The organism is Terrabacter sp. Soil810, assembly GCF_001429645.1.
Taxonomy (GTDB): domain Bacteria; phylum Actinomycetota; class Actinomycetes; order Actinomycetales; family Dermatophilaceae; genus Terrabacter.
Window position 1 is genome coordinate 458,746 of sequence record NZ_LMSW01000014.1, and the last position, 56,806, is coordinate 515,551.

General features: G+C 73.1%; 52 protein-coding genes (2 of these 52 running past the window's edge). 24 read left to right on the forward strand and 28 right to left on the reverse strand.

The genetic code is table 11. The annotated features are described in order from the left end of the window. The 3 genes from glp to ASG96_RS20485 form a co-directional block, all read left to right on the forward strand. Positions 1-144, forward strand: the end of a protein-coding gene (glp, locus tag ASG96_RS20475; protein ID WP_057589152.1) for a gephyrin-like molybdotransferase Glp. 1,050 nt of this gene lie to the left of the window's left edge; only the last 144 of its 1,194 coding nucleotides appear in the window; the start codon falls outside the window, past its left edge; it ends in the stop codon at positions 142-144. A 36-nt stretch (positions 145-180) separates the two neighbouring features. Then, the gene (locus ASG96_RS20480; RefSeq protein ID WP_057589153.1) at positions 181-1,818 is read left to right on the forward strand and encodes an ABC-F family ATP-binding cassette domain-containing protein; all 1,638 of its coding nucleotides are present in this window, start codon (positions 181-183) and stop codon (positions 1,816-1,818) included. 227 nt (positions 1,819-2,045) lie between these two features. After that, positions 2,046-2,396: a VOC family protein gene (locus ASG96_RS20485; RefSeq protein WP_157611081.1), complete on the forward strand. Its 351-nt coding sequence runs from the start codon at positions 2,046-2,048 to the stop codon at positions 2,394-2,396. A gap of 104 nt (positions 2,397-2,500) precedes the next feature. Here the strand turns inward: ASG96_RS20485 and ASG96_RS20490 are convergent, their stop codons facing one another. Both ASG96_RS20490 and fdhD read right to left on the reverse strand, forming a co-directional pair. Then, positions 2,501-2,839, reverse strand: a complete 339-nt coding sequence (locus ASG96_RS20490) for a YciI family protein (protein ID WP_057589155.1) — start codon at positions 2,837-2,839, stop codon at positions 2,501-2,503. Between the two features lie 26 nt (positions 2,840-2,865). Beyond that, positions 2,866-3,714, reverse strand: a complete 849-nt coding sequence (gene fdhD, locus ASG96_RS20495; protein ID WP_057589156.1) for a formate dehydrogenase accessory sulfurtransferase FdhD — start codon at positions 3,712-3,714, stop codon at positions 2,866-2,868. A gap of 37 nt (positions 3,715-3,751) precedes the next feature. On the opposite strand from fdhD, the gene ASG96_RS20500 reads away from it, so the two are divergent. Continuing rightward, positions 3,752-4,435, forward strand: a complete 684-nt coding sequence (locus ASG96_RS20500) for a molybdenum cofactor guanylyltransferase (RefSeq protein ID WP_162260192.1) — start codon at positions 3,752-3,754, stop codon at positions 4,433-4,435. A 234-nt stretch (positions 4,436-4,669) separates the two neighbouring features. Then, the gene (locus ASG96_RS20505) at positions 4,670-6,727 is read left to right on the forward strand and encodes a M4 family metallopeptidase (RefSeq protein ID WP_057589157.1); all 2,058 of its coding nucleotides are present in this window, start codon (positions 4,670-4,672) and stop codon (positions 6,725-6,727) included. A 129-nt stretch (positions 6,728-6,856) separates the two neighbouring features. Here the strand turns inward: ASG96_RS20505 and ASG96_RS20510 are convergent, their stop codons facing one another. After that, entirely contained in the window at positions 6,857-7,468 is a 612-nt protein-coding gene (locus ASG96_RS20510) for a hypothetical protein (RefSeq protein ID WP_157611083.1), read from the reverse strand. Positions 7,469-7,747: 279 nt separating this feature from the next. Here ASG96_RS20510 and ASG96_RS20515 point away from each other — a divergent pair, with 279 nt between their 5' ends. Beyond that, positions 7,748-9,661: an N-acetylmuramoyl-L-alanine amidase gene (locus ASG96_RS20515; protein ID WP_057589159.1), complete on the forward strand. Its 1,914-nt coding sequence runs from the start codon at positions 7,748-7,750 to the stop codon at positions 9,659-9,661. Between the two features lie 64 nt (positions 9,662-9,725). Here ASG96_RS20515 and ASG96_RS20520 read toward each other — a convergent pair whose 3' ends face one another. The 3 genes from ASG96_RS20520 to ASG96_RS20530 form a co-directional block, all read right to left on the reverse strand. Then, on the reverse strand, positions 9,726-11,651 hold the full coding sequence (locus ASG96_RS20520; RefSeq protein WP_057589253.1) for a penicillin-binding transpeptidase domain-containing protein: 1,926 nt from the start codon (positions 11,649-11,651) through the stop codon (positions 9,726-9,728). A gap of 35 nt (positions 11,652-11,686) precedes the next feature. After that, a complete protein-coding gene (locus ASG96_RS20525) occupies positions 11,687-12,733 on the reverse strand; it encodes a hypothetical protein (RefSeq protein ID WP_157611084.1) in 1,047 nt (348 codons plus the stop codon). A gap of 68 nt (positions 12,734-12,801) precedes the next feature. Then, positions 12,802-13,434: an N-acetyltransferase gene (locus ASG96_RS20530; protein ID WP_200962729.1), complete on the reverse strand. Its 633-nt coding sequence runs from the start codon at positions 13,432-13,434 to the stop codon at positions 12,802-12,804. A gap of 102 nt (positions 13,435-13,536) precedes the next feature. Between ASG96_RS20530 and ASG96_RS20535 the strand changes: the two genes are divergently transcribed. From ASG96_RS20535 to ASG96_RS20545, 3 genes are read left to right on the forward strand one after another with little or no spacing between them, the layout of a single operon-like run. Next, the gene (locus tag ASG96_RS20535) at positions 13,537-14,649 is read left to right on the forward strand and encodes an App1 family protein (RefSeq protein WP_056755161.1); all 1,113 of its coding nucleotides are present in this window, start codon (positions 13,537-13,539) and stop codon (positions 14,647-14,649) included. Positions 14,650-14,661: 12 nt separating this feature from the next. Beyond that, positions 14,662-15,522, forward strand: a complete 861-nt coding sequence (locus tag ASG96_RS20540; protein ID WP_056755163.1) for an Fpg/Nei family DNA glycosylase — start codon at positions 14,662-14,664, stop codon at positions 15,520-15,522. Between the two features lie 40 nt (positions 15,523-15,562). Further along, positions 15,563-16,363, forward strand: coding sequence for a hypothetical protein (locus ASG96_RS20545; RefSeq protein ID WP_056755166.1), 801 nt, complete (start codon positions 15,563-15,565; stop codon positions 16,361-16,363). Positions 16,364-16,371: 8 nt separating this feature from the next. Here ASG96_RS20545 and ASG96_RS20550 read toward each other — a convergent pair whose 3' ends face one another. Beyond that, complete coding sequence (locus tag ASG96_RS20550) at positions 16,372-17,019, reverse strand: GntR family transcriptional regulator (RefSeq protein WP_056755169.1); 648 nt, start codon at positions 17,017-17,019, stop codon at positions 16,372-16,374. An 80-nt stretch (positions 17,020-17,099) separates the two neighbouring features. On the opposite strand from ASG96_RS20550, the gene ASG96_RS20555 reads away from it, so the two are divergent. Next, on the forward strand, positions 17,100-18,428 hold the full coding sequence (locus tag ASG96_RS20555) for an amidohydrolase family protein (RefSeq protein WP_057589162.1): 1,329 nt from the start codon (positions 17,100-17,102) through the stop codon (positions 18,426-18,428). 1 nt (position 18,429) lies between these two features. Here the strand turns inward: ASG96_RS20555 and ASG96_RS20560 are convergent, their stop codons facing one another. From ASG96_RS20560 to ASG96_RS20575, 4 genes are all read right to left on the reverse strand, one after another. Further along, a complete protein-coding gene (locus ASG96_RS20560) occupies positions 18,430-18,918 on the reverse strand; it encodes a CD225/dispanin family protein (protein WP_056755175.1) in 489 nt (162 codons plus the stop codon). Between the two features lie 107 nt (positions 18,919-19,025). Continuing rightward, on the reverse strand, positions 19,026-19,355 hold the full coding sequence (locus tag ASG96_RS20565; RefSeq protein ID WP_056755178.1) for a rhodanese-like domain-containing protein: 330 nt from the start codon (positions 19,353-19,355) through the stop codon (positions 19,026-19,028). A 108-nt stretch (positions 19,356-19,463) separates the two neighbouring features. Further along, complete coding sequence (locus ASG96_RS20570; RefSeq protein ID WP_057589163.1) at positions 19,464-20,423, reverse strand: DUF1648 domain-containing protein; 960 nt, start codon at positions 20,421-20,423, stop codon at positions 19,464-19,466. Next, on the reverse strand, positions 20,420-20,776 hold the full coding sequence (locus ASG96_RS20575) for a GntR family transcriptional regulator (protein WP_056755185.1): 357 nt from the start codon (positions 20,774-20,776) through the stop codon (positions 20,420-20,422). Before ASG96_RS20575 ends, ASG96_RS20570 begins: the two co-directional genes overlap by 4 nt. Before the next feature lie 53 nt (positions 20,777-20,829). Here ASG96_RS20575 and pdxY point away from each other — a divergent pair, with 53 nt between their 5' ends. After that, positions 20,830-21,678, forward strand: coding sequence for a pyridoxal kinase PdxY (pdxY, locus tag ASG96_RS20580; protein WP_056755187.1), 849 nt, complete (start codon positions 20,830-20,832; stop codon positions 21,676-21,678). A gap of 244 nt (positions 21,679-21,922) precedes the next feature. After that, complete coding sequence (locus ASG96_RS20585; RefSeq protein WP_056755193.1) at positions 21,923-23,191, forward strand: ATP-binding protein; 1,269 nt, start codon at positions 21,923-21,925, stop codon at positions 23,189-23,191. 2 nt (positions 23,192-23,193) lie between these two features. Here ASG96_RS20585 and ASG96_RS20590 read toward each other — a convergent pair whose 3' ends face one another. Then, positions 23,194-23,970, reverse strand: a complete 777-nt coding sequence (locus ASG96_RS20590; RefSeq protein ID WP_057589164.1) for a metallophosphoesterase — start codon at positions 23,968-23,970, stop codon at positions 23,194-23,196. Positions 23,971-24,168: 198 nt separating this feature from the next. Between ASG96_RS20590 and ASG96_RS20595 the strand changes: the two genes are divergently transcribed. After that, positions 24,169-25,038 carry a peptidase inhibitor family I36 protein gene (locus tag ASG96_RS20595; protein WP_057589165.1) on the forward strand — a complete coding sequence of 290 codons (870 nt, stop codon included), beginning with the start codon at positions 24,169-24,171 and terminating at the stop codon, positions 25,036-25,038. A 48-nt stretch (positions 25,039-25,086) separates the two neighbouring features. Here the strand turns inward: ASG96_RS20595 and ASG96_RS20600 are convergent, their stop codons facing one another. After that, complete coding sequence (locus ASG96_RS20600; RefSeq protein ID WP_057589166.1) at positions 25,087-25,824, reverse strand: metal-dependent hydrolase; 738 nt, start codon at positions 25,822-25,824, stop codon at positions 25,087-25,089. 122 nt (positions 25,825-25,946) lie between these two features. Between ASG96_RS20600 and ASG96_RS20605 the strand changes: the two genes are divergently transcribed. Continuing rightward, positions 25,947-26,717 carry an HNH endonuclease family protein gene (locus tag ASG96_RS20605; protein WP_235509243.1) on the forward strand — a complete coding sequence of 257 codons (771 nt, stop codon included), beginning with the start codon at positions 25,947-25,949 and terminating at the stop codon, positions 26,715-26,717. A 170-nt stretch (positions 26,718-26,887) separates the two neighbouring features. Here ASG96_RS20605 and ASG96_RS20610 read toward each other — a convergent pair whose 3' ends face one another. Continuing rightward, on the reverse strand, positions 26,888-28,288 hold the full coding sequence (locus ASG96_RS20610; RefSeq protein WP_057589167.1) for an alanine--tRNA ligase-related protein: 1,401 nt from the start codon (positions 28,286-28,288) through the stop codon (positions 26,888-26,890). A 77-nt stretch (positions 28,289-28,365) separates the two neighbouring features. On the opposite strand from ASG96_RS20610, the gene ASG96_RS20615 reads away from it, so the two are divergent. Beyond that, positions 28,366-29,364, forward strand: a complete 999-nt coding sequence (locus ASG96_RS20615; protein ID WP_057589168.1) for a YdcF family protein — start codon at positions 28,366-28,368, stop codon at positions 29,362-29,364. A gap of 15 nt (positions 29,365-29,379) precedes the next feature. Here ASG96_RS20615 and ASG96_RS20620 read toward each other — a convergent pair whose 3' ends face one another. Together ASG96_RS20620 and ASG96_RS20625 are read right to left on the reverse strand one after the other, a co-directional pair. After that, positions 29,380-30,921, reverse strand: a complete 1,542-nt coding sequence (locus ASG96_RS20620; protein ID WP_057589169.1) for an acyl-CoA synthetase — start codon at positions 30,919-30,921, stop codon at positions 29,380-29,382. Beyond that, on the reverse strand, positions 30,918-31,715 hold the full coding sequence (locus ASG96_RS20625) for an enoyl-CoA hydratase/isomerase family protein (RefSeq protein ID WP_200962730.1): 798 nt from the start codon (positions 31,713-31,715) through the stop codon (positions 30,918-30,920). Before ASG96_RS20625 ends, ASG96_RS20620 begins: the two co-directional genes overlap by 4 nt. Positions 31,716-31,822: 107 nt before the next feature. Between ASG96_RS20625 and ASG96_RS20630 the strand changes: the two genes are divergently transcribed. From ASG96_RS20630 to ASG96_RS20650, 5 genes are all read left to right on the forward strand, one after another. After that, complete coding sequence (locus ASG96_RS20630) at positions 31,823-32,422, forward strand: sulfite oxidase-like oxidoreductase (protein ID WP_056755214.1); 600 nt, start codon at positions 31,823-31,825, stop codon at positions 32,420-32,422. Continuing rightward, positions 32,392-33,147 carry a ferredoxin reductase gene (locus tag ASG96_RS20635; RefSeq protein ID WP_057589170.1) on the forward strand — a complete coding sequence of 252 codons (756 nt, stop codon included), beginning with the start codon at positions 32,392-32,394 and terminating at the stop codon, positions 33,145-33,147. Before ASG96_RS20630 ends, ASG96_RS20635 begins: the two co-directional genes overlap by 31 nt. A gap of 13 nt (positions 33,148-33,160) precedes the next feature. Beyond that, positions 33,161-33,487, forward strand: a complete 327-nt coding sequence (locus tag ASG96_RS20640) for a DUF6510 family protein (RefSeq protein ID WP_057589171.1) — start codon at positions 33,161-33,163, stop codon at positions 33,485-33,487. Positions 33,488-33,537: 50 nt separating this feature from the next. After that, entirely contained in the window at positions 33,538-34,107 is a 570-nt protein-coding gene (locus ASG96_RS20645) for an RNA polymerase sigma factor (RefSeq protein WP_057589172.1), read from the forward strand. A 100-nt stretch (positions 34,108-34,207) separates the two neighbouring features. Further along, positions 34,208-35,041 carry a hypothetical protein gene (locus ASG96_RS20650; protein ID WP_057589173.1) on the forward strand — a complete coding sequence of 278 codons (834 nt, stop codon included), beginning with the start codon at positions 34,208-34,210 and terminating at the stop codon, positions 35,039-35,041. A gap of 90 nt (positions 35,042-35,131) precedes the next feature. Here the strand turns inward: ASG96_RS20650 and ASG96_RS20655 are convergent, their stop codons facing one another. Then, the gene (locus tag ASG96_RS20655; protein WP_056755229.1) at positions 35,132-40,669 is read right to left on the reverse strand and encodes a carboxyl transferase domain-containing protein; all 5,538 of its coding nucleotides are present in this window, start codon (positions 40,667-40,669) and stop codon (positions 35,132-35,134) included. Positions 40,670-40,830: 161 nt separating this feature from the next. On the opposite strand from ASG96_RS20655, the gene ASG96_RS20660 reads away from it, so the two are divergent. Beyond that, the gene (locus tag ASG96_RS20660; protein ID WP_082588614.1) at positions 40,831-41,439 is read left to right on the forward strand and encodes a thymidine kinase; all 609 of its coding nucleotides are present in this window, start codon (positions 40,831-40,833) and stop codon (positions 41,437-41,439) included. 58 nt (positions 41,440-41,497) lie between these two features. Here the strand turns inward: ASG96_RS20660 and ASG96_RS20665 are convergent, their stop codons facing one another. Next, positions 41,498-42,151, reverse strand: a complete 654-nt coding sequence (locus ASG96_RS20665; protein WP_057589174.1) for an O-methyltransferase — start codon at positions 42,149-42,151, stop codon at positions 41,498-41,500. Between the two features lie 74 nt (positions 42,152-42,225). Here ASG96_RS20665 and ASG96_RS20670 point away from each other — a divergent pair, with 74 nt between their 5' ends. Then, positions 42,226-42,567 (forward strand): metallopeptidase family protein, encoded by a 342-nt coding sequence (locus ASG96_RS20670; protein WP_056755235.1) that lies wholly within the window; start codon positions 42,226-42,228, stop codon positions 42,565-42,567. A gap of 90 nt (positions 42,568-42,657) precedes the next feature. Continuing rightward, positions 42,658-44,040, forward strand: a complete 1,383-nt coding sequence (locus tag ASG96_RS20675) for a M1 family metallopeptidase (RefSeq protein WP_057589256.1) — start codon at positions 42,658-42,660, stop codon at positions 44,038-44,040. Between the two features lie 36 nt (positions 44,041-44,076). On the opposite strand, the gene ASG96_RS20680 is transcribed toward ASG96_RS20675, so the two are convergent. After that, positions 44,077-44,586: a nitroreductase/quinone reductase family protein gene (locus ASG96_RS20680; protein WP_235509244.1), complete on the reverse strand. Its 510-nt coding sequence runs from the start codon at positions 44,584-44,586 to the stop codon at positions 44,077-44,079. Between the two features lie 81 nt (positions 44,587-44,667). After that, the gene (locus ASG96_RS20685) at positions 44,668-45,333 is read right to left on the reverse strand and encodes a uridine kinase (RefSeq protein ID WP_200962731.1); all 666 of its coding nucleotides are present in this window, start codon (positions 45,331-45,333) and stop codon (positions 44,668-44,670) included. A gap of 63 nt (positions 45,334-45,396) precedes the next feature. On the opposite strand from ASG96_RS20685, the gene ASG96_RS20690 reads away from it, so the two are divergent. Next, positions 45,397-45,810: a RidA family protein gene (locus tag ASG96_RS20690; RefSeq protein WP_057589177.1), complete on the forward strand. Its 414-nt coding sequence runs from the start codon at positions 45,397-45,399 to the stop codon at positions 45,808-45,810. On the opposite strand, the gene ASG96_RS20695 is transcribed toward ASG96_RS20690, so the two are convergent. The 8 genes from ASG96_RS20695 to ASG96_RS20730 all read right to left on the reverse strand — a co-directional run. Beyond that, a complete protein-coding gene (locus ASG96_RS20695) occupies positions 45,803-46,993 on the reverse strand; it encodes a VWA domain-containing protein (protein WP_057589178.1) in 1,191 nt (396 codons plus the stop codon). The two genes, ASG96_RS20690 and ASG96_RS20695, sit on opposite strands and share 8 nt — an antisense overlap. Next, a complete protein-coding gene (locus ASG96_RS20700) occupies positions 46,990-49,206 on the reverse strand; it encodes a DUF5682 family protein (protein ID WP_057589179.1) in 2,217 nt (738 codons plus the stop codon). The genes ASG96_RS20695 and ASG96_RS20700 overlap by 4 nt, the downstream gene beginning before the upstream one ends. A 4-nt stretch (positions 49,207-49,210) precedes the next feature. Next, on the reverse strand, positions 49,211-50,302 hold the full coding sequence (locus ASG96_RS20705; protein ID WP_057589180.1) for an AAA family ATPase: 1,092 nt from the start codon (positions 50,300-50,302) through the stop codon (positions 49,211-49,213). Further along, entirely contained in the window at positions 50,299-51,819 is a 1,521-nt protein-coding gene (locus tag ASG96_RS20710) for a DUF5691 domain-containing protein (RefSeq protein WP_057589181.1), read from the reverse strand. Before ASG96_RS20710 ends, ASG96_RS20705 begins: the two co-directional genes overlap by 4 nt. Next, positions 51,816-53,123, reverse strand: coding sequence for an SWIM zinc finger domain-containing protein (locus tag ASG96_RS20715; protein WP_057589182.1), 1,308 nt, complete (start codon positions 53,121-53,123; stop codon positions 51,816-51,818). Before ASG96_RS20715 ends, ASG96_RS20710 begins: the two co-directional genes overlap by 4 nt. Before the next feature lie 100 nt (positions 53,124-53,223). After that, positions 53,224-53,463: a helix-turn-helix domain-containing protein gene (locus ASG96_RS20720; protein ID WP_056755259.1), complete on the reverse strand. Its 240-nt coding sequence runs from the start codon at positions 53,461-53,463 to the stop codon at positions 53,224-53,226. Between the two features lie 156 nt (positions 53,464-53,619). Continuing rightward, on the reverse strand, positions 53,620-55,809 hold the full coding sequence (locus ASG96_RS20725) for an acyltransferase family protein (RefSeq protein ID WP_162262062.1): 2,190 nt from the start codon (positions 55,807-55,809) through the stop codon (positions 53,620-53,622). After that, positions 55,778-56,806, reverse strand: the 3' portion of a protein-coding gene (locus tag ASG96_RS20730) for an MFS transporter (RefSeq protein ID WP_057589184.1). It continues 261 nt past the right edge of the window; the window shows 1,029 of its 1,290 coding nt (coding positions 262-1,290); the start codon falls outside the window, past its right edge; the stop codon is at positions 55,778-55,780. Before ASG96_RS20730 ends, ASG96_RS20725 begins: the two co-directional genes overlap by 32 nt.

Genomic DNA, 56,806 nt, shown 5'->3' on the forward strand with positions numbered 1-56,806 from the left:
AGCGTGCTCCGCGACGACGGCACCGTCACCGCACCGGACGCGCGCCACCTCACGGCGCTCGCCGCCGCGAACTGCCTCGTCGAGGTGCCCGAGGGCGTCGACCAGCTCATCGAGGGTGACGTCGTCGTCGTCCACCCGGTGTGAACGGGGCACCCGCCGGGCGCCCGTAGGCTGGTGGGCGTGAGCGCGACCCTGGTGGCCAAGGACCTCGCCGGGGGCCACGCCCACCGGACCCTCTTCGAGCACCTCGACCTCACGGTCGCCCCCGGTGACGTCGTCGGGGTCGTCGGCGCCAACGGCGCGGGCAAGTCGACGCTGCTCCGCCTCCTCGCGGGCGAGGACCTGCCGCTCGGCGGCACCGTGACGACGGCCCCCTCGGACGCCTTCGTCGGCTGGCTGCCGCAGGAGCACGAGCGCATGCCGGGCGAGACCGTCGCCGACCACATCGGCCGACGCACCGGCGCCACCGCCGCCACGGTCGCCATGGAGGAGGCCGCCGCCGGCCTCGGTGGCGACGACCCGAAGGCCGACGAGGCGTATGCCGTGGCGCTCGACCACTGGCTCGTCAGCGGTGCGCCCGACCTCGACGACCGGATCCCGCCGATGCTCGCCGAGCTCGGGCTCGACGTCGGCCCCGATGCGCTCATGACCTCGCTCTCGGGCGGACAGGCCGCCCGTGCGGCGCTCGCCGCGCTGCTGCTGAGCCGCTTCGACCTCGTGCTCCTCGACGAGCCCAGCAACGACCTCGACCTCGCCGGGCTCGACCGGCTCGAGGCCTTCGTCCACGGCCAGCGCGGCGGCGTCGTGCTCGTCTCGCACGACCGCGAGTTCCTCGCCCGCTGCGTCACGCGCATCGTCGAGCTCGACCTGGCGCAGAACTCCGTCGCCGTCCACGACGGGGGCTATGAGTCGTACCTCGACGAGCGGGAGGTCGCGCGCCGTCATGCGCGCGAGGCGTACGAGGCGTATGCCGGCACGAAGGCCGACCTGGAGGCGCGGGCCCGCACGCAGCGGGAATGGTCGTCCAAGGGCGTGCGCAACGCGATGAAGAAGAGCCCGGACAACGACAAGATCCGGCGCTCGGCCCAGCAGGACTCGGCCGAGAAGCAGGCGCGCAAGGTGCGGCAGATGGAGTCGCGGATCGCGCGGCTCGACGAGGTGGCCGAGCCGCGCAAGGAGTGGGTGCTGCAGTTCAGCATCGCCGCGGCGCCGCGTTCGAGCTCGGTCGTCGCCACGCTCAACGAGGCCGTCGTGCGTCGGGGTGACTGGACCTTCGGCCCGGCGTCGCTGCAGGTCGAGGCGCGCCGGCGCATCGGCATCACCGGACCCAACGGCGCGGGCAAGACCACCCTGCTGTCGCTGCTGCTCGGGCGGGTCGAGCCGGACGATGGGAGCGCCTCGCTCGGCGCGAGCGTCGCCGTCGGGGAGATCGACCAGGCCCGCACCGGGCTGCGCGACGACCTGCCGCTCGGCGACGCGTTCGGCGAGGCCGTGCCCGACCTCAACCCCGCCGACCGGCGCACCCTGCTCGCGAAGTTCGGGCTCAAGGCCGACCAGGTCGGCAGTGCCGTCGGGCGGCTCTCACCCGGCGAGCGCACCCGGGCGGCGATGGCGCTGCTGCAGGCCCGCGGCGTCAACCTCCTCGTCCTCGACGAGCCGACGAACCACCTCGACCTCCCCGCCATCGAGCAGCTCGAGGAGGCCCTCGACTCCTACGACGGAGCCCTGCTGCTCGTCTCGCACGACCGGCGGCTGCTCGAGAACGTCCGCCTCGACGAGCGCTGGCACGTCGAGTCCGGCGCCGTCACCGCGAGCTGACCGCCCGCCAACCCCGCACCGGCGACACCAGCCGCACACATCGGGGTGACACGCACACCGTCTCCGAGGTGCGCCTGACCCCGAGGTGTGCGTCTCGGTGGTGTCGACGAAGGGGGCCGCTGGGGCCGTCACCCCGACGTGCCCACCTGTCGATTCCGGGGACGCTCGTTCGTCATCGAGTGAGCGGCCACCAGCCCGGTGCCCGTGAACCCACGGAGGGCATCATCATGAGTCACCCCATCGTCCACGCCGAGATCCGCTCCGCCGACCCCGACGCGACCCGCGCCTTCTTCGGCGACCTGTTCGGATGGACCTACCCCACGGAGGGAGCCTTCCCCGGCTACACCTTCGTCGAGACCGGCGTCCCGGGCGCGCTCTACACGGCGATCAGCCCCCTGCAGGGCGACACCGACCTCGTCACCTTCTTCGTCGGCGTCGACGACATGGCCGACTCGATCGCGACCGCGACCCGGCTCGGCGGCCGCGTCGTCCAGGAACCGGTCACCGTCCCGGGCGTCTCGTTCGCCCTCATCGCCGACCCCCAAGGACACGTGGTCGGCCTGGCCCAGCAGCTCTGACCCGCAGACCCCAGCAACACACCGAGAAGGTCGCAACACACCCGGATCCGATCCCGGTGTGTCGCGACCTGCACGGTGTGTTGCCGAACGGTGGGCTCGGGCCGTCAGCCGGGGGAGTTGGTCGGGTCGGCGACCCACGGCCCGAGCGGCGGGTCCCACTGCCGCACGACACGTCGCAGGATGTAGCCGCCGAGCCAGTAGGGGTCCTGGTCGAACGTCTCCGTGACGGACTCCAGAGACTCACCGGAGACGACGATGAGCCCGGCGTTGACGGGCTCCTGGTCGGTCGGCTCGCCCTCGCTGACCTCGTCGAGCCCGTCGTGGTACATCCCGGCGACGAGCAGCCCCGACAGCCCGCTCAGCCACTCGCGGTGCTCGGGTCGGCTGGTCAGCATCTCGGTCGCGTCGTCGGGGTAGGTGTAGTGGATCGCGAAGATCGCCACGGGCGGGGCTCCAGTCACTCGGGTGGTCAGGTGGTCGTGATCCGGTGCGCGCCGGCATACACGTTGAGGCGGGTGCCGCGCACGAAGCCGAGCAGGCTCATCCCGGCGTCCTCCGCACACTCGACCGCCAACGACGAAGGCGCCGAAACCGCCGCCAGACAAGGGATCCCGGCCATGATCGCCTTCTGGGTCAGCTCGAACGACGCGCGGCCCGAGACGACGAGCACGCACCCGACGCTCGGCACGCGCCCGTGCTGGAGCGCCCACCCGACGACCTTGTCGACGGCGTTGTGCCGGCCGACGTCCTCGCGCACGACGAGCAGCTCGCCGTCGGCTGTGAAGAGGCCGGCGGCGTGCAGCCCGCCCGTCTTGTCGAAAGACCGCTGCTCGACGCGCAGGGCGTCGGGCAGCTCGGCGACGATCTTGGCCGCGAACTCGGTCGGGTCGGACCGCACGTCGAAGGCCGACTGTGCCCGGAGCTGCTCGATGCTCGCCTTGCCGCAGACCCCGCACGACGAGTTCGTGAAGAAGGCACGGGTCGCCGAGGCGGCCGGCGCGGCGACGCCGGGCGCCAGCGTCACGTCGATGACGTTGTAGGTGTTCTCGTCGAACCCGCTCTCGCCCGAGACCACGGCGCCCTCGCAGTAGCGCGCGAGCGCGATGTCGTCGGCGGACCGGATGAGCCCCTCGGACATGAGGAAGCCGTGGACGAGCTCGATGTCGTGACCAGGCGTGCGCATCGTGACCGTGAGGGGCGACCCGTTGACCCGCAGCTCGAGGGGCTCCTCGACGGTGAGCGTGTCGGGGCGCGTGGTCGTCGACGGGGTCGCGAGGTCGATCGTCGTGACCTTGCGTCGCACCGTGACCCGTCCCATGGGGCCAGCCTGCCAGACTCCGTGCCAGACTCCGAGGGTGCTGTCGAGCCAACCCGAAGCGCCCCCGGTCGTCGTCGTCCTGACGGGCGGAGCCTCCCGGCGCATGGGCTCGCACAAGCCCGTCCTCGACGTGGGTGGCCGCCCCCTCGTCGCGCGCGTGCTCGACGCCGCGGGAGAGCGACCCGCGCTCGTCGTCGGTCCCGGGCAGGGGGTCCCCGAGGGCGTACGCGTCGTGTGGGAGCGCGTGCCCGGTGGCGGTCCCGTGGCCGGGTTGTCCACGGCCGTCGAGACACTCGTCGACGACGCCACCGTCGGCGCCGCTCCGCTGCCGTATGCCGTCGTGCTCCTGGCCGCGGACCTGCCGTTCGTCACCTCCGCCCACGTCGACCGGCTGCTCACGGCGCTCGGGTCGGCCGACCTCGCCGTCACGGTCGACCGCGGTGGACGCACCAACTGGCTCTGCTCTGCCTGGCGCCTGACCGCCCTGCGGGCGCGGCTCGACGACGTCGGCGACGCCTACGGCCGGAGCATGCGCGAGCTCGCCGACGGCCTCCGCACCCAGCCCGTCGACGACCCCGCCGAGGTGGCCCTGGACGTCGACACGCCGGCCGACCTCGAGCGGGCTCGCGACCGCGCTCGCGACGGCGCTCGAGGCCGCGCACGAGGCCCTGCCCGCGACCGCGCACGCGACCGCTCAGCGGACGCGTCGAGCCCCGACTGAGCGTTCCCGCGAGCGACTCTGGGAGATCGCCCAAGTCGGGCCCTGCAGCGAATCCCCCTGCAGCCAAGCGTTACTCAGGAGTTGGAACGCAATTGGCAAAGACTTGGTAAGCCCCGTTGACCCGTGTTCTCGGCTGCTGCGAACGTCGCGCTCGTTCCGGCCCGATCTCAAGTCGTGAGATGGCGGAACTCCCTCCAAGCGGCCCACGAGCCGCATCTCGACAAGGAGCAACCAGTGAATCGACTGAAGTCTGGGCTGGCGACCGGAGGGCTGCTCGCCCTCGCCCTCGCCATCTCGCCGGCGATCCCGGCGGGCGCAGCGGCCGGTGCAGGACGCGACAAGGCGCCCGCCCCCGAGTCGCAGAGCCTCAAGGCGACCGAGCAGTCCCGAGCCGCATCGTCCGCGAGTGCCCTCGGCCTCGCCTCGGGTGAGAAGCTCACCGTCAAGTCCGTCATCGCGGACGCCAACGGCGCGACCCACGTCCGCTACGAGCGCACCCTCGACGGCCTCCGCGTCATCGGCGGCGACTTCGTCAGCCACAAGGACTCCTCGGGTGCCGTCAAGAGCGTCACCTGGAACGTCCGCAAGAACGTCACCCCCTCGACGATGACCCCGACGGTCTCCAAGAGCGAGGCGCACCAGGCCGGCCTCGCCGCGTCGAAGGCGAACAAGGAGACCGCCACCGCCGGTGAGCTCGTCGTCTTCCAGTCGGCCACCGGCCCGAAGCTCGCGTACGAGGTCATCACGGAGGGCATCAAGGCCGACCAGACCCCGACCCGCCTGCACACCATCGTCGACGCCACCACGGGCAAGACCCTGACGAGCTGGGACGACATCAAGCACGGCACGGGCAACGGCATCTTCGTCGGTTCGGTGACCATCGGCACGACCGCCGGCACGAGCTACACGATGCGCGACACGCACGGCAACTACACGACCGACCTCAACCAGGCCACGAGCGGCACGGGCACGACGTTCACCGACGCCGACGACGTCTGGGGCAACGGCCTCCAGAGCAACCGCCAGTCGGCCGCCGTCGACGCGCACTACGGCGCCGGCAAGACGTACGACTACTACAACACCCAGCTCGGCCGCGCCGGCATCTGGAACAACGGCACCGGAGCCCGCAGCCGCGTCCACTACGGCCAGAACTATGTCAACGCCTTCTGGGACGGCACGCAGATGACGTACGGCGACGGCGCGGGCAACGCCGCCCCGCTCGTCGAGCTCGACGTCGCCGGCCACGAGATGAGCCACGGCGTCACCGAGAACACGGCCGGCCTCAACTACACCGGCGACGCGGGCGGCCTCAACGAGGCGACGTCCGACATCTTCGGCACGGGTGTCGAGTGGTACACGAACAACCCGAGCGACACCCCCGACTACCTCATCGGCGAAGAGATCAACATCAACGGCAACGGCACGCCGCTGCGCTCCATGGACAAGCCGAGCAAGGACGGCGGCTCCAAGGACTGCTGGAGCAGCTCCGTCGGTGGCCTCGACCCGCACTACTCGTCCGGCCCGCTGAACCACTGGTACTACCTGGCCTCCGAGGGCACCGGCGCCAAGACGATCAACGGCGTCAGCTACAACAGCACCGCGTGCAACGGCACGACGTTCACCGGCATCAGCCACCTCAAGGTCGAGAAGATCTGGTACCGCACGCTGTCGACCTACCTCACCTCGTCGAGCAACTACGCGGCGGCCCGCACCGGAGCGATCAAGGCGGCCAAGGACCTCTACGGCGCCGGCTCCGCTGAGTGCACCGGCGTCGAGAAGGCCTTCAGCGGCATCTCGGTCCCGGCCGGCACCGAGACGTGCGGCGGCACGACGCCCCCGCCCACCGGCGGCGCGCTGACCAACGGCGGCTTCGAGTCCGGCCAGACCGGCTGGACCGGCACCTCGGGCCCGATCACGAACAACACGGGTCGCCCCGCGCGCACCGGTTCCTGGAAGCTGTGGCTCGGCGGCAACGGCACGACGGCCTCCGAGAACGAGTCGCAGACCTTCGCCGTCCCGTCCACGGCCACCTCGCCGACGCTGACGTACTACATCCGCATCGACACGGCCGAGACCACGACGACGACGGCATACGACACCGCCACCGTCCAGATCAACGGCGTCACGAAGCAGAGCTACTCCAACCTGTCCACGCCGAAGGCGTCGTACGTCGCCAAGACGATCGACCTCACGTCCTACAAGGGCACGAACGTCACGCTGAAGTTCGCGTCGTCCGAGGACTCCTCGCTCCAGACGAGCTTCGTCATCGACGACGTGTCGACGAACTTCTGACGGACCGAGCACTGTGGGCCGCGTGAGCTGCCCAGAAGGACACGCACCACAGAGGTCGGTATGCCGCCGGGTCAGCCCCGCGGCATACCGACCTCGTGCGTGTGGTGGGGGCGCCGGCCGCGCGGCCGCTCAGGGAGCGGCCGTGACCGGAAGCGTGGTCGGCGTCGTGCACCGGGTCGTCGCGGGCACCGAGAGGGTGACGTCGCTGACGAGCACGCCGACGAGGCCCGAGATCTCGCCGAGCGACGGGTCGCTGAGGTCGATCGCGCGGGCCTGGTGGTCGGTGACGGAGATCGTGATCGGGTCGCTCTCGGGGACGGCGTCGGGGTCGAGCACCGTGGACCCGTCGATCGGCGGCCCGGTGGTCGAGGAGCCGAGGCGCAGCGTCGCTAGCAGCGAGACGAGCTGGCGCTGCAGTGGCGCGCTGAGCGTGCAGACGCGCCCGTGGACCGAGAGCGTGTCGACGCGGACCCGGCCGTTGGCCTCGAGGACGATCTGGTCGTCGAAGCCGGCGATGCCACCCGTGCGGCGCAGCGTGAGCGGGAACGCCGGCCCGTAGGAGGGCGGGATCGAGTCGTCGCCCCCGGCACCGAAGCGCAGCGGCAAGGTCGTCGAGGACGTGGCCGACGTCGGCGTCGAGCCCGCACCGTCGGTGGACCTGTCGTCGGGCGTGGCGACGCCGCACCCCCCGACGAAGGATGCTGCGATGGCCAACCCCACGCACAGGCCTGCGCGCCCCATGGAGACCATGCTGCCCCCCTGCGGCGGCCGATGCACGCGCGACATGGTGGATCGGGGGCAACGCTTCGGTGACGGTTTCAAGTGGCGGGCCTCGGGGTGCGCGGGAATGCTCGGTGTCAGAGGTGTGTGTCGGGCTCGGGGCCGGACGCACCCATCCGCAGGGGCGCGACGCCGACGGACCCACGTCGGCGCTCAGCGGTCTGCGGTCACCAGGGATACGAAAGGGACGATCGAGTGATACCCAACTCCACACCACACCGAACTCCAGGGGCCCGCCGGGTGCGTCGGTCCGTGGCGGCGCTCGGCGCCGTCGCCGCGGTCGCCGCAGGCCTGGCCCTGGCGAGCCCGACGGCACAGGCCGCGGACCCGTCGGCGGCGGCCACGGGCAGCGACCCGGCGAGTCGTGAGCGCGCCTTCGCCGCGGCCGCGTCCGAGTACGGCGTGCCCCGCAGCCTGCTCGAGGCGGTGTCCTACGCGCAGACCCGCTGGGACTTCCACCCGGGCCACAGCACGTCGGGCGGCTACGGACCGATGCACCTCGTCGACGCCGACCTCGGTGACGTCGACGGCAAGGGCCTCGGCGAGGCCTCGACGCAGCCCGAGGGCGTCACCGACACGCTCGCGGAGGCGGCCCGGCTGACCGGTCTGTCCGAGGAGGCGCTGCGCACCGACGAGCTCGCCAACATCCGTGGCGGCGCCGCGCTGCTGGCCGCCGAGCAGGAGAAGCTCGGCCTGCCCGTGGGCGCGGGCTCCGACCCGGGGAAGTGGTATGCCGCCGTGGCCGCCGGGTCCGGGTCGGGCGAGGAGCGCTCGGCCGCGGTCTTCGCCGACGACGCGTTCACCGCGCTGACGACCGGGGCCTCGCGTCGCACCGTCGACGGCAAGGAGGTCACCCTGATGGCGACGTCGACGACGCCGCAGAAGGGCCAGCTCGCCCGTCTCGGCCTCGAGAAGGCCCGGCCCGGCGTGGCCGAGTGCCCGCCGAGCGTCGACTGCGAGTGGATCCCGGCGACGTACCGCCAGACGGGACCCAGCCCCACGGCATACGTCAACCACGACCTCGCCGACCGGCCGCGCTCGCCCGAGATCACGAGCATCGTCATCCACAACACCGAGGGCACCTACTCCTCGACGATCGCCTCGGTGCAGGACCCGACGCGCGCCGTGTCGTGGCAGTACACCCTGCGGTCGTCCGACGGGCACATCGCCCAGCACGTGCTCGGCAAGGACATCGCCTGGCAGGCCGGCAACTGGTACGTCAACACCCACTCGATCGGCCTCGAGCACGAGGGCTTCGCGGCCACCGGTGCCGAGTGGTTCAGCGAGCCGATGTACCGCTCGTCCGCGCGCCTCGTGACGTACCTCGCCGACACGTACGACATCCCCGTCGACCGTCAGCACGTCTTCGGCCACGACCAGGTGCCGGGCACGATCCCGGGCACGGTCGCCGGCATGCACTGGGACCCGGGCCCCTACTGGGACTGGGAGCACTACTTCCAGCTGCTCGGCGCTCCGCTCAACGGTCACCGCTCGCCGACCTCGACCGACCTCGTGCGCATCCTGCCGGGCTTCGAGGACAACCAGCAGCAGGTGACCGGCTGCGCGACCGCCGGGGTCGCCTGCACGCCGCAGGGCACGAACTTCGTCTACCTGCACCAGGCTCCCGACGCGGCGTCACCGCTCATCCCCGACGTCGGTCTGCGTTCCAGCGGCGCGGCGTCGACCACGGGTGTCAGTGACATCGGCGCCCGGGCCGCGGCTGGCGTCGAGTACGCCGTCGCCGAGCGCCAGGGCGACTGGACGGCGATCTGGTTCAACGGCACGAAGGGCTGGTTCCTCAACCCCGCGACCGACCCGACCGCGATCTCCGTCACGGGCTCCTACGTCGTGCCCAAGGCGGGGCGCACCTCGGTGCCGGTCTACGGGCGCGCCTACCCGGAGGCCGCCGCCTACCCGACCGGCATCCCGGTGCAGGCCGTGACGCCGCTGCAGTACTCCTTCGCCGCCGGTCAGCGGTATGCCGTCGCGGACCTCACGGTGCCGACGGACTACTACCGCGCGTCGACGTTCTCGCTCGACACCCCGAACGACCACACCGACGTCGTCGGGCAGGACCGCTACTACCAGGTGTCGCTCGGCCACCGCTTCGCCTACGTGCGCGCGGCCGACGTCGACGTCGTCCAGGCCCAGTAGCCAACGGCACCCCCCAACCGTCGAAGGGCCACAAACCGGAAGGTCGGTGGCCCTTCGACGGGTGTCAGCGGAGGTCGTACGCCTTGAGGAAGCTGACGATGAAGGGCGCGGCGCCCGTCACACCGTTGTCGCCGACCTCGTTGTAGGCCGCGACGGCGATGTCGCCACGGCCGGCGACCATCCACACGTGGGTGTCGGGCGGGCTCTTCGTGCCGAACTCGGCGGTGCCGGTCTTGGCGTACTCCACGCCGAGCGGCTTGAGGACCTGGCCGGAGCCCTCGTCGACGACGGCGCGCATCTCCTGGCGCAGCACGCCCGCCTCCGAGGGGTCGAGCGGCGTGGCCGGGTTGGGCAGCGCGGTCATGCCGGCGACGAGCTGCGGCCGCACCGTCTGGCCCTTCATGACGGAGGCGACGACGACCGCCATCGTCAGGGGCGAGGCCTCGACGCGACCCTGGCCGATGAACGAGGCCGCGTGCTCGACGACGTCGTCGGTGCTCGGCACCGAGCCGAGGAAGCCGGTGAAGGGCAGGTCGAGCTTCTCGCCCATGCCGAGGGACTGCGCGGCCGTCACGAGGTCGCCCTGGCTCACTTTCTTGTACTGGCTGATGAAGGCCGTGTTGCACGACAAGGCGAGGGCGGTCCGCATCGGGATGTCGCCGAGCTTGTCCTTGGGGTAGGTGGTGTAGTTGCTGAACCGGCGGCCGTTGACGGTCAGCGTCTCGGTGCAGGGCAGCGTGGTGTCGGCCGTGGCGCCCTTGCGCACGTTGGCGAGCGAGCTGACGATCTTGAAGGTCGAGCCGGGCGCCTCCTTGCCGGCGAGGGCGAGCGTCGTCCCGGCAGCGGCGGGTCCCACGGCGGCGGCGAGCACCTCACCCGTCGACACGCGGACGGCGACGAGCGCGGTGGGGTGCTTCGTCTGCTTGGCGAGGGCGGCCTCGGCCGCCGACTGCGCCTTGGGGTCGAGCGTGATGGTCAGCGGCTCGCCCTCGGTCGACTGCTCGGCGAAGAGCTCGCGCTTGTCGAGGACGCTGCCGTCGGCGCTGCGCTTGACGGCGTGCACCGCCAGGCCGGGCGTGCCGCGCAGCCGGGCGTCGTAGCGGTACTGGAGGCCGTTCTTGCCGACGGTGTCGCCGGCCTCGAGGGTGTCCTTCGAGGCCTCGATCTGCTCGGCGGTGGCCTCGCCGACGGTGCCGAGGATCGGGGCGGCCCAGGTGCGGCTCGGGCCGAGCACCTGCATCGTCGGCACCGTGAGCGCGCCCTTGACCTTCTCGATCGCGGCGCCCTGCTTCTCGATGATCGGGTCGGTCGCGCGCAGGGTCACGCCCTCGACGAAGGCCTTCGAGCCGGCCGCCTCGACCTTGGCCGCGAACGTGGCGGGGTCGATGTCGAGGAGCCCAGCGAGCTTCTTCGCCGAGACCGTGGCCTCGGTCCCGGACACCTTCGTCTTGTCGATGCCGACGGCGGCGACCTCGCGCTCGGTCATGATCTTGGCGCCGGAGCCGTCCACGATGTCGGCGCGCTGGGGCCACTTGTGGGCGAGGTCGAGGGTCTCGTCGGAGGTGAGCCGGGGCGCCACGACGCCGGGCGTCCAGGACACCCGCCACTGGTCGTCGACGAGGGTCATGTCGACCTGCGTCTCGTAGGTCCAGTCCGTGGCGGACGTCGCGACGTCCCAGCGGCTGAAGAGCGTGGCCGTGGCGTGGTCGGAGCCCTCGTTGTGGCTCATCTCGCTCAGCGACACCTGCGGACGCAGCGTGCCGAGGTCCTTGTAGGCCGCCTTGACGAAGGCGGTCGCCCTGGCCGGCGTCGTGCCCTTGAAGGTGACCGCGCCGAGGTCACCCGTGGCCAGGCCGGTCGCGAGGGCGCGTGCGGTGTCGTCGGGCTTCGGCGGCGACTGGAAGAGCGAGCAGCCCGCACCGAGCGTGCCGACGAGCACCCCCGACAGCGAGACGGCGACGAGAGTCCTGGCGCGAGATCCCCTGAGCATGGCTCCACGGTACGTGCCGGGTCGCAGCGCCCGTGTCATGAGATCGTGGCGTCGGCGTGACGGTCGTCTGCAGGAACGGTCGTACGCCGGGGGCGGGCCTCGGCGGCCGACCCCGGACCGGACGGGCGGGACGGGCGCGGGGGGCGGCCCGGACGGCGCCACAGCACGAGCGACCCGAGCAGGCCGACGACGATCGCGACGAGGTGCACGCCCCAGGCCTGGTTGGCGGGCGAGAGGGCGGCGACGAAGACGTCGCGGCTCGCCTCGACGTGGTGGCGCAGCCCGTTGGGCAGGCCCGAGCGCGGCCGGAGGTAGGAGGCGAGGTAGGAGAAGGCGGTCTGCCCGGCGGCGCAGACCGACAGGAGCACGAGCACGGCCGCCCACGCGAGGAGACGCCGGGCCGGTCGCAGCCCCAGACCGGCCAGGGCGAGACCCTCCGCCACGCCCACGACGACCGCGGCCCACTGCAGCAGGCCCTGCGACCGCTCGAGGCCGAGCAGCGCGACGACGACGGCGCTGACCCAGCTGCCGAGGGCCACCGCGAGCGGGGCCGCGGCCAGCGCGCGCAGCACCGGGCCACCGAGGGCGACGAGCAGGCCGAGCGCGAGCCCGAGGACCGTGCCGACGACCGCGATGGCGAGGACGCCGAGGATGACGCGGTCGTCGCGGTCGAAGTCGCTGCCGAGCTGTCGGGTGGCGCCCGCCGACTGGGCGACCGTGTAGGCCGCGGTCGTCAGGGCGCCGAGCGTCGCGAGGGCGACCAGGGCGAGCCGCCGCCCGGTGCGCCGTCGCACCCACAGGGTCGCGAGCGCAGCCGCGGCCCCGCCGACGAGCGTGATGGTCAGGAGCAGCCCGAGGCGCGCCGTGGTGAAGGGGAGCAGGCTGATGTAGCCGTCGGTCGCCGAGCCGGTGGCGACGTCGTAGGGCCAGTTGCGCGGTGACCGTGCGCCGAGGCCGTCGATGGTCCAGGGCAGCGCGCCGACCACCCACCAGGCCGCCGCCGCGAGGGGAAGGACCGGCCAGAGACGGTCGCGGGCAGGCCGATGGTGCGCCCCACTGCCCACGTCAACGCCGGTGTCCACGCGCAGATCCGATCATGACTGACCGACATCCGCCAATCGTCGGCTGGCCTGGAGCCCGCCCGCCCCGGCTAGCGCTCGGGTCGCCAGAGCTGCACCGAGGCCACCGGTTCGAAGCCGGCGGCGAGGAACGCGCGCAGCGCCCGCGCGTTGCCGGGGGCGCACGCCGCGACGACGACGTCGCCCTCCTCGATGAGCGTCAGGGCGTCGCGCACCACGTCGGTGCCCACGTGGTCCTTGGACGGGTCGGTCTCGAGGCCCAGCTCGGGCAGCCCGCCCAGCCCCGTCGAGATGGTCACGAGCGTGTGGTCGTCGGGGGCGGCATACCCGAACGTCGTGACCTCGCTGCGCACGGAGGTGGCGTGCTCGGCGCGGGGGTGGTTGCGGAGGTCGCTGCGCGCCACGAGGGCGGGCTCGCCGCCCGTGCCGCGCGCCACGAGGATGATGTCGAGGGCGTCGATCCAGCCGGTGCCGGCGAGGCGCGAGACGAGGCGCGGGTTGCTCGCGCCGCCGAAGCCGTCGGGGCTCAGCGAGTCCAGGGTGCCGTCGGAGACGTCGTCGTCGACGGCGAGGTAGGCGTGGCCGGTGAAGGCCACGACGCCCTCGACCCCGGGACGCCACGGCTCGACACGCTGCCAGGCGCCGTCCACGGCAGGGAAGTCGCCGCCTGCGGCCTTGCTGAGGACTTCGGCAATGGGATGCACGGCGTCCATCAAACCCGCCGCGTCGGCCGGGCGCCCGCCGGGGTCCACCTGTTGGCACCCGCCCGCTGCTCTCCCAGCGCCCCCGCCGGGTAGGTTGTGGCCATGTCCCGACCGCACGCGGCCGCCATCGTGGAGGACACCGTCCACGAGCAGATCGAGCGCGTGCTCCGCAGCCGCGGCTGGGGCAACCGGGTCATCACCCACGTCGGCTACGGCTCGTCCTCCTTCGTCCGCGTCTACGCGCGGATCCTCCTCGGGCGCAAGGGCCGCGAGGACGTCGAGGGCCCCGAGTCACGGCAGGACGCGACCGGCGCCCTCAGCCCGGCCCGCTACGACCGGGGCTGGCGCGCCTTCATCACCTCGCCCGCCACGGGGGTCCCGGTCAAGGTCACGGCGGGCGACCGCGAGGTCTACGGCCGGTCCGACCGTGGCGGTCACGTCGACATCGTCGCGCGCGACCACGGGTTGGCCCCCGGGTGGCAGCAGGTGGTGGTCGAGGTGCAGGGCACCGCCCCGGTCGCGGCCGACGTCTTCATCGTCGCCGACGGCGTGACGCGCGGCATCGTCAGCGACATCGACGACACCGTCATCACGACGATGCTGCCCCGCCCGATGATCGCGGCGTTCAACACGTTCGTGCGCCGCGGCAAGGCACGTCACGCGGTGTCGGGCATGGCCCCGATGTACCGCCGCATCCTGTCGGCGCACCCCGGCGCGCCCATCGTCTACGTGTCGACGGGCGCCTGGAACGCCGCAGCCACGCTCAACCGGTTCCTCGTCGAGAACGGCTTCCCCCTCGGCCCGCTCATGCTCACCGACTGGGGCCCGACCAACACGGGGTGGTTCCGCAGCGGCCAGGCGCACAAGCGCACCTGCCTCGACCGGCTGGCCCGCGACTTCCCCGACATCACGTGGCTGCTCATCGGCGACGACGGCCAGCACGACCCCCAGATCTACGCCGACTTCGCCGAGGCGCGGCCCGACCGTGTCGACGCCATCTGCATCCGGCACCTGTCGCCGACCGAGCAGGTGCTGTCCAACCCGATGAAGATCGACTCGCCCATCCGCCCCTGGGCGTCGCGCTCGGTCCCGACCTTCTCGGCGGCCGACGGGCACGGGATGCTCCGCGTCCTCGAGCGTGCCGGCAAGGTGGGCGAGGCCGTCGCGACCGATGAGCAGCCCTCGCGTCCGGGCCGTCCCGTCGGCTCCGGGTGACAGACTGGGCCCATGCCTGAGCTGCCGGAGGTGCAGGCGCTCGTCGACTTCCTCGCCGAGCGGACGGACGGCCTCGCCATCACGAAGGTCGAGCTCGCGTCGTTCAGCGTGCTCAAGACGTTCAACCCGCCGCCGCAGGCCCTGGAGGGTGCGCCCATCGACGGCGTCCACCGCCACGGCAAGTTCCTCGACATCGACGCCGACGGCACCCACCTCGTCTTCCACCTCGCGCGGGCCGGCTGGCTGCGCTGGTCCGACCAGCTGCCGTCCACCGTCGTGCGGCCGGGCAAGTCGCCGATCGCCCTGCGGGTGCGCCTGTCCGACGGCTCGGGCTTCGACCTGACCGAGGCCGGCACGAAGAAGTCGCTCGCGGCCTACATCGTCACCGACCCCGCCCAGGTGCCCGGCATCGCGCGCCTCGGGCCCGACCCGATGGCTGACGACTTCACGCTCGAGCAGTTCCGGTCGATGCTCGAGGGGCGGCGCACCCAGATCAAGGGGTTGCTGCGCGACCAGGAGTTCATCGCGGGCGTCGGCAACGCCTACTCCGACGAGATCCTCCACGTCGCCAAGATCAGCCCGTTCGCCATCGCCGGCACGCTCGCCCCCGAGGTGGTCGACCGGTTGTACGCCGCCCTGCGCGACACGCTCGAGGGCGCGGTCACGACGGCGTCGGGCAAGCCGGCCAAGGAGCTCAAGGACGCCAAGCGCGCGGGCATGCGCGTCCACGCCCGCACCGGGCAGACGTGCCCGGAGTGCGGCGACATCGTGCGCGAGGTGTCCTTCGCCGACACGTCGCTGCAGTACTGCGCCACCTGCCAGACCGGCGGCAAGCCGCTGGCCGACCGGCGGATGTCCAAGCTGCTCAAGTGAGCGCCGACGGCTTCGTCCGGAATGCAACGGTTCCGTCGTCGTGGTTGTCTTCACCGTCATGAAGCCGTCCACGCCCCGCGCCCTGCGCGGCCCCCTCCACCCGGTCCGTCCCGTCGTCGCGCTCGTCCTCGGAGCCGTGCTCGTCACGAGTGCCTGCGGGCAGGCGACGCCGTCTCCCGGCGCGCCCACGCCTGCCGGTGACGGCGGGACGGCTGCCTCATCGGCCCCCGCGTCGTCCGCAGGCGATGCCGGTGCCGGCGGCGAGACGGTCACGGCGGGCGGTGTGCGCCTCGAGGCGACGATGGCGCCGGGCGGCCCGGAGGCCGGGTCGACGGGTGCCGGGATCGCGGCGGCTCCCGGCCTCGTCGTGGACTACACGCTGACCAACACCGGCACGAAGCCCGTCCTCGCCTCCGACGTCGTGCCCGCCGACCTCGGCAGCGCCACGCTCCCCGCGGACGTCGACCTCAAGCACGCCTGGGTCTACGAGCAGTCCGGCGTGCTGCGCCTCGGCAAGCAGGGCTTCGCGCCCGGCCCGAACGTCCGCTTCGCCGCCGCCCCCGTCATGGGCGGCCACACGATCGCCCCCGGCGCCAGCATCACCGGGAAGGCGTATGCCGTGTCGCCCCCGACGCTCGACGTGCCGAGTGAGTCGTTCGAGGCCCCGCGCACCCCCGTCGACCCGGGCGTGAAGCAGTGGCAGCTCTGCGTCCAGGTCGACGACCGCACGGCGCAGGCCCGTCCGTCCGCGGTCGGAGGTGGCGTGGTCGAGGCCCCCTCGAAGGCGCCGCAGGGCGACGAGCTGGTCTGCACCCCGCCGGCGACGATCCCGGTCGCCTGACCGGCCCGTCAGTCGGAGGCGTCGACGCTCGCGACGGCGGCTCGGCTGCTCGCGAGATGGTCGCTGAAGACCGCCGCCGCGCGGTCGGCCTCGCGGGAGCGCAGCGCCGCCACGATCGCCCGGTGCTCGGCGACCATGGCGCCCGGCTCCGTGTGCTGGTTGAGCAGCCAGGCCATGCGACCGGCGACCGGCTCGATGATCGAGCTGAGCACGCGGCTGTGGGCGAGGTCGACGAGGGCGGCGTGGAAGGCGGCGTTGGCGCCCACGGCGTCGGCGTGGCGTCCCGCGCGGGCATGGCCGTCGGCCTCGGCGACGAGGTCGTCGAGGGTCGCGAGACCGTCGTCGTCGAGCACGTCGACGAGCCGGTGGGAGAGCACGACCTCGAGGGACTCGCGCACCGCGAAGAGCATGGCGACGTCCTCGGGGTCGAGGCGGCGTACGACCATGCCCCGGGTGGCGCGCTCCTCGAGGAAGCCCTCGCGCTCGAGGGCGCGCAGCGCCTCGCGCACCGGCACCCGGGAGACGCCCAGCTGCTCGGCGACCTGCCGCTCGACGACGCGGGTGCCGGGCGCGAGCTCGCCCGACACGATGCGCTGGCGCAGCGCCCCGGTGACGGAGTCGCGCAGCGATCCCGGATGTTCCTCACGAGTAGGCATTGACCACCCCTCCTCAGTTGGTATACCAAATCGGTATACCAAAAATGGCTCGGCCCGAGCCTAACCCCTGGAGGTCCCGAATGTGCCTGCACGACCACGACGCCGCGCCGTCCCTGCCGCCCGCGTCCCTCTCGCGCCGCAACGTCCTCGCCGGGGCCGCGGTCCTCGCGGGCGTCACAGCCGCCGGGGTCGCCTCGGCCTCGTCCGCCACAGCCGCTGGTTCGGCGACGCCCCGCGGTGCGGGATCGGTCCGGTCGACGACGGCGGTCCCGCTCGTCGTCGAGGGCGGCTCGGTCGTCGACCCGCTGACCGGCCACGTCGTCGAGGACGGCGTCGTCGTCATCCGGGACGGTCTGGTGCTCGCCGTCGGCTCGCGCGACGCGACCCGACGGGCCGTGGCTTCCGTCGGCTCCGCGGCCCGCCGCATCGACGCCTCGGGGCGCTGGGTGGTGCCCGGGCTCGTCGACGTGCACGTCCACGCCAACGCGCTCGCCGACGCCCGCGCCCTGCTCCGGGCCGGCGCCACGTCGGTGCGCAGCGGCTCGTCGTCCTTCTACCAGGACGTCGCGATGCGCTCGCTGCCCGACACCGTCCCCGGCCTCGCGCCGCGCATGCGGGCAGCCGGCATCTTCGTCTCGCCGCAGCTCGGGGACTCGCTGCTCGCCGACCCCGAGCTCGCACCGCTCGCCTCGCTTCCGGGCGGCGTCACCTCGACCGACGACATCGCCCACGTGACGCGGGTCAACGTCTCCCGCGGCGTCGACGTCGTGAAGACCCGGGCCAACCCGCGAGCCGGCCTCGCCGAGCAGGACCCGCGTGAGCTCGTCTACGACCGTGAGCAGCTCACGGCCGTGGTCCGCGCGGCGAGCGGGCGTCCGGTGCTCTGCCACGCCTACAGCGCCGAGGGCATCGACGGCGCCGTGCGGGCGGGCGTCCGGAGCATCGAGCACGGCGTCTTCGTCAGCGACGCGACGATCTCCGAGATGGCCCGGCGCGACACGCACTTCACGCCGACGCTCGCCGCCATCAGCGGCATGATCGGCTCGAGCGACCCCGTCCTCGACGCCCGTGGCCGGGAGTACACCCCGATCCTCATGAAGGCCGTCCGCGAGGCCCACGAGCGCGGGGTCACCGTCGTGGCCGGCACCGACTCCTTCGGCACCGACGTCGACCCCATCGGCTCGGAGGTGCGCCTGCTCGTCGAGGCCGGACTGACCCCGCTCGACGCCCTGCGGGCCGCGACGACCAGCGCCGCCCGACTGCTCGGGTGGTCGCGTCAGGGCGGGCGGCTCGTGCCGGGTGGCTTCGGGGACCTGCTCGTCGTCGACGGCAACCCGATCGACGACGGCGGCGCGGTCGAGCGTGTCCGGGTCGTCGTCGCCCAGGGGGCCGTGGTCCGTCAGGACTGAGCTACAGGGAGTTGGCCACGTGCGCGACCGCGGAGCACGCGAACAGCAGCACCGAGCTCCCGGGTGAGATGAGAGCCGCGAGCAGGCACCAGGTCTTGACCGACCTGGAGGCAGCCCGTGCCCCGTCCCAGTCGCCGAGGGCCCACTTCGGGTTGACCTGGGTGGACTTGACGATCGCGACGATCCCGAACGGCATGAAGCAGAAGAGGGTGCACACGATCGCCCAGCCGAGGCGGGTCGGGGGTGGCGGTGCCTGGCCACTGCGGGGGCCGACCCACTCGGGGATGGGGGTGGCGGCATACGGCAGCGGGTCGACCCGGTTCGCGGGCGGCGGCAGCGGCACGCGCGGGGGGATCGAGGGCGCGGGGGCGCCGTCCGCTCGGGACGGCGCCGTCACCGCGGTCATCGGGGTGCTGCTGTCCGGCGAGTCGAGGTCGGGCAGCCACCCCGACCAGGTGTCCTGCGTGGGATCGGGTCGACGGTCGTCCATGGTCGGCGTGCTCCTGGCTCGGCGGGCCGGTCACTGGTGAGACCCGTCAGGAGCGACAGCGTTCCATGCAGAGTGCGGTTGCGGGCGCGAACCGGACGAATCGGGGATCAGATGATGCTGGGATCACCGTCCGCCGCGAGCTGCTTGCCGGCGCGCTCCCACTCGAGCATCCCGCCCTCGACGTTGGCGACGTCGTAGCCCTGGTGCACGAGCCACTGGACCGCCCGTGCCGACCGGCCGCCCATGCGGCAGACGATGGCGACGGTGTCGTCCGTCTCGGGCAGCTCGTCGATGCGCGCCGGCAGCTCCGCGAGCGGGATGTGGATGGCGTTGGGGGCGTGGCCCGCGGCCCACTCGTCGGCCTCGCGGACGTCGACGAGGACGGCGTCGTCGGGCAGCTCGGACACGGTCGTGGTGGGAATGCTCATGCCTTCCATCGTGACACGACCGCATCCGACCGACGACCGTTGGTCAGCGCCCGCCGGCGACACGCGGTGGGACACGCCGGGGTGGGCGTCGCGCGGCGACCAACGGGCGTCCGTCGGTCAGGACGCCCGGGCGGCGAGGGTGTTGAGCACGGCCGCGGCCTCGTCGGCGTCGTCGACGGTGACGACGACGTCGGGCTCACCGATGCGGTGCACGACGAGGGCCTCGCCGGCACGCGTGACGTAGCCCCGGCGGCCGTCGACCCCGATGCGCCAGCCCCATCCGCCGAACTCGCGCAGCGGCGAGACCGTCGTCGTGCCGGCCGAGGCCACGCGCTCCAGGGGCACGCGGGACCACGAGAGGCCCGCGCTCGACACCCGGAGCCCGGAGGCGTCGACCGTCACGCGGGCGGAGAGGGTGACGGCGAGCAGGGTGCCGAGGCCGAGCGCCAGCACCCACACCCAGGGCAGCCCTGCGAGCGCCACCCAGACGAGCGGCAGGCCCACGACGACCGCCAGCACCGCCGTCGGACCCACGGGCAGGCTCGCGCGACCGGTCCACGCCAGCCGCGTGGCCGGCGCGACGTCGAGCCGGCGTGCATCGGCGGGCAGGGGTGGGCGGGTGCCGGTGACGTCGGGCGGCGTCGTGCGACCCCAGCGCCAGAGCCCGATGGCGGCGACGGCGGTCAGCACGAGGGTGGGCACCACCCACTGGGGCGGGAACGCCTGCGGCACCTGGCCCGGTCGCTGCGCGACGAGGCCACCGAAGAGCAGGCCCCCGAGGAACACCGCGAGACCGCCGGCCACGGCAGCGAGGGGGCCGCGGGCCGAGCGGTGCATGACCGCGGCGAGAGCGACGAGGGCGAGCGGCATCACGGTGGTGATGACGGCCGCCGTGACGACCGCGGACGGGTAGGACTGCCAGCGGTCCGGCTCGCCGTCCAGGCCCCAGTGGACGGCCACCTGGTCCGGCACGAGGTCGCGGACGGCATACGCCAGCCCCGTGCCGACCGCGGCCACGACGGGAGCCAGCACGGCGCTCGCGACCAGGGCGTGGGTGGGGCGGCGGTCGGTGGTCATCGCTGGAACTCGCTCTCGATGAGTCGGGTGAGGTCGGTCGTGGTGGCGCCGACGCGTCGCGCCTCGGCGACGAGCTCGGCGGCGAGCGTGCGCAGGCGGGCGTCGCTCCCGGGGTCCGTCGCGCTGACGACGGCCCCGCGGCCCCGGCGCAGGTCGATGAGCCCCTCGTCGCGCAGGGACTGGTAGGCGCGCAGCACGGTGTGGAGGTTCACGTCGAGCACGGCGGCGACCTCCTTCGCCGGGGGCAGGCGGTCGCCCCTCGCGAGCCGGCCCGAGGCCATCTCGCGCCGTACGCAGGCGGCCACCTGCACGTGCAGCGCCGTGCTCGACGTGGGGTCCACCTGCCACAACATAGTTCTATTATGGCTAGAACTAACCGTCAAAGCCAGACGGCTAGGGTGGGGCCGTGAAGATCCTGTCGATCCAGTCCCACGTCGCCTACGGCCACGCCGGCAACTCGGCCGCGGTCTTCCCGCTCCAGCGGCTCGGCCACGACGTCTATCCCGTCCTCACGGTGACCTTCTCCAACCACACCGGCTACGGCTCGACGAAGGGCCCGCTCATCGCGCCCGCCGACGTCGCAGCCGTCATCGACGGTGTCGAGGAGCGGGGTGCCTTCCCGGCGATCGACGCCGTGCTCTCGGGCTACCAGGGCGCCGAGTCGGTCGGCGAGGTCGTGCTCGACGCCGTCGCGCGGGTCAAGGCGGCCAACCCGTCCGCGGTCTACTGCTGCGACCCGGTCATGGGCGACGTCGGCCGTGGCTTCTTCGTGCGCGAGGGCATCCCCGAGTACATGCGCGACCACGTCGTGCCGAAGGCCGACATCGTCACACCCAACCAGTTCGAGCTCGAGTTCCTCGTCGGCCGCGCGGTCGCGACGCAGGCCGACCTCGTCGCGGCGTCCCGCGAGCTCGTCGCGCAGGGGCCGTCCGTCGTGCTCGTCACGAGCGCCCTGACCTCCGACACCCCCGAGGGCTCGATCCAGATGGCCTGTGTCACGGCCGACGACGCCTGGGTCGTGACGACCCCGATGCTGCCGATGACGGTGCGCGGCGGGGGCGACGTGACCGCTGCGGTCTTCCTCGCGCACTACCTGACCGACGGCCCGGAGGTGGCCCTCCGCCGCACGGCGGCGACGATGTATGCCGTGCTGGAGCGCACCCACGCGAGCGGCTCCGACGAGATGCTCCTCGTCGCGGAGCAGGACGCGATCGCGCACCCCGACGAAGTTTTTGAAATCTCTTCGATCACTTGACCGTTTCGCCCCAGAGAGCGTTATAGTCGCAACGCGCCGTTCCGCATGACCACCCCTGACCGTGCGGAACGGCGCTTTTCCATGCCCTTATTCACTGGAATCCGAATCAAACGAGTTCGGATGCCATCGAGTCGGTGCCTGCGGTGGTGCCGGTGCCCGGGCTGACGACGCCCGCCGCGACGCGCCGATCGCGGTCGATCGGGACGTCTCAGGTTTTCGGTAGAGATGCGTATAGCCTCCGAGCGTGGACCCGATCACGAACCCGTACGCCCCGGGCGCGGGCCAGCGCCCGCCCGAGCTCGCCGGTCGTGACGAGCAGCTGCACACCTTCGACGTCGTGCTCGAGCGGATCGCCAGGGGTCGTGCCGAGCGCTCCATCGTGCTGACCGGCCTGCGCGGCGTCGGCAAGACCGTCCTGCTCAACGCGCTGCGCAGCTCGGCCGTGCGGGCCGACTGGGGCACCGGCAAGTTCGAGGCGCGCCCCGACCAGCGCCTGCGCCGCCCCCTGGCCGCGGCCGCCCACCAGGCCGTGCGCGAGCTGGGGCACCCGCGGGGCGAGGACGTCGACCAGGTGCTCGGCATCATCAAGGCCTTCGCGCTGCGTGACGCGCCGACCGGGGCGAAGCTCCGTGACCGGTGGCAGCCCGGCATCGACGTCCCGGCCCTCACCGGGCGGGCCGACTCGGGCGACATCGAGATCGACCTCGTCGAGCTGTTCACCGACATCGGTGGTCTCGCCGCCGACGTCGGCAAGGGCGTCGCCTTCTTCATCGACGAGATGCAGGACCTCGACCCCGACGACGTGTCGGCCCTCTGTGCGGCGTGCCACGAGATCTCGCAGTCGGGCCTGCCCGTCATCGTCGTCGGTGCCGGCCTGCCGCACCTGCCGGCCGTGCTCTCGGCCTCGAAGTCCTACTCCGAGCGCCTCTTCCGCTACTCGCGCATCGACCGGCTGCCCCGCGACTCCGCCGACCAGGCCCTCGTCGGGCCCGCCACGGAGGAGGGCTGCGAGTTCACGCCCGAGGCGCTCGACGAGATGTACGCCGTGACCGCCGGCTACCCCTACTTCATCCAGGCCTACGGCAAGGTCGTGTGGGACGTCGCGCCCTCCTCGCCGGTCACCGCCCAGGACATCCGCGTCGCCGTGCCCGAGGCGGAGTCCGAGCTCGCGGTCGGCTTCTTCGGCTCCCGCTTCGAGCGCGCGACGCCCGCCGAGCGCGAGTACCTCCGGGCCATGGCCGAGGCCGCCCTCGTGAACCCGTCTGCGGCGGAGGCCGGCCCCGACGGCGACGGGTCAGCGGGTGGCGACGCCACGGCATACGTCCGGGACGGGGTGACCGAGCGCGAGGCGGTGCCGACGTCGGCCGTGGCGGACGTGCTGGGACGCAAGCCGCAGTCGCTCTCGCCCGCACGCGACGCCCTGATCAAGAAGGGCCTCATCTACTCCGGCGAGCGCGGGCTCATCGCCTTCACCGTCCCGCACTTCGGGCGCTACCTGCGCACCCAGTCCTGAGGTCAGGGGCGGTCCCAGGTCTCGACGCGGCCGTCCCGGTGGGCGAAGGCGCGCAGCGCGTCGAGGTCCGACGGCGCTGACAGCACGTAGTCCTCGACCCACTGGGCGACGTCGGGGAATTCGCTCTGCTCGACGACCGACCGGGCCACCCGGTCGGGGTCGATGGCGGTCGTGCGCAGGTGGACGCCGTACGCGTCGAGCAGCGTCCACGGGGCCCCGCTGCTGCCGTAGGGCATGCCGATGCTGCCGCTGTTGACCACCCAGCGCCGGTCGACGAGACGGGCGAACGGCATGTGGGTGTGCCCGCAGCAGACGACGCGCACCGTGTCGGGGACTTCGGCGAGGACCCTCGCCCACTGCGCCGGGCGGGTGTCGACGAGCACGACCTCGTCGTCGTCGCGAGGGGTGCCGTGACAGAACAGCACGTCACCGACGCCCTCCAGAGCCACCGTGACCGGGTGCCGGAGCCCGTCGAGCAGATCGACGTGGGCGTCGGTGAGCCGGCCGGCCGCCCACAGGTCGACGGCCGGGGTGCCCTCCGGCAGCTGCCCTCCGCGGGCGACCGTGACGAGGTCCCGGTCGGCGTTGCCGCGCACGAGCACGACGCGGTCACCGAGCTCGAGGAGCCGGTCGAGGACCTGCGTCGGCTGCGGTCCGGCGGCGAGGTCACCCGTGACGACCACGAGGTCGGCCGCCTCGACGTCCGGTTCGCGCAGCACGGCGTCGAGGCACGGGAGGACTCCGTGGGTGTCGCTCAGCACGGCGATGGATCTCGTCATGGAACCACTATGTCAACGCCCGTTCCCGCGCGACCGTCGTCGACCGAGCGCGGTCCCGGGGGCAGGACGGGGAGTGCTCCCCGTCCTTCGCCGCGCCGCGCCGGTGCCCGCTGCCCTAGCGTCGGCCTCGGGACGCACCGCAGGCGACCGCCCGGCGGGGCCCGGGGGCCACGGCCCCACGACCACACAGGGGACACCATGAAGAAGAAGATCGCGCTCGCCGCAGCCGCGGCAGCGCTCGCCGGAGCCGTCGTGGCTACGGCACCCACGGCTCAGGCCGCCACGTCGCGCAACGGCGTCTGCGAGTCGGGTGAGTTCTGCCTCTACTACAACTCCGGCAACGGAGGCTCTCTCGTCGACCTCGCCACCAGCCAGTCGGACTACGGCACCGGGACCGGGTGCATCACCTTCGTCTCGGCCGGCAACGGCCAGGGACAGTGCGTCAAGAACAACGCCGCGTCGGTCTGGAACCGCGAGAGCGCCGTCGCGACCGTCTTCTACCGGAGTGGCTACTCCGGGGCCATCGACTCCGTCGAGCCCGGCACCAAGGCGGACTTGCGTGCCGAGCTGAAGAACGAGAACGCCGGCCACATCGTCGGTGACGCCGCCGATGACACGTTCGAGTACGGCGTCTACCACGCGGCCGGTGCCCGCGTGACGGCGTGGTTCGACGGCTACCTCAACACGCCCGGACGGCACGAGGGCATCGACGTCGCCTACGCGTCCGGTGCCGACGTCTTCGCCGTCCTCGGCGGCACGGTGACCCGCGTGACGGAGGGGAGCGACTCGACGGACGCGCTGTCCACGCTCGCGGTCTACAACGCGACCTACGCCAAGACCGTCGTCTACCTCCACCTCAACCCGCTGGGTTTCGCCGTGGGACAGTCGATCTCGAAGGGCCAGAAGATCGGCGACGAGGCGGCCCGTGGGGCGCCCGCCACGCACACCCATGTCGAGATGCGCCCCGGCCGGCAGACCGCCGCGACGTTCAGCAGCGACACGACGCTCGTGAACCCGGTGCCCACCCAGTTCTGGATGGACCGCGGCTACAACGCCTGCTGCCAGTGACGCGTGGGGGTGTGGCCGGCGCCGTCGGCCACACCCTGGACGTGGACCTCAGCCCGGGACGACCAGCTGGACCGTGTGCCACGTGGTCCGCAGTGCCGGACCGAGGACGTCGACGCCGCCGGCCATCGTCACGACGAGCCAGGCAGCGGCGAGGGTGAGCGCGGGCCCGACGACGTAGCGCTCGACGGCGTGGTCCGTGCTGAGAGCCAGGTAGTTGTAGCGGTGGCCGTGCACGGGCCAGAACAGCGGGCAGCCCTGCACCGTGGCCATGTCGCCGAGCAGGTGCACGGTGACCCCGATCGCCACGGCCCAGGGCACGACCCCGACAGGGAAGGAGTCGAGCACGGCGCCTCGGGTCAGCATCGCGCCCATGAGCAGGCAGAGCAGGGTGTGGCCCACTGTCGCGCGGACCATGGTGACGCGCAGGGCCGCCGCAGCGAGGGCGAAGAGGAACGACAGGAACAGTCCGAGGGGCAGTCCGCCGACGTTCGTCAGGTAGGCGGCCAGGCCGGTGAACGCGGCGAGGCCGACGAACGAGTGCGTCCCGTTGCGGTGTCCTCCGCTGACCAGGCCCACGCACCAAGCGAGTCCGGCCGTGAGGGGACCGAGGGAGCGGGCCGGCGTCGCGTCGGCGTGGTCGAAGTCCGGCAGCACGGCGGCGGCCGCCGCCGTGACGGCCGCGACGGGGACCGCCCACGCGTCTACCGTGACGCCGTGGTCGCGGAGCAGTGGCGTCAGGGCGAGGACTGCGACGGCGCCCGACAGGGCATGGGTCCTACCGAGCACCGCGGGCCACCGATCGCACGAGCGGAGACTCTAGCCAGCCGTGGCGAACTCCCTGACAGCGGGATCGAGTCGACGGCGCGTCTCGTGCGGGCGAATCCCATTGTGTGGCAGGGTTGCCGACCGTGTCTGATGGCTGCCTCCCCAGGATTCTGCCCTCTCGCGCCGCGGTGGTCGCGGCCGTTGCCGTGCTCGCAGGCTGCGGACTCCCGCTCCCGTCGCCCGGGGCCGGTGTCACCTACGCCTCGCCGCGCGTCGACGGGCCGTCGTCCGTCCCCGGGCCGTCGTTCGTCCCGTCGATGACTCCCGCGCAGGTGCGTGACGCCGTCACGGCGCTCGCGGCCCTCCCGATCAAGGGTCGGGCACCCCGGACCGGCTACGACCGTGAGGCCTTCGGGCCGGCGTGGACCGACGACGTCGACGTCAGCGGCGGCCACAACGGCTGCGACACCCGCAACGACGTCCTCCGCCGCGATCTCACCGCCGAGCGACTCAAGCCGGGCACGCACGGATGCGTCGTGCTCGCCGGCACGCTCGCCGACCCCTACACGGGCCGCACCATCGTCTTCACCCGCGGGCGGTCCACCTCGTCACGGGTGCAGATCGACCACGTCGTGGCGCTCGGCGACGCCTGGGTCACCGGAGCGCAGCAGCTGACGCCGACCCAGCGCACGACCCTCGCGAACGACCCGCTCAACCTGCTGGCCGTCGACGGGCCGACCAACAGCGCCAAGCGCGACGCCGACGCCGCGTCGTGGCTGCCGCCGAACAAGGCGTACCGCTGCACCTACGTGGCGCGCCAGGTCGCCGTGAAGTCGCGCTACCACCTGTGGGTCACGGCGGCAGAGGCGGTGCAGATCGCCCGTGTCCTCGCCGGGTGCTCGCGCGCGCGTTGAGCGGGCCACGCCGACCGGCGGGCATGGGGGAAGGGCCGGGCCCCACCTGACTGCCAAGCCGTGAGGGAGGGGTGGAGTGGCAGCCAATCCCGGCCCTTCCAGTAGGACACGGTACGGGACGAGGCGCGCTCGTTGGGCAGAATCGCCGGACGATTCGTGCCGATTCGCCGTCATCGGGCCTGACCGGCCTGCTCACCGCGCGAGCGGGCCCGCTGCTGCGCCATCTGCTCGTCGAACTCCTCGCGCCAGCTCTCGCTCAGTGACATGCCCTGCGTCAGCGCCACCTCCGTCGACAGCTCGACGGGGAAGCCGTAGGTGTCGTGGAGCACGAAGAGGTCCGCGCCGGTGATGCCGGTGTCGCGGTGGCTCTCCAGCCGCTCGAGCCCGCGGCGCAGCGTCCTTCGGAACGCGTGCTCCTCCCGCGCGAGCACCGCGACGACGTCGTCGGCGGCAGCGGCCACCTCGGGGTAGGCGGCGGCGTAGACCTCGGCGACCGTGGGGACGACGTGCGGGAAGAAGTTGTCGTCGATGCCCAGGTCGACGGCGAACCGGACGGCCCGGCGCACGAGCCGGCGCATGACGTAGCCCTGGGCCTTGTTGCTCGGCCGCACGCCGTCGACGGCGAGGAACGTCGCGCCGCGGAGGTGGTCGGCGATGACCCGCATCGCGAGGGTCTCGTCGTCGTAGGCGCGCCCCGACAGCTCCTCGAGCCGCTCGACGATGGGCCGCAGCAGGCTGATGCGGAAGACGTCGGGCGAGTCGATGGCCGCGGCGGCGATGCGCTCGAGCCCGCCGCCGTAGTCGACGTTGCGGCGCGGCAGCGGCTCGAAGCCGGTCTCGGTGCGGCGGTACTCCATGAAGACGGAGTTGCCGAGCTCGATGAACCGGCCACAGTCGCAGTTCTGGTGGCAGTGCGCGCCGTAGGCAGGGTCGTGCTCGACGTGCGGGAAGAGGTAGAAGGCCTCGGTGTCGGGTCCACCGGGCTCACCGACCGGCATGTCATCGGCCGATCCCTCGCGACACCACCAGTTCTTCTTGCCGTAGAAGGCGATCCGTGCGCCGCCGGTGCCGACCTCTGCGGCGTGCTCCTCGGTGTCGACCTCGACCTGGTCGGCACTCACCCCGGCCTCGGCGAAGAGCCGCGTCCACACCGCGGCCGACTCGTCGTCCTTGGGTATGCCGTTCGCCGCGTCCCCGATGAAGCACGACACGTAGAGCCGGGCCGGGTCCAGGCCGACCGTGTCGGTGAGGAAACCCCAGAACTGGGGGAGCTGCTCGTCCTTGAAGTAGTCCCCGAGGCTCCAGTTGCCGAGCATCTCGAAGAAGGTCGTGTGCCGGTTGTCGCCGACCTCCTCGATGTCCTGGACGCGCAGGCAGGTCTGGCTGTCGACGAGCCGGCGCCCGCCCGGGTGCTCGGCGCCGAGCAGGTAGGGGAGCAGCGGCTGCATGCCGCTGCCGGTGAAGAGGGTGGTCGGGTCGTCGTCCGGGACGAGCCGCGCACGCGGGATGACCGCGTGGCCGTGCCGGGCCAGGTGGTCGAGGAACGCGCTGCGGATCTCGTCTGCGTCCATGTCCTGATTCGACACCCGGGACGCTCGATCCACCAGTCGGTTTCGCGACGGGCCACTCGGGCAGGCATGCTCGTCGCATGCGCCCGCTCGTCGACCTCGTCCTCGTCGTGGCGCTCCTGGGTCTCGCGATCCACGCCGCACGCACCGATCCCCGCCGCTGGCGCACCGGGGTCCTCCTCCTCGGAGCGATCTGGGCCGCGCTCTCGGCGGTGGGGGTGGGCGTGCTCGTCCTGCCGTGGGCCGCGTCGGTCGTGCTGGGGCTCCTCTTCGTCGGCAACGGTCTGCGACTGGTGCGTCCCGAGGGCCGCGGCCCGACCAACGTCGTGGCGCTCGTCCTCGGCCTGGCGATGCTTGCCGCGACCGTCGCCGCCATCGGGCTCGTCGGGTCCGGCACGTCCGGCACGGCGGGCACGTCGGGTCCGGCCGTCGTCGGCGCGGTCGTCCTGCTGCTGCCGGGCTACCCGGCGCTCGCGTTCGCCGGCTACGCGCTCTACTGCCTGACGTACCGCCGCCACAGCGTGCGGCCCGATCCCGCGGCGGTCGTCGTGCTCGGGTCGGGGCTCGTGGGCGGCACGGTGCCGCAGCTGCTCGCCCACCGGCTCGACGCGGCCGCCGACGCCTGGCGCGCGGAGCGCGACCGTGGTCACGACCCGCTGCTCGTCCCGAGCGGTGGGCAGGGCGACGACGAGCCCATGGCGGAGGGCGTGGCCATGACCGCCTACCTCGTGGCGCACGGCATACCTCCCCAGTCGGTCGCGACGGAGGACCGGGCGACGACGACCGAGGAGAACCTGCTGCTGTCGCGCGAGATCCTGCGGTCGCGGGGGCTCTGGGCCGCCGGCCACCTCCGCGTGGTCACGAGCAACTACCACGTCGGGCGTGCAGCCCTGCTGACCCGGCGCCTCGGCATCGACGCCGACGTCACCGGTGGCCCGACGGCGTGGTACTTCCTACCGAGCGCCTTCCTGCGTGAGTTCCTCGCGGCGCTCACGCTCCACCCGCGCACCAACCTCGCGGGGCTCGGCCTCTGGGCCGCGTTCACGGCCTACCTCGCGTATGCCGTCCTGCCCGGTTGACGTCGCGCCGCCCCGTCAGGGCGTGGCGGGCTGCTGCTGCGCCAGGTCGTCGCGCAGCACGCGCTTGAGCAGCTTGCCGCTCTGGTTGCGGGGCAGCTCGTCGACGAAGTGGATCGCCTTGGGCAGCTTGAACGGTGCGAGGGTCGCGCGGGCGTGGTCGACGAGCTCGGTCTCGGTCACCGTCTGCCCGTCGCGGAGGACGACGACGGCCGTGACGGCCTCGACCCAGCGCTCGTGGGGGGTGGCGATGACGGCCACCTCGGCGACGGCCGGGTGGGTGTAGAGCGCGTCCTCGACCTCGCGTGAGGCGACCATGACGCCGCCGGTGTTGATGACGTCCTTGATGCGGTCGACGACGGTGAGGTAGCCCGCGTCGTCGCGGGTCACGAGGTCGCCGGAGTGGAACCACCCGTCCCGGAAGGCCTCCGTCGTCGCGTCCTGCTTGTTCCAGTAGCCGGTGCACAGCTGGGGTGAGCGGTAGAGCAGCTCGCCCGGTTCGCCCGCCGGGACGTCGCCGCCCTCCGGGTCGACGACGCGCGCCTCGACGAAGAGGACGGTGCGGCCGCACGCCTCGGGTCGCTCGGCGTGCTCCTCGGGTCGCAGCACCGTCGCCAGGGGACCGATCTCGGACTGGCCGAAGCAGTTCCAGAAGCCGAGCGCGGGCAGTCGCTCCTGGAGCCGGTCGCGCACCGGGACCGGCATGATCGAGGCGCCGTAGTACGCCTTGCGCAGCGAGCCGAGGTCGGCCGTGTCGAGGGCCGGGTGGTTCGACAGCGGCACCCAGACGGTCGGCGCGAGGAAGAGCGACCCGATGCCCTGCGAGGCGACCCGCTCGAGGATCGTCGCGACGTCGGGGCGCGGCAGCAGGTGGTTCGTCGCGCCCACCGCGAGGTAGGGCAGGAGGAAGACGTGCATCTGCGCCGAGTGGTAGAGCGGCATCGAGTGCAGCGGGGCGTCGTCCTCGCGCAGGTCGAGACCGACAATGCACGAGACGTACTCGTGGACGAGCGCGCGGTGCGTCATCATCGCGCCCTTCGGCTGCGAGGTCGTGCCGGACGTGTAGAGCAGCTGGACGATGTCGGTGTCACGCGTCCCGACGTCGAGCACGGGCACGTCGCCCTCGCTCCAGCCCGGCAGCACCGCGTCGTCGCCGCCGTGGAGCAGCAGCACCTGCTCGAGGTCGGTGTCGCCGCGCACGGCCTCGACGGAGGGCCGCAGCGCCACGTCGACGAGCGCCACCCGGGCGCCCGAGTCGCGCAACAGGTAGGTCAGCTCGGGTCCCGTGAGGGCGTAGTTGATCGGGACGTGCACGAGGCCCGCCCGGGCGCAGCCGAGGTAGGCGAGCAGGTAGGCGTCGGAGTTGACCCCGACCGTCGCGACGCGGTCACCGGCGGCGAGCCCGAGACCCAGCAGGTGCGCGGCAGCGCGGCTCACGGCGTCGTCGAGGGCGGCATACGTCCACGTGCGGTCGTCGAAGACGAGCGCCACGCGCTCGGGGTGACGCGACGCGCTGCGGCGGACGATGTCGTCGACGGTGCTCGAGGTGATGGCGCTCATGGGGTGTCTCCGTGGGTCGGGCGGTCGGGATGCGGTGCGGCGAAGGCGGCGAGCAGGGCGCCGGCCTCGGCGCCTGCCGAGAGGCGCGCGATCGTCGCGGCCTCGTCGGCGAGCTGGGCGGCATACGTCCGCTCGCCCGACCGGCGCAGCAGGCGGGCCGCCTCACCCACGGCCTCGCGCGGCAGGGCGGCGATGGCGGCGACGACCTCACCGGCTCGGGCGTCGAGCGTCTCGGCGGGGCACACCTCGGTGACGAGCCCCCAGTCGAGCGCCGTCGCCGCGTCGATCGGCGTGCCGGTGAGCAGGAAGAGAGCGGCCCGCCGTGCGCCCACCGCGGCGGGCAGGAGCGCGCTCACGCCGCAGTCGGGCGACAGTCCGACGGAGGGGTAGGCCGCCACGAACGTCGCGTGGTCGGCGGCGAGCACCACGTCGGAGGCGAGGACGAGACCCACGCCGGCGCCGGCGGCCGCACCCTGGACGACGGCGACGACAGGAGTCGGCAGCGCCCGCAGTGCCGAGAGCACCTCGTGCAGGACGCCGGCCAGCTCGGCGACGAACGCCCGGCGCTCGGGGGCCGCGGCCATGGCGCGAACGTCTCCCCCGGCGCAGAAGAGCCGGCCGTCAGCACGGATGACGACCACGTGCACCCGCTCCGAGGCGCTCGCGATCCCGGCGACCGCGTCGCGCAGCGCGAGTGCGGTGGGCAGGTCCACGGCGTTGCCGGCGTCGGGTCGCGCGAGCCGGATCGTGGCCACGCCGCCGGACACCGACAGCATCGGCACCGTCGTCGTCACGGGTTCATCCTGCCTCCCGTGGCGCCGGTTGGGCAGGCCAGGGCCACGGGAAGGACAGAGGGCGTATGCCGTCCGGCGCGGCCCCGGGGCCCGTACAGTGACTGGGCATGGACTTCGTGACGCGAGGCTTCCAGGGGCGCCCACGTGGCCGCGACGAGCGGCTGCCCCCGGGGCAGTACCTCACCGGCGACTTCCCGGTGCTGTCGGCCGGACCGACGCCCGGCGTCGACCACGACGAGTGGGAGCTCTGGGTCGCGACCGAGGACGGCACCCGCCACACGTGGTCGTGGCAGGAGCTCATGGCGCTCCCGGCCGAGACGGTCACCGTCGACATCCACTGCGTCACGAGCTGGTCCAAGCTCGACACCGAGTGGCGCGGCGTCTCGCTCGACACGCTCCTCGCCGACGTCGAGACCGCTGCCGACTTCGCGCTGGTGCACAGCTACGGCGGCTACACGACGAACCTGCCGCTCGAGGACCTCCTCGACGGGCAGGCCTGGGTCGCCTACGCCTACGACGGCGACGACCTCCGCCCCGAGCACGGCGGCCCGGCAAGGCTGCTCGTGCCCCACCTCTACTTCTGGAAGTCGGCGAAGTGGGTGCGCGGCATCGAGCTGATGCTCGAGGACTCGCCCGGCTTCTGGGAGCAGCTCGGCTACCACGACTACGGCGACCCATGGCGCGAGCAGCGGTACCAGGGGGACTGAGCGCCCGGCGCGCGTGGCGGGACGCCGCGCTCGTCGAGCGCCGGCCCGAGACGCGGAGCGCCGTGACGCTCGTCCTCGACGTCGACGGCTGGCCCGGACACCTGCCCGGGCAGCACGTCGACGTGCGGCTCACGGCCCCCGACGGCTACACCGCGACGCGGAGCTACTCCGTCTCGGCCCCCGAGCGGGCGAACCGGGTCGAGCTGACGGTCCAGCGGGTCCCGGACGGCGAGGTGTCGGGCTTCCTCGCCGACGGGCTCGCCGTCGGCGACGCGGTGCGCCTGCGCGGCCCCGTCGGCGGCTGGTTCGTCTGGCGCCCAGGGCAACCCGGGCCGGTGCTGCTCGTGGCCGGCGGCTCGGGGGTCGTGCCCGTCATGGCGATGCTCCGGGCGCGCGACGTCGGGTCACCGCCGTTCCGGCTCGTGTACTCGGTCCGCGACCCCGACGACGTCATCTACCGCGACGAGCTCGCGGCGATCGCCGCCACGGACGGCGCCGACGTCCACCTCGTCCACACGCGCCGGGCACCCGAGGGTGACGCGCGGCCGACCGGGCGCCTGCGGGAGACCGACCTCGTGGCGGCCGGCTGGGGCGGTGACGACCCGCCCACCTGCTACGTGTGCGGCCCGACGGGCTTCGTCGAGAGTGCCGCCGACCTGCTCGTCGGCCTCGGCCATGCGGCCGACCGCATCAGGACAGAGAGATTCGGGCCCAGCGGCCCGTGAAGGAGGACCTCCCATGACGATCCCGGGGCACCCAGGCGCGGAGGCGGCATACGACGGCAACCTCATGGCCGGTCCGCTGTCCGAGCTCTTCGCACTCGACGTCACCGTGGCGGTGGTCCGGTGCCGCGGCTGCGGCTCGTCGACGGAGGTCGCGACGCTCCGCGTCTACGGGCCCGAGCCCGGTCTCGTCGGCCGGTGCCCCGGCTGCGACGACGTGCTGCTCCGCGTCGTCCGCACCCCAGACGCGGTGTGGCTCGACCTCGGGGGCGTCACCTCGCTCCGCGTGCCTGCCCCTCGCGTTGCGCCCGCCGGGGACGGGGACGAGTCGGCTCGAACCTGACATCCCGACGAAACCGGGTCAGCGGACCCGCCTGGGTCCAGACTGGTGTGGTGATCGGCGCGGAGTTCGAGACCGTCCTCGCCGGCGCACGGAACGGTGACGAGGTCGCGTTCGCACGCTTGTGGCGCGACCTCAACCCACCGTTGCTGCGCTACCTGAGTCTGGGGGGAGACACCGCTGACGAGGTCGCCGCGGAGACGTGGTTGACCGTCGTCAGGGGACTCGACACCTTCACGGGTGACGAGACGGGTTGGCGTGCCTGGGTCTTCACGACCGCACGCCGCAGGGCGGTCGATGCTGCCCGCAGACGAGGGCGCGAGGCCAGGTTCGGCCGACAGCACGCCGAGTGGGTGGCGACGGTCCGGGACTGTGCTGACGACGTCGTCGACGCGCTGACGACGCAGGAGGCCGTGGCCCTCGTGCGCCGGCTCCCTCCCCTGCAGGCCGAGGTCGTGCTGCTACGGGTCGTGGCGGGGCTGCCCGTGAGCGAGGTGGCGGACGTGCTGGGACGCACGCCCGGGGCGGTCCGCGTCGCCGCACACCGCGGACTGCGTGCGCTCGCCGACCTCGTCGCTCCGGCCGGTGTAACGCTGGCCGAGGCTGCAGCGCTTCGTGAGTGACATGGGCACGACCTGGTGGCACGAGAGGAACCGAGGGCGTCGCGACGACGTTCCCGCGTCTCCTGCCGGACCTCACCGGGGCGAGCCGGGACGCGACCGGATGCGCGACCCGTCGCTCGCCCCGGTGATCCGGGCGCTGACCGCCGAGCCGAGTGAGCCTGAGCTCGACGGCATCGGGCCGGCTCTCGCCGAGCTCCGGGCGCGGGTCGCGCAGGCGTCGCCCGGACCGAGGAGACACCGGATGCTCGCGGCGGCCCTCGGCGCCAGGCTGGGCGCCACCCTCGGTGGAGTGGCGGCCGGCCTCGTCGGGGTGGGCACCGTGCTGCTCGTCTCCACGCACCTGCCGAGCGGCGCCCAGCTCCCCGCGGGCCTCGACGGACCCGCCCAGCCGCACCCGGCTGTCGTCAGCGCGACGGCACCTCCTCGAGGCCCTGACGCGAACGGGCCCGCCAAGCACGGCCTGTGCACGGCCTGGACGGCCCGGTCCACCCACGGCTCCCAGGGCAAGGTCGACGGGTCTGTCGCCTTCGCCAACCTCGTCGAGGCCGCGGGTGGTGCGGACAAGGTCGCCGCGTTCTGCGCCGACGTGCTGAAACCGCGGGCGTCGGGCGGCCCCGGCAGCGGCAACGGGGCGGGTAAGGCGAACGGCAACGCCAAGGGCAAGTCGAACGGCACGGCGGCGGACAAGGGGAAGGACAAGGCGGAGAAGCAGCCGGACGGCACGCCGACCGACGAGCCGACCGACACGGCGACCGGCACGCCGACGCCGACGGCGCCTGCGCCGACGACAGCGCCGACGACAGCGCCGACGACGCCTGCGACCACGCCGGCGACGCCTGCGACGACGCCAGCGACGTCACCGGCCACCACCACGGGCACGCCGGTGCCGCAGGGATCCGCGACCGTGGAGCCGGGCCAGACCGTCGGGCCCTGAGGGCGGGGAGGGTGTGGGCGTGTGCCGAGGGGGTTTCGGCACACGCCCACTCGGTGTGGGTGCGCGCGGGACCCGCGCGCACCCACCCGGTCAGCCCTGCAGGCCCGCCTCGATGGCGGCGATGATGCGCGGACGCATCTCGTGCGCGTCGATGACGGCGTCGACCGAGCCGACCGAGACGGCGCGGTGGATGCTGTGCACCGCGTCGAACTCGGAGGCGACCTGGCCGAGCTTCTCGGCGCGCACCGATGTGCGCAGCTCGGCGACCTCGGTGGCCAGACGCGCGCGCTCGACGCCGGAGGCCGAGGCGAGACGTCCCTCGAGCTCGGTGACGCGCGGGTCGGACGCCGTGCGGGCGTCGACGTCGCGGGAGAAGACGACGGCCGCGGCGGGGGCGCCACCGAGCACCGACGCGAACGACCCCTCGACGGCGAGCACCGTCATGCGCGGGTTGAGCGTCTTGGAGAAGACGACGAACGCGCCACCGTGGTAGCGGGACACCACGGTGAAGACGATCGGGCCGTCGAAGTTGACGATGGCCCGGCCGATCTCGGCGCCGTACTCGAGCTGGAGGCTGCGCATCGACTCGGGTGAGCCGTCGAAGCCCGAGAGGTTGGCGAGGACGACGACCGGTCGGTTGCCGCTCGCGGCGTTGACCGCGCGCGCCACCTTCTTGCTCGACCGCGGGAAGAGCGTGCCGGCCGTGTAGGTGTCGGGGCCGTCGGTGGGCGGGAAGCCGCGGCGCGGCACCGACTTGGACTCGATGCCGATGAGGGTGACCGGGATGCCGCCGAGGTGGGCGTCCTGCACCACAGCCGTCTCGGCGTCGGCCATGCCGGCCCACCGCTCGAGCGGCTCGTGGTCCTGGTCGCTGACCGCCCGCATCAGGGTGCGGATGTCGAAGGGCTTCTTGCGGTCCGGGTTGGTGAGCGAGCTGAAGATGTCGCCGACCGTCTTGAAGCCGGAGTCGGCCAGCTCGTGCGGGAAGAGCGTCACGTCGCGGTGCGACGGGTCGCTCGTGCTGACCCGCCGGGGACCCGACTCGCCGGGGCTGACGTACGCGTGGTCGTAGTGCGCCATGAGGATGGCGCGGGCGCCCGCGAGGTCCTTGGCCCAGTACTGCGCCTGGCCGTTCGGGCCCATGACGCGGTCGTAGCCGCCGATGCCGAAGTTGTCCTCGGCCGAAACGCCGCCGGAGAAGTCGAGCGACTGCTTGCCGGTGAGGACCATGGCGCTGTCGGGCGTCATGACGAGGATGCCCTTGGTGTGCATGAGCATCGTCGCCTCGGCGTTCCAGTAGGGCTGGGCGCCGACGTTGATGCCGGCGACGACGATGTTGATCTCGCCGCCCGCCTGGGTGAACTCGATGATCCGCTTGAGGGCGCGGGCCACCCAGTCCATGTTCTCGGTGCCGGAGTCCATCGAGATGCGCGCGCCGGCGGACAGGGAGTACCACTCGAGTGGCACCTGGAGGCGCTCGGCGAGGTCGATGGCCGCGATGACGCGGGCGCACTCGGCCTCGGCGACCGAGCCGAGCGAGCGGAGCGGGTCGCCGGAGAGGACGACGCGGGTGACGCCCTCGGGGTGGCGGACCGTCGGCGAGCTGACGACGGCGACGATGATGCCGGCCTTGTTGAGCCCCTGCGGGCGGTCGACCGGCACGAGCGTGCCCGAGTCGTCGAGGTCGTGCTCGACGACGGTGCCGCCGTCGCCGGCGATCATCGACTGGAGCTCGTAGGGGTAGACGAGACCGCGGCGCCGGGCGCGGACGACCTTGGAGGCGTAGTCGTCGAGCGGCTTGAGCGGCTCGGTGGGCGGCGCGCCGAGGGTGCCGGTGACGCCGGAGCCGGGCTGGTAGAAGAAGCGACCTGCGATGGGGAGCGGGGCCTCGCCGGGCGCGCCCGCGACGTTGGCCTGGACGAGCACCTCCTCGATGCCGGCGCCGGCCGTGACGGGCGCGATCCTGCTCTGCAGCGCCGTCAGCTGGCCGAGGTCGGCCTCGATGGTCGGCCAGATCTGGACCCACACGTGGTTCATGTCGAGCCTGGAGCCCTTGGCGCCGCGGCTCGCGCGGACCCGGCGGATCGCCTCGAGGCAGTTGGCGATGGCGCGCTCGACGTGCGGCAGGCCGGAGACCTGCCCCGACTCGTCGCGCACGACGACGATCTGGCGCACCTGCGCCAGCGCCACGAGGCGGTGGTCGTCGGAGTTGTCCCTGGCGACGCACTCGTAGAGCAGGACGTCCTCGGGCGCCTCGAGCCGCGTCACGTCGAACGAGGTGAGGCGCCACAGGTTGAGGCGCCGCCCGACCATCGGGTGCACGCCCCGCACGAGGCGGTCCTCGGCGAGCGTGCCGTCGACGGGGCGGAAGGTGAAGTAGCCGACGGGGCCTCCCCGGCCCGCGCTCACGGCGACGGCCACGCGACGTACGTCCTGGGCGAAGGGCAGCTGCTGGAGCAGCGTGGCGAGCTGCTCGCTCGCGGCGTCGGGGGACTCGGGCTCCTGCGGCCAGCGCAGGTAGAGGTCGACGACCGACTGGAGCCCCGTGGCGCGCGACCACACGTCGTTGGAGACGGCCGCGTCGAGCGCGCTGCCCGGCACGAGCTCGTCGACCCCGCCGATCGTCGACGTCAGGTGGGTCGGTCGGTCGTCGAGGGTGTAGTCGGCCACGGCGAAGGGCCGGCCGCCCTCGGAGAAGGTGCGCAGGCCGTGCAGCTCGTGCTCGCGGTAGTGACGCTTGATGAGCACCTCGAGCATCGGCTCGTGCTCGGGCAGCCGCTCCGGCGACTCCTCGTGGAGGCGCTCGGTGAGGAAGCGCACGATCTGCTCGGGGATCGCCGCGAGCTCGTCGATGCGGGCCGTGTGGTCGGGCGCGTCGGGCTCGGCCGCGAGCGTCGCGAGCTTGTCGCGGACGCCGGCGAGCACGCTCTGGCGCTCCTCGTCGACGAGCGGCTGGTCGAACCAGCGGAAGCGGACGCTGCGGGCGAGGTCGCCGATGACGGGGAAGCGCAGCTGGGTCGCGACGACGAGGCGGTCGAGCGCCTCCCGGGCGGCGACGTCGAGCGGCGCGGCCGGGATCGGCTCGGCGAGCCAGCGCTGGAGGATCGACGTCGCGAGCTGGACCTCGGGCGCCGAGCGCTGCTGGGCGAGGAAGACGCGGAAGACGGCCTCCTCGAGGTCGGGTGTGCGCTCGAAGTCGGTGACGCCGTAGTGGAGCAGCACGCGGGCGAGCTTGTCGCGGAAGTCAGCCGAGAGGCCGGCGCGGTCGACGTCGAGGCTCTGGAGGTAGGAGTGGAAGTGCTCGCGCGGGCTGTGCACGAGCAGCTCGGTGTGCCGCTCCTCGGCCGCGGGGCGGTTGCGGCTCAGCTCGGCGAAGTCGGTGAGCAGGTCGAGGACCGCGATCTCCTCGGCGAGCGGGATGGTGCCGCTGGCGGCGAGCTCGTCGCGAGCCGTGAGGTAGCCGGCGAGCACCCTGCGGTCACCGCTGGGGTCTCCGTCGAAGCCGAGGACGCTCGCCGAGAGGTCCTCGATACCGCGGTCGACGCGCTCGCGCACGCTCGCGTGACCCGCGCTCGAGTCGGGCAGGTCGAGGTCGACGGTCTCGGTGGCCGCTGTCTCGGCGACCTCGGCCTCGTCGCCGGTGGGCTCGAGGCGCACGAGCGGCGCGCCGGTCTCGACCTGGCTGCCGACGCTGACGAGGAGCTCGCGGACGCGCGCCGCGAAGGGCGCCGGCAGCACCGTCTCCATCTTCATCGACTCGAGGACGAGCACCGGAGCACCGGCGGCCACCTCGTCGCCGACGGCGGCCGGGGTCGCGACGACCAGCGCGGGCGCGGGCGACCGCACGACGCCGCCCTCGTCACGCGAGACGCGGTGGGTGACCCCGTCGACCTCGACGAGGTGGACGGGTCCGTGGGTGGCGGTGACGAGGCGGTGCGCGCGTCCCTCGACGACGATGCGGCCGGCATACTCGTCGATGCGGTCGAGCGTCGCGTCGACGACGTGCTCGTCGGCGCCGTTGGTGATGGAGACGCGGTAGCGGTGCGACGCGGTGCGCAGCACCATGACCTTGTATGCCGTGCCGCGCAGCTTGAGGTCGATGGCGCGGCCGACCGTGTGCTGCACCTGCGGGCGGCCACCGCGGGCCGACGCGAGCAGGCGGGCCCGCTCGATGGCCTCGGCGTCCTCGTAGGCCTCGATGCCGGCGGCGACGAGCGCGACACCGGAGTGGCGGTGCGAGACGAGGCGGCCCTCGGCGCGGACGCGGTCGATCCAGCCGGTGTCGGCCGAGCCGTCGATGATCTCGGGCTGGTCGAGCAGGTCGAGGATGAAGCTCTTGTTCGTCGAGCCGCCGTCGATGACGACGGTCGTCTCGGCCATGGCGCGGCGCAGGCGGGCGAGGGCCTCGTCGCGGTCGCGGCCGTGGGCGATGATCTTGGCGATCATCGAGTCGAAGTCGGCGGGGATCGAGTCGCCTTCTCCCACACCGGTGTCGACGCGGATGCCGGGGCCGGCGGGGAACTGGAGCAGGCTGATGTGGCCGGGGCTCGGCGCGAAGTCGCGGTCGGGATCCTCGGCGTTGAGGCGGGCCTCGACGGCGTGGCCGCGCTGGGTGGGTCGCCCGCCGGGGAGGTCGTCGAGGCGGCCGCCGTTCGCGACATGGATCTGGAGCTTGACGAGGTCGGTGTCGGTGACGACCTCGGTGATGGGGTGCTCGACCTGGAGGCGGGTGTTGACCTCGAGGAAGGCGAAGAAGCGCTCGCCCGGGTGGTAGAGGAACTCGACCGTGCCGGCGCCGGCGTAGCCCACGGCGATGGCGAGGCGCTCGGCGCTCGTGCGGACCTCGTCCTCCTGCTCGGGGCGCAGCACCGGCGACGAGGACTCCTCGATGACCTTCTGGTTGCGGCGCTGCACCGAGCAGTCGCGCACGCCCACGGCCCACGCCGAGCCCTGGCCGTCGGCGATGACCTGCACCTCGATGTGGCGGGCGCCGGTCACGAGCTTCTCGAGGAAGACGACGCCCGAGCCGAATGCGCGCTGCGCCTCGTCGCGGGTGCGCTCGTAGGCGTCGGTGAGGTCGGCGTCGGAGTCGACGCGACGGATGCCGCGGCCACCGCCACCGGCGGTCGCCTTGAGCATGAGCGGGTAGCCGATGCGCGCGGCCGCGGCCTTCGCGTCCTCGAGGGTGTCGACGCCGCCGCGGCTCCACGGAGCGACCGGCACGCCGACCTCCTCGGCGATGAGCTTGCTGCCGATCTTGTCGCCGAGCTTGCGCATCGCGTCGGGGCTGGGGCCGATGAAGGTGACGCCGACGCGCTCGCACAGGTCGGCGAACGCGGGGTCCTCGGCGACGAAGCCCCAGCCGACCCACGCCGCGTCGGCGTTCGTCGCGCGCAGGGCGCGCTCGAGGACGGCGTGGTCGAGGTAGGGGCGCGCCGAGGCCGGCCCGAGGTCGTACGCGTGGTCGCTCTCGCGGACGAACATCGCCCGCCGCTCGCCCTCGGTGTGAAGCGCGATCGTCTCGATGCGGTGCCCGTCGCGGCCTGCCGCGGCGTTGAGGTCCCGCACCGCGTGGATGAGCCGCATGGCGGCCTCGCCGCGGTTCACGATGGCGATGCGCGAGATCATCGGTGCTCCTTCAGACGGGGGTGGTGTCGCACCCTGCAGCCTTCCACGCCTGCCGTGTGACCGGCGAGTAGACAGGCAGAGTCGTCGGGTCGCCGTGAACCGCGCGTGGGTCAGGCGAGGGTGCCGGGGACTGACACCGGAGGCCGATAGCGTTCTCGCCCGTGACCACGATCGACGACGTCAGGCAGGCCGTCCGCACCGCGTCCGAGGTGTCGCTCGACGTCGTGCTCGGGCCGATGAAGTCGGGCAAGAGCCTCGCGCTCATCTCGCTGCTGTCACCCCTGCAGTTCACGCGGGTGCGGCACCGCGTCTACCAGTCGGAGCGGCACGTCCGCGACAGCGGCGTGACGTCCCGCAGCGGCGGCGTGCTCGCGACGACGAAGGTCGAGAGCCTGCACGAGGCCCTCGACGAGCAGCTCGACGTCGTGGCCGTCGACGAGGTGCACATGTTCGACCTCGACGACGTCGCGGTCGTCGACCAGCTGTTGCGTCGCGGCACCCGCGTCGTCGTCGCCGGCATCGACCTCGACCACCGCGGCGAGCTCTTCGCGCCGGTCCGGGCGCTGCTCGAGCTCGGGCCCGACACCGTGACCTACCGGCGCGCGGTGTGCGACCAGTGCCGCGACTTCAGCGCCACGCACACGCAGGTGCTGCGCTCGGGTGAGCCGTTCCTCGACCACCTCGGCGGCTCCGAGGCGCTGCCCGACGACGGCACCTTCACCTACGAGGCCCGCTGCCGGTCCTGCTTCGTCCGACCTGCATCGTCCTGACGCGCCGGCTCGAGCCGCCGGGTCCGGCCAACGTCTCCGCGTCTGCCGCTGCCCGGGGTCACCGCTTCCGGGCGATGGTCAGGCCATCGAAGGCGGTCAGGACGACGGACTCGACGCGATCGTCGGAGACCACCAGGTCGTTGAAGGCACGCAGCGCGACGGTGTTCGCGTCCTCGGTCTCGGGATCGACGATCCGGCCGCTCCACAGGACGTTGTCCGCGAGCAACAGGCCCCCCGGACGAACCCGCGGCACCAGCTCGGCCCAGTAGGCGGCATACGCCGGCTTGTCCGCATCGATGAAGACCAGGTCGATGTCCGCCGCCGTCGGCAGTGCCCGCAGCGTGTCCAGCGCCGGCGCGATACGCAGCTCGATCCGGTCAGCCAGGCCGGCGGAGGCCCACGCCCGTCGGCCGATCTCGGTCCACTCTGCGCTGACGTCGCAACACAGCAGTGAGCCTCCCTCGGCCAGCCCCCGGGCGATGCACATGCTCGAGTAGCCCGTGAACGTCCCCACCTCGACGGCCCGGCGCGCGCCGATCAGTCGGGCGAGCAGGGTGAGCAGCTGTCCCTGGTCGTCGCCGATCTGCATCCCGGCCGCGTCCCCGAGCCCGGCCGTCTCCGCCTGGAGCCCCCGGACCACGGGATCGGGGCGCCAGGTGCCGTGAGCGACGGCGTAGGAGCGGATCGCGTCCGTCACCGGGAAGCTGCGCATCCTCGAACGCTACGCCCAAGGTCAGGGCCGCGCCCGGGTGATGGTCCCAGGCCGTTCGGCGACACACTGGCTGCATGGTCGAGGTCGATCCCGAGCGCTTCGAGGTGATGGTGGGCGAAGCGCTCGACGGCATACCCGGAGAGCTGGGTGAGCTCATGAGCAACGTGGCCGTCACCGTGCAGCACGACAGCGGGCCGCCAGGTCTTCTGGGGCTGTACCAGGGGGTGCCGTTGACGCGTCGGTCGGCGTTCTACGCAGGCGTCCTGCCTGACCGGATCACGATCTTCCGGCGTGCCATCTGTGCCGTGTGCACCAGCGACTCCGAGGTGGTCGACCAGGTTCGGCGGACGGTCATCCACGAGGTGGGCCATCACTTCGGGATCGGGGACGCCCGGCTGCGCGAGCTCGGGTACTGAGTGGGCAGGGATTCCCGGAAAGCAGCCATCGAGGCCCGGTCGCCGTCCTAACCTCGAATGGTCCACGATGACACCCAGGGGGTGGCGAGGATGGTCGGACGAAGGAAGCATGCGCTCATCGCGGCGTCGGCGCTGGTGCTGGTCACCGCCGGCCCGGCGGGGGCGGTCACCTTCTCGCCGGGAGCCCCCGGAGTCGGGGACCCGTACTTCCCCCAAGCCGGAAACGGCGGGTACGACGTCTCCAACTACTCGCTGAGCCTCGGCTACGAACCCAGCTCGAAGCAGCTCACCGGTACGGCTGTCATCACGGCCACCGCAACCCAGAACCTCTCGCAGTTCGACCTCGACCTGCGGGGCTTCACCATCTCCGGACTGCAGGTGAACGGTGCAGCCGCAGCCTTCGAGCGAGTGGGCGACCAGGAGCTCGTGGTCACCCCCAGCGACGGCCTTCGCGCCGGTCGGTCGTTCACGGTGTCGGTCACCTACGCCGGCACACCTCAAGCGGTGACCGACCCCGACGGGTCGATCGAGGGGTGGGTCCCGACGGATGACGGCGCCTTCGTCGTCGGGGAGCCGCAAGGCTCGCCGAGCTGGTACCCCGTGAACGACAACCCGCAGGACAAGGCGACCTTCGACTTCGGGGTCACCGTCCCCGAGGGCCTCACCGTGATGGCGAACGGCGTGCTCGTGTCGAGCCGGTCCACGGGGGGACGTACGACGTGGGTCTGGCGAGAGAGCGACCCGATGGCTCCCTACCTCGCCACGGCGACCCTCGGTCGGTTCGACCTCACGGTCTCACAGGTCGGAAGCATCCCCTCCTACGTTGCCATCGACCCGACCCTCCCCTCGGGGAACGTCTTCCGGAAGCTCCCGCAGATCGTCCAGTTCTACGAGTCGATCTACGGGCCCTATCCGTTCAATGCCGTCGGCTCGGTCGCGGACAACGCTCCGGAGGTGGGCTACTCCCTGGAGACCCAGACCAAACCGGTCTACGACCGGATGCCGGACGAGGCGACGGTGGCCCACGAGCTCTCGCACATGTGGCTCGGAGACTCGGTCACCCTCAGCCGGTGGCCGGACATCTGGCTCCATGAGGGTTTCGCGACGTGGTCGGAGTGGCTCTGGAGCGAGCACAACGGCCAGAAGAGTGCCCAGGCCTACTTCGACACCCTCTACAACACGCCCGCCTCGAAGACCTCGTTCTGGACACCGCCGCCCGGCAACCCCGGAGACGCGGCCCACCTCTTCGACGGGACGATCTACAACCGTGGCGCGATGACGGTGCAGGCGTTGCGGCAGAAGGTCGGTGACGACGCCTTCTTCCAGATCATGCGCACGTGGGTGAGGGACAACCGCTACGGCAACGTCACGACGTCCCAGTTCATCGCACTGGCCGAGCAGACCTCGGGGATGGACCTCGGTCACTTCTTCGACGTGTGGCTCTACCAGCCCCAGAAGCCCACGTCCTGGTGAGCCGTCCGTCCTCTCCGACCCCGGGGGCCGATGCCCTCACGACCCAGCCGGCCCGGTGGTGTCGCGCGGCTCGAGGATGACGACGGCCGTCTCGTGAGGGCGCCTGGCGGCGAACGCGTCGAGGTTTGTGTCGATCTCGGCCCAGCGGGCCCACAGCCGCTCGCGCTCCTCGCCCTGTGCGCGGCGTGCGCGGATCGGTCGCGCTCCGTCGCGGGTCCGGACGACGGCGTCCGGATGCGCCTGCAGGTTGAGCCACCACGCGGGCTCGGCGGGACCCCATCCGTTCATCGCCATCGTCACCAGGCTGTGCCCGTCGTCGACGTAGCCGAGGACGACCCGTCGCGGCTTCCCACTGCGTCGGCCGGTCGTCGTGAGCCACAGCGTCCCCCACCCGCCCGGTTTGGGTCTCCACAGACCGAACCGGCCGCCGGTCACGCGCAACACCGCGCGATGACCGTGCCAGAAGGCCACGATGAACCAGCGCGGCTGGAGCCGCGCGGGCCGACGACGCGTCATCGCCGCCTGAGCTTCACGTTCGCTGGACATGGTCACAGCGTGACCGCGCGGCCCCGGTCCGCGCCAGGGCCAGAAGTCCGCACTTCGGACCCTTTCTCGGTGGCCTGGTTGTCACCGGCTGTCGGTCATCGGGTCCTCGTCGGGCCTCATCGCCACGGTCGTGCGCCCCGGTGCCCAGTCGGCCTCACGTGAGCTCACGACGAGGTCGGCTCGCTCCCACGGTCGATCGCCGGCCAGGAAGGGTTCCTCGGCCGACATCCACTCGTCCCAGAAGCGCTCCGCCGCCTCGGGCGTCCGACCGAGCTCGACGTCGCGGCGCAGGCCGCGCTCACGCGCCTCGACGCGGTCCGACTGCACCCAGACGACCGCGTTCGCGTGGGTGGCCAGCGACGCGCGTCCCGCGCCGACCCCCTCGAGGACGAGCACGCGTACGTCCGCGGGCACCCTCACCGAGCCGTGGCGGTCGCGGGCGACCCAGCCCGGCGGGCGGTAGTCGACGTCCTCACCGCGTCGCCACGGCTCGATGACGTGCGGGACGGCGAGGTCGTCCCATGCGATCGCGTCGTGGTGCCACGCGAGGTCGTCGCTGTGCACGGTCACCCCACCGAGCAACGCGGCCGCGCGCTCGGCGAAGGTGGACTTGCCACTGCCGGAACGCCCGTCGACGAGCAGGACGCCCCGCCCTTCCGGGAGCAGGCGCGTCAGCAGCGCGGCGAGAGCGTCGTCACCGACGGGACGCCACGGCCCCGACTCGGTCTCCTCGGGGTGCAGCAGCATGCGGTCGAGTATGCCGTCGCGCCACCGTCCCGACCCGCGCACACTCCCGCTACCGTCCTGAGCATGAGCCGATCAGACAGCGCCGTCCACCTCGTCCGCACCGGCGCGCTCACCGACACCGCGCCGTACGCGTATGCCGCGGCGACCGACGCGGGCGCGCGGCTCGTCTTCGCAGCCGGGGCCTGCCCGCTCGACGATGCCGGCGCGACTGTCGCCCCCGGTGACATCGCGGCGCAGGCCAGGCAGTGCGTCGCCAACCTCCTGACCGCACTCGACGCTGCTGGCGCGACGATCGAGGACGTCGCCTACACGCGGGTCCTCGTGGCCACGACGGTCCGCGAGGACCTCGTCACGGCGTGGACGGTCGTCCACGACGCCTTCGGCGAGCACGAGGTGCCGAGCACCCTGCACGGGGTCACCGTCCTCGGCTACCCCGACCAGCTCGTCGAGATCGAGGCCGTCGCCGCCCTCAGGTGACCGGCCCGGGCATCTCGGGCTCGTGGGTGGTGACGATGTCGTTGGCGGCGGCCCAGGCGGTGATGTCGCGCTTCTCGATGGCGGTCGCCATGAGGTCGGGGAAGCGGTCGGGCGTGCACGCGAACGCCGGGACCCCGACGGCCGCGAGGGCCGCGGCATGGCCCGCGTCGAAGCTGGGCCGACCCGAGTCGCTGAGCGCGAGGAGCGCGACCATGGTCGCGCCCGACGCGACGATCGCGGACGCCCGCCGCACCATCTCCTCGGCGATGCCGCCCTCGTAGAGGTCGCTGATGAGCACGAGGATCGTCTCGGCCGGCTGCTCGATGAGCCCCTCGCAGTAGGCGAGCGCCTGGTTGATGTCGGTGCCACCCCCGAGCTGTACGCCGAAGAGCACGTCGACGGGGTCGTCGAGCTCGTCGGTGAGGTCGACGACCGCGGTGTCGAAGACGACGAGCCGCGTCTCGACCGACCGCAGCGAGGCGAGCACCGCGCCGAAGACGCTGGAGTAGACGACGGACTCGGCCATCGAGCCGGACTGGTCGATGCAGAGGATGATCCGCCGCTCGACCCGGTGCGCCCGCCGGGCGTGCCCGACGAGGCGCTCGGGCACGACCGTGCCGTGCTCGGGCTGGTAGTGCTTCAGGTTGGCCGCGATGGTGCGGTTCCAGTCGATGTCGGACGCCTTGGGTCGGCGGGTGCGGGACGCCCGGTTGAGGGCGCCGGTGACGGCCTGGACCGTCTCGGAGCGCAGCCGCTCCTCGAGCTCGTCGGTGACGACGCGGACGACGGCCCGCGCCGTGGCCCGTGACCGCTCGGGGATGACGCGGCCCAGCCCGACGAGCGTCGTGACGAGGTTGATGTCGGGCTGCACGGCCTCCATGAGCTCGGGCTCGAGCAGCAGCTGGGTCAGGCCGAGGCGGTCCATCGCGTCGTGCTGCATGACCTGCACGACCGACGACGGGAAGTAGCCACGGATGTCGCCGAGCCAGCGCGCGACGCGCGGCGCCGACGCCCCCAGGCCGCTGCGGCGCTCGCCGTCGTAGAGCTCGCGCAGGGCCTCGTCGCGCTTGAGGTCGTCGGCGTCGAGGCTCGCGCCCTCGCCGATGCCGTCGGACTGCTCGCCCCCGAGGACGAGCCGCCAGCGGGTGAGCCGGTCGCGGGTGAGCCGGTCGCGGTCGGTCACGACGCCACCTCCATGCCAAGCAGGCGGGCGACGGCGGCGATCGCCGGTGCCGCCCGGTCGAGGTCGAGCGAGTCGGTCGACGACGTGGTCGTACGCGTGCCGCTCGCGAGATCACGAAGGTGCGTCCCGATGAGGCGGCGTTCCGCGGGCTGGTAGCGCGAGAAGGTGCGGCGCACGAGGGGCAGGAGGTCCTCGAAGGCCTCCTCGGACGCGTCGACGAGCCACTCGTCGATGATCGAGAGGAGGTCGTCGCCGTGGACGAGGAGCAGCGCCTCTCCGGTGAGGAAGCCGTCGAGCCAGGCCGCCGCTGCGGGCGCGGGGGTGCCGGGTGAGAGCCGGCGGCTCAGGCGCGCCGCTGCCTCGTCGTGGGCGAGGTGCCCGCCGTCGAGCAGCAGCCGGTTGACGCGTCCGGCGACGGCGCCGTGGATGGTCTCGTCGCGGCCGACGGCCACGAGCGCCTCGGTCCACGGGTCGCGCAGGTCGTCGCGGTCGACGAGGGCCACGCCGCGGTGCGCTGCCTCGACGGCCGTGCGCATCGCGGCCGCGCTGTCGTCGTCGAGGCTGGAGCACGCGGCGCGGAGCCCGACGGACGTGCGCACGACGACGGTCTGGAGCACGTGGGCCACGTCGGCGACGTCGACCCCGCGCACGTCGCCGTAGCGGCACGTGCGGGCGAGCGGCTCGATCGTGCGGAGCAGGGCCTCCGTGTCGTGCTGCCGGGCCGTGCGCTCGGCCAGGGCGGCGACGACGGCGCGCAGTCCCTCGGGCAGGTCGGCGAGCAGGCACTCCTCGATGAGGCGGCCGAGCACGCCGAGGTCGGCCGCCTCGCGCGCGTCCTCGGCGATGCGGGACTCGGCGGCACTGCGCACCGTGGTGCCGTGGAGGCTCGCCTCGATGACGGCCACGGCCAGCTCGGGTGTCCACTCGAGCTGCCAGGCCTCCTTGAAGGTGCCCGTCGTGCGGCCGGCGTCGACCTGGGTGCCCCAGGGGACGTCGAGGACCGCGAGGCGGTGCAGCAGCACGGACCGGGCGAGCTGGGACTCCCGGCGCAGGTCGAGCTGCACGACCGTCGAGGTCGCGGACGCCTTGAGCCGCAAGGTCTTCTGCTGCTTGGCGAGGTCGCCGGCGAGCGGCACCATCGGGGTCGACTCCGGCACCCGGCCGAGCAGCTCACCGATGACCAGGGTGCGGTCGACGAGCCGGAGCGGCAGGTCGGAGCCGTAGGTGAGCACGGCGCGCGCGGCGTCCGTGAGCTCGGCGAGACCGACCGAGGGCCGGCCCCGCACGGCGGCCAGCGCACCCGCGAGACGGGTCGCCTCGACGACCGACGCCGTCGACGCGTCGAGGTTCTCGCCGCGCAGCGCTCGCGCGACGCGGACGAACCACGACGGCACGACCTCGTCCTCGCTGGTCACGAAGAGGTGGTGGTACCAGCCCGGCGAGCGGACCCCGGCGCCGTAGCCACTGGCGTACGACAGCCGCTCGGAGCTCCAGGGCGCCCACGTCGCGGCGACCTTGACCTTGGGCAGCTTGCTCAGCAGGGCGTTGTCGCGGCTGACCGGCGGGAAGGAGGACGGGTCCAGGGCGGGTGCGTGGTAGGCGCCGCACACGACGGCGACGCGCTCGCGGCCACCTCGCATCTCTGCGCGGATCACCTTGCGCATGAACGCCTCCCGTCGGGCGTCGTCGTCGACCTCGAGGTCACCCCGGACGCCCTCCATCGCCTGGCGCAGGTGGGCGAAGTGGGCGAGCGAGGACGTGCGGCGGTGCTCGACGGCGTCCTCCCACCAACGCTCGGGGTCGTCGTAGCCCGCGGCCGACGCCAGGGCCGAGATGGGGTCGACTCGCCGGCCCGGACGGCGGGGTGTGTCGTCCTCCGGGTCGCCGCCGGCGAGGTGGTGCGTCGCGGGCAGGTCGGCGAAACGGACGTCGACCCCGTGCTCGAGCGCCCACCGCAGCGCGACCCACTCGGGGGAGAACACGGCGAACGGGTAGAACGCCGCCCTCCGCGGCTCGTCGACGGCGTAGACGAGCCCGGCCACGGGGGGCACGAGGTCGGGGTCGGCGGCGAGCGGGACGAGGGCGTCGAGCTCGGGAGGGCCCTCGATGACGACGACGTCGGGCAGCAGCTCGTCGAGGGCACGCGCCACCGACCGCGCGGAGCCCGGCCCGTGGTGCCGGACGCCGAGCACCTCGACGCGGGGATCGCTCACGGGCTCAGCCGAGCTCGCGGCACGCGCGGTAGAGGTCGGTCCACTCGGTGCGGTCCTTGACGACGGTCTCGAGGTACTCATGCCAGACGATGCGGTCCTGGACCGGGTCCTTGACGACCGCCCCGACGAGGCCGGCCGCGACGTCGTCGGCGCGGACGACGCCGTCGCCGAAGTGGGCGGCGAGCGACAGCCCGTTGGTCATGACCGAGATGGCCTCGGCCGTCGACAGCGTCGCCGAGGGTGACTTCACGGTCGTGCGCTGGTCGGCGGTCACGCCGGAGCGCAGCTCGCGGAAGATCGTGACGACGCGCTCGATCTCGGCGAGGGACTCGAGCCCCGGGGGCAGGGACCGGCCGAGGGAGTCGACCCGGGTGCGCACGATCTCGACCTCCTGCGCCAGGGTGTCGGGGAGGGGCAGCACGAGGGTGTTGAAGCGGCGCTTGAGGGCCGACGACAGGTCGTTGACGCCCTTGTCGCGGTTGTTGGCCGTCGCGATGACGTTGAAGCCCTGCTGTGCCTGCACCTCGGAGTCGAGCTCGGGGATCGGCAGGTGCTTCTCCGAGAGGATCGTGATGAGGGCGTCCTGGACGTCGGCCGGGATGCGCGTCAGCTCCTCGATGCGCACGAGCGTGCCCATCTCCATGGCCCGCATGACCGGGCTGGGGACGAGCGCACCGCGGGTCGGCCCCTCGGCGAGCAGCCGCGCGTAGTTCCAGCCGTAGCGCAGCGACTCCTCGGGCGTGCCCGCCGTGCCCTGGACGACGAGCGTCGACGACCCGCTCACCGCGGCGGCGAGGTGCTCGCTGACCCACGTCTTGGCCGTGCCCGGGACGCCGAGGAGCAGCAGCGCCCGGTCGGTGGCGAGGGAGGCCACGGCGACCTCCATGAGCCGTCGCGACCCGAGGTACTTCGGCGTGATCTCCGTGCCGTCGTCGAGCGTGCCGCCGAGGAGGTAGGTCGTCACCGCCCACGGCGACAGCCGCCAGCGCGGCGGCCGCGGCCGGTCGTCCGACGCGGCGAGGGCAGCGAGCTCGGCGGCGTACTCGTCCTCCGCGTGTGCCCGCAGGACCATGGTGGGAGAGGGGGATTCGCTCATCTGAAGGCCTCGGTGATCGATCGCTTGACGGAGTGGAACTGGAGCAGGTTACGGAGGTTGGTCAGCAGGATCTGGTCGGCCCCGGTCGACTCGATCCAGCGCTCGAGGGGGTCGAGGGCAGCCGGGTGCAGCCCGGCGAGCAGGTGCGGCATCGACGCGACGACCATCGTCGACCCGACCTTCGACGCACGCAGGCGGGACACGAGCGCGACGCTGAAGTCGGCCGACCAGGGCGGGTCGACCGAGCCGACGACCGCCCCGATCTCGTGGGCGCGTTCGGACGTGGCGTCGACACGCCTCAGCACGACGCGTTCGCGCGGCTCGCGGGGCAGCGCGGGCACGAGCGCGGCGTCCCAGCCGCGCTCGAGCAGCGCGGCCGCCCACTCGGGGTCGCGGCGGGAGCGCGCCGCACGGCGTATGCCGGCCAGCACGTCCGTCGCCTGCGCGTCGGTGAGCCGCTTGAGGGTCGCTGACGGGTCGGCGCCGGCCAGCTCGACCCAGATCTCGAGCGGGGCACCCGCGCAGATCTGCTCGAGCCACCACCCACGTGCAGAGCGTCGGGGCGGGGGCTTGCCGAGACCGTCGCGCAGTGCAGCCGGGTCGGGCTCGTCGGGCAGCGTCACCTCGACGCCGCGGCCGAGCAGACCGGTGCGTCGGACGAGGGGACGCAGCCGGGCGGCCATGCGGGCGGCCCGGGCCGAGTCCGGCAGGGCGTCGAGCAGCTCGGCCGCGGCCTCGCGCACGGTGCCCGCACGGTCGTCGAGGCCGACCTCGAGGAGGGACTCGTCGTCGGGGCCGAGCCCGATGCGCAGCGCCTCGAGGTGTGCGCGACGGTCCCGCGCCGAGTCCGTGGACCACGTGAGGCGGACCAGCTCGCGGGCCGCTCCCGGGTCGTGGGCGCGGACCCCGGCGAGCACCGCGATGCGATCGGGCGAGGGCAGTCGCGCCCACTCGTCCGGGTCGGGCGCCGTGCCCTCGGTGCGAGAGGCGGTGCGCGCCTCGGCGCCCGCCGCCGCCCCTTCGACCCACGACCACTCGTCGCGCAGACCCGCCAGCCAGCGTCCACGCTCGTCGAGCACCGCGGCCGTCGGGCGGCGCAGCTCGCGCGCCCCGGTCGCCAGGGCGAGCAACGTCGGCAACAGGGCGTGCGGCACGCGGCAGCCGGAGTCGTCGGCGGCCTGCAGCCAGTGGACGAGCAGACCGGTGCGCTGCGCCGCCCCGGCCGGCGGCTGGGTCATGACGAGCTCGAGGAGCTGCACGGCCAGTCGAGGGGAGACGGGACGCCGGTCGTCGGGCGCCGCGTCGGGTGGGTCGGCGTGCTCGAGGCGGCGCCCGGCCCGCAGGGCCGCACCTCCGAGCGCGGCGGCGTCGAGGAGGGCCTCCTCGCGGGGCCTCCCTTCAGCGGAGGCCAGCACCCCGGCCCGGCCGAGGTCGGGCAGCGGTGGCACCGGTCGCCGCGCCGTGCCGAGGAGCGCCGCGTTGCCGACGTCGCGCCACCACGTGTCGAGGTCGCTCACAGGCCCACCACCTCGCCGTCGACGACGACCGTGAGCGGCCGCAGCCGCGACTCCTCGAGCTCGCCGAAGAGGCGCGCCGGACCGCCCCCGGTCAGGGCGAGCAGCGACCACACGTCGGCGTCGTCGGTGAGCGCCACGCTCGCCCCGTCCCCGTCGACGACCCGGTCGACGCCGACCCGCACGTCGGAGAGGACCACGGGGATGCGGCGCGCCCACGGGTTGAGGCCCCAGGCCTCGGCCGCCGCCGACCGCGCGTCCTCGAGTGACGCACCGGACGGCATACCGACGCCGCTGTCGGCGACGGCGGGCTCGTCGACGAAGAGGGCCCGGCGCACCGCGGCGCCCGGGTAGCGGGCGAGGGTCGCGTCGAGGCTCGAGCCGACGACGCGCGCGACCGGAAGCACCTGACCCCCCGCCGCGAAGTCGAGCACCTGCACCGTCTCGCGGGTCGCGGCGCCGCGCAACCAGGTCCGCTGCTGCTGGAGGCGGCCGTCGTCGGTGCGGTGGGCACCGAGGACGAGCCAGCGGTCGGTCACGGCGTCGGCCCGGCGCACCGACTCGGTGGTCGTCGACCAGCCGAGGTAGGCCCGCAGGTCGCCCAGCTGCGCCTCGTCGAGTGACGCGCGGGCGGACCAGGCCCGGGTGGCGGTCCACCACCGGCCGAGGGCGACGAGCAGGCGCTCGGCCCAGTCGGGTCGCCCGCTCACGGCGCCGCCGACGGAGCGCACGTCGTCGGCCAGCCCGGGCAGCTGCGCGTCGACGAGGCGCGCGGCCGTGCCGTCCCACCACGCGTAGGACTGGTGGCGCGCGGCCGCCGTGCCGCTGCGGGCGAGGTCGGTGAGCCAGCGCGCGAAGTCGTCCATGCCGTCGTCCATGAGGGTCAGCCGCTCCTCGAGCCGCTTCGCCGCCGCCACGGGGTCAGGCGTCCGCGTCGGGCGCGCGGCGTCCCCCGCGGCCTTCGCCCCTGCACGCGCCGACCGCTCGGCCGCCCACTCCAGCGCGAACCCCGCCGCCTCGGCGGCATCCGCGACCGAGCCCGACCCGTCGACCCACAGCAGCAGGAGCGCGAGCCCGTGCTTGCACGGGAACTTGCGACTCGGGCACGAGCACCGGAAGGCAGGGCCCGTGAGGTCGATGCTCACCTGGTAGGGCGTCTTGCCGGAGCCCTGGCACTTGCCCCAGAGCAGCGTCTCGGTGGACCCGGTGTCGGACCACGGGCCCGGGCGCGCCAGCCTGCGGGCAGCGGCCAGCGACGATGCGTCGGGAGCCAGGCCGGCCACCTGCTGGGAAGTCCATCGCGTCATGACTCGCACATCATGACCGACACCTCCCACACCCGGGTGGACGGGCGTATGCCGTGTCGACGGGTGCGCGTGTCCGGTGCCCAGCGCCCGCTGCCCGGGGTCAGGCCTCGCCCCCCGAGCTGCGGGTGCGGTCGGCGTCACCCTCGCGGACGAGCCGCTCGAGGTGCGCCAGCACGTTGGCCCGCTCGAAGCGCCGGTGGCCGCCGGGCGTCCGGGTCGACGGCAGGAGGCCGACGCGCGCCCAGCGCGTGATGGTGGCCGGGGATACCCGGAAGATGCGGGCGACCTCGTGCGGTGCCATGAGCTCGCGGTCGTCGTCGGACCCGTGCCGTCTCGTCATGCTGTTCGTCTCCCCCGTGTCGCGCGCCCCCCGGCACGATGGTGACGAACTTACCCACAATGGGTCCTCTTTCGGGCAGTTGGCCGCATTCCCGAGCGGAGCGCCTGTCCGGAGGCCATCGCACCGACGACGAGCGCGACCTGCCCGTCACGGCGTTCACAGCCTGACGCCGGACGCCCTGAGGAGGTAGGCGAGGTCGGGGGCGAGCTGGCGCGCGTACTGCACCGACGTGTGGAGGTAGTCGCCCTTGAGCACCGTCCCCGTCGTCGTCGTGAAGATGGGGCAGCGCCCGTCGACGCAGTACCAGTGGGTCGTGTCGACGAAGACCGCGCCCCGCACCTTCTTCTCCACGTCGCGCGTCCGTGCCCACCACGTCGGGATGCCGGTGACGCACCGACTCGGCGAGGCACCCGGCCGGTAGCAGTCGAGGAAGGCGACGCCGGGCATCGACGGCGCGACGATGACGACGGTGCCGACGCTGCCGCGCACCGAGTCGACGAACGCCTGGTCGGCGGCGAGCCACTCCTTCGCCGACGCCGTGCCCTTCGCCCTGGACTTGAGCCGCACCGCCCACGAGTAGGTCTCGGTCATGATGAGGACCTTCGGCTTCACCCGCCGCACGTAGTCGAGGACCATCTTGCGGTGGTTGACGCAGGGGACGGCCCACTCGTCCTTGCCGTAGTTGGCGTCGACGCCGTTGACGGCACACGCGATCTTCGTCATCCCGCGCACCTTGTAGGTCTTGCCGTAGGCCTTCTCGACGGTCGCGAGGAGCGGGAAGCCGATGGAGTCGCCGTAGACGATGATCTCGGGAGCGGAGCGGTTGCCGAAGGTGCACGACTCGGGGTCCTCGGCGTCGGTGGCGACGCAGGCGCTCATCGCGGCGCGCTGGTCGGCGGTCGTCTGCCACTGGTCCGGCGAGGGGTTGAGGTCGGCCGGCCACGAGCCCGAGGCGAGGGCCCCACGCAGACCGTTCTCGATGCGGGTTCCCGTCCTGCCCGGAGGGATCGGCTGCCAGCCCGTGGGCGTGGGCCTCGGTGCTGCGGTGGCCTTGGCGGAGGTCGTCGGCGACGGGGCGGGCGTGGTCGCAGATGGCGACGGCGCCTCGGTCGTCGCCGTCGCGTCGGGCACCTCGCCGGCCGGGGGCGGCACCGCGCCGTCCGGGTCGTCGGCCGCGACGACAGTCCCGCCCCCGAAGAGGTCCGGGCGGGTCGATGCCGCGCCGCCGACCGCGACGACGAGCAGCACGAGCGCCAGGGCGGCCGCGAGCATGCCGCGCCGCCGCACCCGCGGCGCGTCGAGGACCGGGCGCTCGACGAGGTGGTGCGAGATGACGGCCAGCGCCAGGGTCCCGGCGAGGACGATCGCCGCGCTCGTCGCCCCCGAGGTCGCGAGCACGACCGGGGCGAGCACGACGAGTGGGAAGTGCCAGAGGTAGAGCCCGTAGGAGATGTCGCCGAGGTAGCCGCTCACCGGGTTCGTGAGCAGCACCGCAGCGGGTGCCGCCGCGCCGATCCCCGCGACGAGCACGAGCGCCGTCCCCAGCGCGACCCCGAGCGCCGCCGGCCAGGGGACGCCCGTCTCCGGCGTCACGAGGAGGTATGCCGTCACGACCGTCGCGAGGCCCGCCCAGGACAGCGCGGTGCGGGCTGCGGGAGCCAGGCGCACGGCCCGCGCAGGCACCGTGGCGAGCGCGGCGCCGAGCGCGAGCTCCCACGCGCGGGTCAGCGTCGAGAAGTAGGCGGTGGTCGGGTCGGACGTGGTCTGCACGATCGCCCACACGAGAGAGGCCCCGCCGACGAGCGCTGCGAGCACGGCGACCGCGGTCCGGTGCCGGCGGATGCCGCCCGCGACGGCGACGGCGAGCACGACGAGCAGGGGCCACACGACGTAGAACTGCTCCTCGACCCCCAGGGACCAGTAGTGCAGCAGCGGCGACGGCGCGGAGCCGGCGTCGAAGTAGGTGTCGGCGCGGGCGGCGTAGTGCCAGTTCGCGGCGAAGAGCATCGCCCACAGTGCATCTGTGTGGATCGACGCGACCTTGGCGCCGGCCCACGCCCACGGCGCGATCGCGACGACTGCGGCGATGACGAGCAGCGCGAGGGGCAGGATGCGCCGCGCCCGGCGGATCCAGAAGGCACGCAGGGAGATCCGTCCCGATCGCTCCCGTTCGCGGACGAGGACCGCGGTGATGACGAATCCGGACACGACGAAGAAGGCGTCGACCCCGAGGTAGCCGCCGCTCGGCCAGCCGAAGAGGTGGAAGGCGATCACGGCGGTCACGGCCACGGCCCGGAGGCCCTGGATGTCCGCCCTACGCGGTCCCCCCACCGGACCGTCGTTCATGCGGGACAGCATGCACCGTGCGAGCCTCCGGGGAGGCGGTAACGCCGGTGCCGATGCGCTCCGGGCCGGACGTCGGGCCGGGCAGGACGGTGACCGCGAGGGCCAGGGCGGCGACGGCGAGCACGACCACGGCGCAGACGACGGCCGCCCACCCGCGACCCGACCAGGCGTAGCCGAGCAGCCAGCCGACGAGGGCCGACCCGCTGTAGTAGGCGACGTTGTAGAGCGCCGTCGCCTGGGCCCGGCCGGTCGCGGCGCGGGCGCCCACCCACGCGGAGGCCGTGGCGTGGGCGGCGAAGAAGCCGGCCGTGAGGACGAGCAGGCCGACGACGACGACCGGCAGCGCGCCCGAGAGCGTGAGCAGCGCGCCGCCGACCATGGTCACGGTGCCCCCGACGAGCACGCGGCGCCGTCCGAGACGCGGCACCCAGCGGCCGGTGAGGCGCGAGCTGACGGTGCCCGCGGCATACGCGGCGAAGATGAGCGACCCGACCGTCGCCGGCAGCGCGAACTCCGGGCCCTCGAGGCGGAAGGCGAGGTAGTTGTAGACCCCCACGAAGCCGCCCATGAGGAGGGCGCCCTGGGCATAGAGCGCGAGGAGCGCCGGGTCGCGCAGGCTCGTGCGTATGCCGTCGGCGACGGTGCGCGCGGTGGCGGCGGTCGTCGGCCGGTAGCCGCGCGGACGCGGCATGAGGCGCAGGAAGACGACGGACGCGGCGGCACACACGGCGGCGACGGTGAGCAGGGCCGGGCGCCACCCGACGACTCCCGCGAGGGGTCCGGCGATGAGCCGTCCGGCCGCGCCGCCGATGGTCGTGCCGGAGATGTAGGCAGCCGCCGCGGCCGCCGTGTGGCGGGCGTGCACCTCGTCGTGGAGGTAGGTGACGGCGAGTGCCGGGAGCCCGCCGAGCGCCATGCCCTCGACGAGCCGCAGGACGAGGAGGGCCTCGATCCCGGGCGCGAGCGCGACGGCGACGCCGAGCACGGTCGAGGCGAC

Bases quoted from the DNA above. Each gene is read 5' to 3' on its own strand.
- ASG96_RS20485 (WP_157611081.1), top strand. From the start codon at position 2,046: ATGAGTCACCCCATCGTCCACGCCGAGATCCGCTCCGCCGACCCCGAC.
- fdhD (WP_057589156.1), bottom strand. From the start codon at position 3,714: ATGGGACGGGTCACGGTGCGACGCAAGGTCACGACGATCGACCTCGCG.
- ASG96_RS20510 (WP_157611083.1), bottom strand. From the start codon at position 7,468: ATGGGGCGCGCAGGCCTGTGCGTGGGGTTGGCCATCGCAGCATCCTTC.
- ASG96_RS20520 (WP_057589253.1), bottom strand. From the start codon at position 11,651: ATGCTCAGGGGATCTCGCGCCAGGACTCTCGTCGCCGTCTCGCTGTCG.
- ASG96_RS20535 (WP_056755161.1), top strand. From the start codon at position 13,537: ATGTCCCGACCGCACGCGGCCGCCATCGTGGAGGACACCGTCCACGAG.
- ASG96_RS20540 (WP_056755163.1), top strand. From the start codon at position 14,662: ATGCCTGAGCTGCCGGAGGTGCAGGCGCTCGTCGACTTCCTCGCCGAG.
- ASG96_RS20550 (WP_056755169.1), bottom strand. From the start codon at position 17,019: ATGCCTACTCGTGAGGAACATCCGGGATCGCTGCGCGACTCCGTCACC.
- ASG96_RS20555 (WP_057589162.1), top strand. From the start codon at position 17,100: ATGTGCCTGCACGACCACGACGCCGCGCCGTCCCTGCCGCCCGCGTCC.
- ASG96_RS20560 (WP_056755175.1), bottom strand. From the start codon at position 18,918: ATGGACGACCGTCGACCCGATCCCACGCAGGACACCTGGTCGGGGTGG.
- ASG96_RS20565 (WP_056755178.1), bottom strand. From the start codon at position 19,355: ATGGAAGGCATGAGCATTCCCACCACGACCGTGTCCGAGCTGCCCGAC.
- ASG96_RS20570 (WP_057589163.1), bottom strand. From the start codon at position 20,423: ATGACCACCGACCGCCGCCCCACCCACGCCCTGGTCGCGAGCGCCGTG.
- ASG96_RS20575 (WP_056755185.1), bottom strand. From the start codon at position 20,776: ATGTTGTGGCAGGTGGACCCCACGTCGAGCACGGCGCTGCACGTGCAG.
- ASG96_RS20590 (WP_057589164.1), bottom strand. From the start codon at position 23,970: ATGACGAGATCCATCGCCGTGCTGAGCGACACCCACGGAGTCCTCCCG.
- ASG96_RS20595 (WP_057589165.1), top strand. From the start codon at position 24,169: ATGAAGAAGAAGATCGCGCTCGCCGCAGCCGCGGCAGCGCTCGCCGGA.
- ASG96_RS20610 (WP_057589167.1), bottom strand. From the start codon at position 28,288: ATGGACGCAGACGAGATCCGCAGCGCGTTCCTCGACCACCTGGCCCGG.
- ASG96_RS20615 (WP_057589168.1), top strand. From the start codon at position 28,366: ATGCGCCCGCTCGTCGACCTCGTCCTCGTCGTGGCGCTCCTGGGTCTC.
- ASG96_RS20620 (WP_057589169.1), bottom strand. From the start codon at position 30,921: ATGAGCGCCATCACCTCGAGCACCGTCGACGACATCGTCCGCCGCAGC.
- ASG96_RS20630 (WP_056755214.1), top strand. From the start codon at position 31,823: ATGGACTTCGTGACGCGAGGCTTCCAGGGGCGCCCACGTGGCCGCGAC.
- ASG96_RS20635 (WP_057589170.1), top strand. From the start codon at position 32,392: ATGGCGCGAGCAGCGGTACCAGGGGGACTGAGCGCCCGGCGCGCGTGG.
- ASG96_RS20640 (WP_057589171.1), top strand. From the start codon at position 33,161: ATGACGATCCCGGGGCACCCAGGCGCGGAGGCGGCATACGACGGCAAC.
- ASG96_RS20650 (WP_057589173.1), top strand. From the start codon at position 34,208: ATGCGCGACCCGTCGCTCGCCCCGGTGATCCGGGCGCTGACCGCCGAG.
- ASG96_RS20655 (WP_056755229.1), bottom strand. From the start codon at position 40,669: ATGATCTCGCGCATCGCCATCGTGAACCGCGGCGAGGCCGCCATGCGG.
- ASG96_RS20665 (WP_057589174.1), bottom strand. From the start codon at position 42,151: ATGCGCAGCTTCCCGGTGACGGACGCGATCCGCTCCTACGCCGTCGCT.
- ASG96_RS20670 (WP_056755235.1), top strand. From the start codon at position 42,226: ATGGTCGAGGTCGATCCCGAGCGCTTCGAGGTGATGGTGGGCGAAGCG.
- ASG96_RS20675 (WP_057589256.1), top strand. From the start codon at position 42,658: ATGGTCGGACGAAGGAAGCATGCGCTCATCGCGGCGTCGGCGCTGGTG.
- ASG96_RS20680 (WP_235509244.1), bottom strand. From the start codon at position 44,586: ATGTCCAGCGAACGTGAAGCTCAGGCGGCGATGACGCGTCGTCGGCCC.
- ASG96_RS20685 (WP_200962731.1), bottom strand. From the start codon at position 45,333: ATGCTGCTGCACCCCGAGGAGACCGAGTCGGGGCCGTGGCGTCCCGTC.
- ASG96_RS20690 (WP_057589177.1), top strand. From the start codon at position 45,397: ATGAGCCGATCAGACAGCGCCGTCCACCTCGTCCGCACCGGCGCGCTC.
- ASG96_RS20705 (WP_057589180.1), bottom strand. From the start codon at position 50,302: ATGAGCGAATCCCCCTCTCCCACCATGGTCCTGCGGGCACACGCGGAG.
- ASG96_RS20715 (WP_057589182.1), bottom strand. From the start codon at position 53,123: ATGACGCGATGGACTTCCCAGCAGGTGGCCGGCCTGGCTCCCGACGCA.
- ASG96_RS20720 (WP_056755259.1), bottom strand. From the start codon at position 53,463: ATGACGAGACGGCACGGGTCCGACGACGACCGCGAGCTCATGGCACCG.
- ASG96_RS20725 (WP_162262062.1), bottom strand. From the start codon at position 55,809: ATGAACGACGGTCCGGTGGGGGGACCGCGTAGGGCGGACATCCAGGGC.